Source organism: Rhodanobacter sp. UC4443_H10 (assembly GCF_052978325.1).
On sequence record NZ_CM129668.1, the window covers coordinates 2154104 to 2209696 of the forward strand.

General features: G+C 68.5%; 55 protein-coding genes (2 of these 55 only partly in view). 36 read left to right on the forward strand and 19 right to left on the reverse strand.

Going from position 1 to position 55593, the window contains the following annotated elements; translation table 11 throughout:
- From prmA to ACVCMB_RS10015, 5 genes are all read left to right on the forward strand, one after another.
- Nucleotides 1–877, forward strand: the 3' portion of a protein-coding gene (gene prmA / locus ACVCMB_RS09995; protein ID WP_447099633.1) for a 50S ribosomal protein L11 methyltransferase. The gene continues 50 nt to the left of window position 1, outside the view; 877 of the gene's 927 nt are visible here — the last part of the coding sequence; its start codon lies off the left edge, out of view; the stop codon is at nt 875–877.
- Nucleotides 878–947: 70 nt separating this feature from the next.
- Nucleotides 948–1790 carry a zinc-ribbon and DUF3426 domain-containing protein gene (locus tag ACVCMB_RS10000; RefSeq protein WP_395120299.1) on the forward strand — a complete coding sequence of 281 codons (843 nt, stop codon included), beginning with the start codon at nt 948–950 and terminating at the stop codon, nt 1788–1790.
- A gap of 216 nt (nt 1791–2006) precedes the next feature.
- Nucleotides 2007–2312, forward strand: a complete 306-nt coding sequence (locus ACVCMB_RS10005) for a helix-turn-helix domain-containing protein (protein WP_395120301.1) — start codon at nt 2007–2009, stop codon at nt 2310–2312.
- A 97-nt stretch (nt 2313–2409) separates the two neighbouring features.
- Entirely contained in the window at nt 2410–4020 is a 1611-nt protein-coding gene (gene purH, locus ACVCMB_RS10010) for a bifunctional phosphoribosylaminoimidazolecarboxamide formyltransferase/IMP cyclohydrolase (RefSeq protein ID WP_447106825.1), read from the forward strand.
- Nucleotides 4021–4163: 143 nt separating this feature from the next.
- The gene (locus ACVCMB_RS10015) at nt 4164–4874 is read left to right on the forward strand and encodes a glutathione S-transferase (RefSeq protein ID WP_447106826.1); all 711 of its coding nucleotides are present in this window, start codon (nt 4164–4166) and stop codon (nt 4872–4874) included.
- A gap of 22 nt (nt 4875–4896) precedes the next feature.
- On the opposite strand, the gene ACVCMB_RS10020 is transcribed toward ACVCMB_RS10015, so the two are convergent.
- Nucleotides 4897–5415, reverse strand: coding sequence for a DUF2782 domain-containing protein (locus ACVCMB_RS10020; RefSeq protein WP_395120304.1), 519 nt, complete (start codon nt 5413–5415; stop codon nt 4897–4899).
- Nucleotides 5416–5508: 93 nt separating this feature from the next.
- Between ACVCMB_RS10020 and polA the strand changes: the two genes are divergently transcribed.
- The 4 genes from polA to ACVCMB_RS10040 all read left to right on the forward strand — a co-directional run bounded on the left by polA (nt 5509) and on the right by ACVCMB_RS10040 (nt 13349).
- Entirely contained in the window at nt 5509–8244 is a 2736-nt protein-coding gene (gene polA, locus ACVCMB_RS10025) for a DNA polymerase I (protein ID WP_447106827.1), read from the forward strand.
- Between the two features lie 294 nt (nt 8245–8538).
- Nucleotides 8539–8757: a hypothetical protein gene (locus ACVCMB_RS10030; RefSeq protein WP_395120306.1), complete on the forward strand. Its 219-nt coding sequence runs from the start codon at nt 8539–8541 to the stop codon at nt 8755–8757.
- 73 nt (nt 8758–8830) lie between these two features.
- Nucleotides 8831–11191 (forward strand): 3'-5' exonuclease, encoded by a 2361-nt coding sequence (locus tag ACVCMB_RS10035; RefSeq protein WP_447106828.1) that lies wholly within the window; start codon nt 8831–8833, stop codon nt 11189–11191.
- Between the two features lie 136 nt (nt 11192–11327).
- Nucleotides 11328–13349, forward strand: a complete 2022-nt coding sequence (locus tag ACVCMB_RS10040) for a trypsin-like peptidase domain-containing protein (protein WP_447106829.1) — start codon at nt 11328–11330, stop codon at nt 13347–13349.
- Nucleotides 13350–13373: 24 nt separating this feature from the next.
- Here the strand turns inward: ACVCMB_RS10040 and ACVCMB_RS10045 are convergent, their stop codons facing one another.
- The 4 genes from ACVCMB_RS10045 to ACVCMB_RS10060 form a co-directional block, all read right to left on the reverse strand.
- Complete coding sequence (locus tag ACVCMB_RS10045) at nt 13374–14411, reverse strand: alpha/beta fold hydrolase (protein WP_447106830.1); 1038 nt, start codon at nt 14409–14411, stop codon at nt 13374–13376.
- Nucleotides 14412–14517: 106 nt separating this feature from the next.
- Nucleotides 14518–15771 (reverse strand): heme biosynthesis HemY N-terminal domain-containing protein, encoded by a 1254-nt coding sequence (locus tag ACVCMB_RS10050; RefSeq protein ID WP_447097978.1) that lies wholly within the window; start codon nt 15769–15771, stop codon nt 14518–14520.
- On the reverse strand, nt 15768–16949 hold the full coding sequence (locus ACVCMB_RS10055) for a uroporphyrinogen-III C-methyltransferase (protein WP_447106831.1): 1182 nt from the start codon (nt 16947–16949) through the stop codon (nt 15768–15770). Before ACVCMB_RS10055 ends, ACVCMB_RS10050 begins: the two co-directional genes overlap by 4 nt.
- A 59-nt stretch (nt 16950–17008) precedes the next feature.
- Entirely contained in the window at nt 17009–17800 is a 792-nt protein-coding gene (locus tag ACVCMB_RS10060; RefSeq protein ID WP_447106832.1) for a uroporphyrinogen-III synthase, read from the reverse strand.
- A gap of 58 nt (nt 17801–17858) precedes the next feature.
- Between ACVCMB_RS10060 and ACVCMB_RS10065 the strand changes: the two genes are divergently transcribed.
- From ACVCMB_RS10065 to ACVCMB_RS10075, 3 genes are all read left to right on the forward strand, one after another.
- Entirely contained in the window at nt 17859–18344 is a 486-nt protein-coding gene (locus ACVCMB_RS10065; protein WP_395120313.1) for a YiiD C-terminal domain-containing protein, read from the forward strand.
- Between the two features lie 41 nt (nt 18345–18385).
- On the forward strand, nt 18386–18799 hold the full coding sequence (locus ACVCMB_RS10070) for a hypothetical protein (RefSeq protein WP_395120314.1): 414 nt from the start codon (nt 18386–18388) through the stop codon (nt 18797–18799).
- Between the two features lie 84 nt (nt 18800–18883).
- Nucleotides 18884–19330 (forward strand): rhodanese-like domain-containing protein, encoded by a 447-nt coding sequence (locus ACVCMB_RS10075; protein WP_447097974.1) that lies wholly within the window; start codon nt 18884–18886, stop codon nt 19328–19330.
- Between the two features lie 77 nt (nt 19331–19407).
- On the opposite strand, the gene ACVCMB_RS10080 is transcribed toward ACVCMB_RS10075, so the two are convergent.
- Nucleotides 19408–20469 (reverse strand): 2Fe-2S iron-sulfur cluster-binding protein, encoded by a 1062-nt coding sequence (locus ACVCMB_RS10080; protein WP_395121261.1) that lies wholly within the window; start codon nt 20467–20469, stop codon nt 19408–19410.
- Nucleotides 20470–20713: 244 nt separating this feature from the next.
- On the opposite strand from ACVCMB_RS10080, the gene ACVCMB_RS10085 reads away from it, so the two are divergent.
- From ACVCMB_RS10085 to ACVCMB_RS10105, 5 genes are all read left to right on the forward strand, one after another.
- Nucleotides 20714–21154: a hotdog fold thioesterase gene (locus ACVCMB_RS10085; RefSeq protein ID WP_447106833.1), complete on the forward strand. Its 441-nt coding sequence runs from the start codon at nt 20714–20716 to the stop codon at nt 21152–21154.
- Between the two features lie 178 nt (nt 21155–21332).
- Entirely contained in the window at nt 21333–22289 is a 957-nt protein-coding gene (locus ACVCMB_RS10090) for a serine/threonine protein kinase (RefSeq protein WP_447107158.1), read from the forward strand.
- Nucleotides 22290–22593: 304 nt separating this feature from the next.
- Complete coding sequence (locus ACVCMB_RS10095; RefSeq protein ID WP_447106834.1) at nt 22594–23598, forward strand: IS110 family transposase; 1005 nt, start codon at nt 22594–22596, stop codon at nt 23596–23598.
- Nucleotides 23599–23649: 51 nt separating this feature from the next.
- Nucleotides 23650–24084, forward strand: coding sequence for a hypothetical protein (locus ACVCMB_RS10100; protein ID WP_447099624.1), 435 nt, complete (start codon nt 23650–23652; stop codon nt 24082–24084).
- A 57-nt stretch (nt 24085–24141) separates the two neighbouring features.
- On the forward strand, nt 24142–25314 hold the full coding sequence (locus tag ACVCMB_RS10105) for a class I SAM-dependent rRNA methyltransferase (RefSeq protein ID WP_447106835.1): 1173 nt from the start codon (nt 24142–24144) through the stop codon (nt 25312–25314).
- 37 nt (nt 25315–25351) lie between these two features.
- Here the strand turns inward: ACVCMB_RS10105 and ACVCMB_RS10110 are convergent, their stop codons facing one another.
- Entirely contained in the window at nt 25352–26545 is a 1194-nt protein-coding gene (locus ACVCMB_RS10110; protein WP_447106836.1) for an NAD(P)/FAD-dependent oxidoreductase, read from the reverse strand.
- A 125-nt stretch (nt 26546–26670) separates the two neighbouring features.
- On the opposite strand from ACVCMB_RS10110, the gene rmuC reads away from it, so the two are divergent.
- Complete coding sequence (gene rmuC, locus ACVCMB_RS10115) at nt 26671–28113, forward strand: DNA recombination protein RmuC (protein WP_395120320.1); 1443 nt, start codon at nt 26671–26673, stop codon at nt 28111–28113.
- Between the two features lie 3 nt (nt 28114–28116).
- On the opposite strand, the gene ACVCMB_RS10120 is transcribed toward rmuC, so the two are convergent.
- Entirely contained in the window at nt 28117–28329 is a 213-nt protein-coding gene (locus ACVCMB_RS10120; protein WP_395120321.1) for a helix-turn-helix transcriptional regulator, read from the reverse strand.
- Nucleotides 28326–28970 (reverse strand): hypothetical protein, encoded by a 645-nt coding sequence (locus ACVCMB_RS10125; protein WP_447106837.1) that lies wholly within the window; start codon nt 28968–28970, stop codon nt 28326–28328. Before ACVCMB_RS10125 ends, ACVCMB_RS10120 begins: the two co-directional genes overlap by 4 nt.
- A 151-nt stretch (nt 28971–29121) precedes the next feature.
- Here ACVCMB_RS10125 and folE point away from each other — a divergent pair, with 151 nt between their 5' ends.
- Both folE and ACVCMB_RS10135 read left to right on the forward strand, forming a co-directional pair.
- On the forward strand, nt 29122–29724 hold the full coding sequence (folE, locus tag ACVCMB_RS10130; protein ID WP_395120323.1) for a GTP cyclohydrolase I FolE: 603 nt from the start codon (nt 29122–29124) through the stop codon (nt 29722–29724).
- Nucleotides 29725–29726: 2 nt separating this feature from the next.
- The gene (locus ACVCMB_RS10135) at nt 29727–30056 is read left to right on the forward strand and encodes an EF-hand domain-containing protein (RefSeq protein WP_447106838.1); all 330 of its coding nucleotides are present in this window, start codon (nt 29727–29729) and stop codon (nt 30054–30056) included.
- On the opposite strand, the gene ACVCMB_RS10140 is transcribed toward ACVCMB_RS10135, so the two are convergent.
- Nucleotides 30053–30283, reverse strand: a complete 231-nt coding sequence (locus ACVCMB_RS10140) for a helix-turn-helix transcriptional regulator (protein ID WP_395120325.1) — start codon at nt 30281–30283, stop codon at nt 30053–30055. The two genes, ACVCMB_RS10135 and ACVCMB_RS10140, sit on opposite strands and share 4 nt — an antisense overlap.
- Before the next feature lie 657 nt (nt 30284–30940).
- Here ACVCMB_RS10140 and ACVCMB_RS10145 point away from each other — a divergent pair.
- From ACVCMB_RS10145 to ACVCMB_RS10160, 4 genes are all read left to right on the forward strand, one after another.
- The gene (locus tag ACVCMB_RS10145) at nt 30941–31465 is read left to right on the forward strand and encodes a fimbrial protein (protein ID WP_395120326.1); all 525 of its coding nucleotides are present in this window, start codon (nt 30941–30943) and stop codon (nt 31463–31465) included.
- A 95-nt stretch (nt 31466–31560) separates the two neighbouring features.
- Nucleotides 31561–32295: a fimbrial biogenesis chaperone gene (locus ACVCMB_RS10150; protein WP_395120327.1), complete on the forward strand. Its 735-nt coding sequence runs from the start codon at nt 31561–31563 to the stop codon at nt 32293–32295.
- On the forward strand, nt 32292–35054 hold the full coding sequence (locus ACVCMB_RS10155) for a fimbria/pilus outer membrane usher protein (RefSeq protein WP_447106839.1): 2763 nt from the start codon (nt 32292–32294) through the stop codon (nt 35052–35054). The genes ACVCMB_RS10150 and ACVCMB_RS10155 overlap by 4 nt, the downstream gene beginning before the upstream one ends.
- A complete protein-coding gene (locus tag ACVCMB_RS10160) occupies nt 35051–36052 on the forward strand; it encodes a fimbrial protein (RefSeq protein WP_447106840.1) in 1002 nt (333 codons plus the stop codon). The genes ACVCMB_RS10155 and ACVCMB_RS10160 overlap by 4 nt, the downstream gene beginning before the upstream one ends.
- 40 nt (nt 36053–36092) lie before the next feature.
- Here ACVCMB_RS10160 and ACVCMB_RS10165 read toward each other — a convergent pair whose 3' ends face one another.
- Together ACVCMB_RS10165 and ACVCMB_RS10170 are read right to left on the reverse strand one after the other, a co-directional pair.
- The gene (locus ACVCMB_RS10165; RefSeq protein WP_395120330.1) at nt 36093–36455 is read right to left on the reverse strand and encodes a hypothetical protein; all 363 of its coding nucleotides are present in this window, start codon (nt 36453–36455) and stop codon (nt 36093–36095) included.
- A 223-nt stretch (nt 36456–36678) separates the two neighbouring features.
- Nucleotides 36679–37425, reverse strand: coding sequence for a ferredoxin--NADP reductase (locus ACVCMB_RS10170; protein ID WP_447106841.1), 747 nt, complete (start codon nt 37423–37425; stop codon nt 36679–36681).
- Nucleotides 37426–37516: 91 nt separating this feature from the next.
- Here ACVCMB_RS10170 and ACVCMB_RS10175 point away from each other — a divergent pair, with 91 nt between their 5' ends.
- The 3 genes from ACVCMB_RS10175 (at nt 37517) to ACVCMB_RS10185 (ending at nt 40136) form a co-directional block, all read left to right on the forward strand.
- The gene (locus tag ACVCMB_RS10175) at nt 37517–38479 is read left to right on the forward strand and encodes an ABC transporter ATP-binding protein (protein ID WP_447106842.1); all 963 of its coding nucleotides are present in this window, start codon (nt 37517–37519) and stop codon (nt 38477–38479) included.
- Nucleotides 38476–39252, forward strand: a complete 777-nt coding sequence (locus ACVCMB_RS10180) for an ABC transporter permease (protein WP_447106843.1) — start codon at nt 38476–38478, stop codon at nt 39250–39252. The genes ACVCMB_RS10175 and ACVCMB_RS10180 overlap by 4 nt, the downstream gene beginning before the upstream one ends.
- A gap of 164 nt (nt 39253–39416) precedes the next feature.
- Entirely contained in the window at nt 39417–40136 is a 720-nt protein-coding gene (locus ACVCMB_RS10185) for a pseudouridine synthase (RefSeq protein WP_447106844.1), read from the forward strand.
- Nucleotides 40137–40188: 52 nt separating this feature from the next.
- Here ACVCMB_RS10185 and tsaD read toward each other — a convergent pair whose 3' ends face one another.
- A complete protein-coding gene (gene tsaD, locus ACVCMB_RS10190; RefSeq protein WP_395120335.1) occupies nt 40189–41250 on the reverse strand; it encodes a tRNA (adenosine(37)-N6)-threonylcarbamoyltransferase complex transferase subunit TsaD in 1062 nt (353 codons plus the stop codon).
- Between the two features lie 68 nt (nt 41251–41318).
- On the opposite strand from tsaD, the gene rpsU reads away from it, so the two are divergent.
- The 6 genes from rpsU to ACVCMB_RS10220 all read left to right on the forward strand — a co-directional run bounded on the left by rpsU (nt 41319) and on the right by ACVCMB_RS10220 (nt 46003).
- Nucleotides 41319–41534: a 30S ribosomal protein S21 gene (gene rpsU, locus ACVCMB_RS10195; RefSeq protein ID WP_007081639.1), complete on the forward strand. Its 216-nt coding sequence runs from the start codon at nt 41319–41321 to the stop codon at nt 41532–41534.
- Between the two features lie 171 nt (nt 41535–41705).
- Nucleotides 41706–42152, forward strand: coding sequence for a GatB/YqeY domain-containing protein (locus ACVCMB_RS10200; RefSeq protein WP_395120336.1), 447 nt, complete (start codon nt 41706–41708; stop codon nt 42150–42152).
- An 83-nt stretch (nt 42153–42235) separates the two neighbouring features.
- Entirely contained in the window at nt 42236–42406 is a 171-nt protein-coding gene (locus ACVCMB_RS10205) for a DUF1328 domain-containing protein (RefSeq protein ID WP_136257740.1), read from the forward strand.
- 98 nt (nt 42407–42504) lie between these two features.
- A complete protein-coding gene (dnaG, locus tag ACVCMB_RS10210; RefSeq protein WP_447106845.1) occupies nt 42505–44241 on the forward strand; it encodes a DNA primase in 1737 nt (578 codons plus the stop codon).
- A gap of 130 nt (nt 44242–44371) precedes the next feature.
- Nucleotides 44372–44992 (forward strand): DedA family protein, encoded by a 621-nt coding sequence (locus ACVCMB_RS10215; protein ID WP_395120338.1) that lies wholly within the window; start codon nt 44372–44374, stop codon nt 44990–44992.
- Nucleotides 44993–45001: 9 nt separating this feature from the next.
- Nucleotides 45002–46003, forward strand: a complete 1002-nt coding sequence (locus ACVCMB_RS10220) for a bile acid:sodium symporter family protein (RefSeq protein ID WP_447106846.1) — start codon at nt 45002–45004, stop codon at nt 46001–46003.
- 127 nt (nt 46004–46130) lie between these two features.
- On the opposite strand, the gene ACVCMB_RS10225 is transcribed toward ACVCMB_RS10220, so the two are convergent.
- Nucleotides 46131–46850, reverse strand: coding sequence for a hypothetical protein (locus tag ACVCMB_RS10225; protein ID WP_395120340.1), 720 nt, complete (start codon nt 46848–46850; stop codon nt 46131–46133).
- Between the two features lie 273 nt (nt 46851–47123).
- Here ACVCMB_RS10225 and ACVCMB_RS10230 point away from each other — a divergent pair, with 273 nt between their 5' ends.
- Both ACVCMB_RS10230 and ACVCMB_RS10235 read left to right on the forward strand, forming a co-directional pair.
- Complete coding sequence (locus ACVCMB_RS10230) at nt 47124–48128, forward strand: sensor histidine kinase (protein WP_447106847.1); 1005 nt, start codon at nt 47124–47126, stop codon at nt 48126–48128.
- Nucleotides 48125–48910 carry a LytR/AlgR family response regulator transcription factor gene (locus ACVCMB_RS10235; protein WP_395120342.1) on the forward strand — a complete coding sequence of 262 codons (786 nt, stop codon included), beginning with the start codon at nt 48125–48127 and terminating at the stop codon, nt 48908–48910. Before ACVCMB_RS10230 ends, ACVCMB_RS10235 begins: the two co-directional genes overlap by 4 nt.
- 56 nt (nt 48911–48966) lie before the next feature.
- Here the strand turns inward: ACVCMB_RS10235 and mgtA are convergent, their stop codons facing one another.
- Both mgtA and ACVCMB_RS10245 read right to left on the reverse strand, forming a co-directional pair.
- A complete protein-coding gene (gene mgtA, locus ACVCMB_RS10240) occupies nt 48967–51606 on the reverse strand; it encodes a magnesium-translocating P-type ATPase (RefSeq protein ID WP_447106848.1) in 2640 nt (879 codons plus the stop codon).
- Between the two features lie 101 nt (nt 51607–51707).
- The gene (locus tag ACVCMB_RS10245) at nt 51708–51935 is read right to left on the reverse strand and encodes a hypothetical protein (RefSeq protein WP_395120344.1); all 228 of its coding nucleotides are present in this window, start codon (nt 51933–51935) and stop codon (nt 51708–51710) included.
- A 453-nt stretch (nt 51936–52388) separates the two neighbouring features.
- On the opposite strand from ACVCMB_RS10245, the gene ACVCMB_RS10250 reads away from it, so the two are divergent.
- Nucleotides 52389–53147: a 4'-phosphopantetheinyl transferase family protein gene (locus tag ACVCMB_RS10250; RefSeq protein ID WP_447106849.1), complete on the forward strand. Its 759-nt coding sequence runs from the start codon at nt 52389–52391 to the stop codon at nt 53145–53147.
- A 100-nt stretch (nt 53148–53247) separates the two neighbouring features.
- Here ACVCMB_RS10250 and cyoE read toward each other — a convergent pair whose 3' ends face one another.
- The 3 genes in view from cyoE to ACVCMB_RS10265 are tightly spaced (at most 5 nt apart) and all read right to left on the reverse strand, a layout consistent with a single transcriptional unit that may run on beyond the window.
- On the reverse strand, nt 53248–54150 hold the full coding sequence (gene cyoE, locus ACVCMB_RS10255) for a heme o synthase (RefSeq protein ID WP_447097953.1): 903 nt from the start codon (nt 54148–54150) through the stop codon (nt 53248–53250).
- A 5-nt stretch (nt 54151–54155) separates the two neighbouring features.
- Complete coding sequence (locus ACVCMB_RS10260) at nt 54156–55316, reverse strand: COX15/CtaA family protein (RefSeq protein ID WP_447106850.1); 1161 nt, start codon at nt 55314–55316, stop codon at nt 54156–54158.
- Nucleotides 55316–55593: the final stretch of a hypothetical protein gene (locus ACVCMB_RS10265; protein ID WP_447106851.1), read on the reverse strand. 295 nt of this gene lie beyond the right edge of the window; the window shows 278 of its 573 coding nt (coding positions 296–573); its start codon lies beyond the right edge, outside the window; its stop codon occupies nt 55316–55318. Before ACVCMB_RS10265 ends, ACVCMB_RS10260 begins: the two co-directional genes overlap by 1 nt.

Below are 55593 nucleotides of genomic sequence, written 5' to 3' on the forward strand. Positions count from 1 at the left end.
CGTGGAAGAGGCGCTGGAGGATCTGGGCGCGTTGTCGATCACCCTGCGCGATGCCGACGCCGAGACGCCGGACGAGCAGGCGATCTTCGAGCCGGGCGTGGGCGAGTTGCCGCTGTGGCCGACGATCACGCTGGATGCGCTGTTCGACGAGCACGCCGACCGGCGCGGCATTGCCGCGGCACTGGGCGACCTGTTGCCATGGCTGGAACCGGATCAGCTGAGCTTCCGCGACGTCGCCGACCAGGACTGGGAGCGCGCGTGGATGGACCAGTTCAAGCCGATGGCGTTCGGCCACCGGTTGTGGATCTATCCGTGGAACATCGAGCCGCCCGTCGATGACGGCAACATCGGCCGCTCCGACGCCTCCACGCGCGTCGTCGTGCGGCTCGACCCGGGCCTCGCCTTCGGCAGCGGCACCCACCCGACCACCGCGCTGTGCCTGGAATGGCTGGACGGGCTCGACCTGCACGGCAGGACGATCACCGATTACGGCTGCGGCTCCGGCATCCTGGCCATCGCTGCGCTGAAGCTCGGCGCCGCTGCCGCAATCGGCATCGACAACGATCCGCAGGCACTCACGGCCTCGGCCGACAACGCCGCGCGCAACGGCGTGGCCGATCGCCTGACGCTGTTCCTGCCGGAAGATCACCCCGACGGCGCCACCGACGTGTTCGTCGCCAATATCCTCGCCGGGCCGCTCGATACGCTGGCGCCGACCTTCGCGGCCGCGGCAAAACCCGGCGCGCCCTTCGCGATCTCCGGCATCCTCGCCGGCCAGCAGGACGAGTTGCTGGCGCGCTACGCGGAATGGTTCGAGGACTTGCGCGCAGACCTTCGCGACGACTGGGTGCGCATCAGCGGGCGTCGTCGCCGCTGACGCCGCCGCTGCATCCGCATGCTCCGGACAGCCTGTTAAGCTTGGGCGATACCGGTTGAAGCGGCGACGCATGTATACCCAATGCCCCGAATGCCTGTCCGTGTTTTCGCTGGATGCACAGACACTGGCGAAGGCTCACGGTCACGTGGTGTGCGGGCATTGCAACGCCAGCTTCGGCAGCCTGGCCACGCTCACCGAGCAATTGCCGCCCGAGCCGTTCGTCGAACTGGCCGTCAACGAGCCCGCGCTGGAACCGCCGCTGCTGGACCTGGTGGTCTATCGGCCGCAACCCGAGCCGGTGGTGGTGGCGACCGAACAGCCGGCCAGCGCGCCGCCCGAGGATTTTTCGCAACTGGTGTTCACGCCGCGCTTCGCCCGCCAGTCGCGCGGCCGCGCGGGAAAGCGCACGCGCGGGAAAGCCCATCGCCTGCGCGCCGCCTCGGGCGAGCGCAACTGGCCGTGGATACTTGCCTGCGGCGTGCTGACACTGCTGTTGCTCGCGCAACTGGGGTGGGCCAAGCGCGACGCCCTGATCCGCGATCCCACCGTGGGCGGCTGGTTGCGCAGCAGTTGTGCCGTGCTGCACTGCCGGCTGCCGCTGGTGGCCGCGCCGGCACGCCTGCGCCTGCTCGCCAGCAACGTGCAGGCGCACCCCAGCGTGCCGAACGCGCTGATGATCAGCGCCAGCGTGCGCAACGACGCCAGCTTCGCGCAGCCCTATCCGGTGGTGACGGTGACGCTGTCCGACGCGCAAGGCCAGCGACTGGCCATGCGCCGGCTGCAGCCGACGGAGTACCTCGACGACCCTGCGACCTTGCGTCGCGGCCTGGCGCCCGGTGCCGTGGCGGTGTTGCTGCTGGAGGTCAAGGACCCCGGCGACCAGGCCGTCGCGTTCGAGTTCGGCTTCGAGTGAAGCGTGCCGCGCCCCATGGGCAACGACGCCTCGGCTGAACGGATCAGGGTCTCCCGCGCTTGTCGAGGGACTTAAAATCGACCGCGCACAAGGGTAGACTCAAGCGCTCGCACCGAGTGCCCGCCGGCACTCAATCCATGCTGCGAATGCACCAACCGACACCAGAGAACGCAGCGGCCCTCGCAGCCGCCGCACCGCATGCGAGGGAAAGTATCCGTGAATGCCGCCAGACTGCCTGCCGCCGAGGCTGCCGTATCGACCTCGTCGCAAGCTGCGCTTGCGCACGGCTCCGGCAGCGCACTGAGTGAGTGCGTCAGCCGCACGGTGCGACGCTATCTGGCCGACATCGGCGACACCGAATGTGCCGAGGGCCTGCACGCGCTGGTGCTGCACGAAGTCGAAGTGCCGCTGCTGCGCGAGGTGCTGGCCTTCCACGGCGGCAACCAGAGCCGCGCCGCCGTGGCGCTGGGCATCAATCGCGCCACGCTGCGCAAGAAGCTGGCGGCGCACGGGTTGCTTTGAGGCCGCTGACGCGGGATGGGGGATTGGCAACAGCCCAGATCACCGCCCGGCCCGCCACTGCAACCACGAATTTTCCATCCCTGATCCCGGAGCCATCATGTCCGTCCCTGCCGTCGTTCCCGTTCGCCGCGCGCTGCTCAGCGTTTCCGACAAGACGGGGTTGGTCGAGTTGGCGCGGCGGCTGGCGGCGAAGGGGGTGGAACTGCTTTCCACCGGCGGCTCGGCGCGCACGCTGCGCGAGGCGGGCATCGCGGTTACCGAGGTCAGCGACGTCACCGGCTTCCCCGAGATCATGGACGGCCGCGTGAAGACGCTGCACCCGAAGGTGCACGGCGCACTGCTCGGCCGGCGCGGCACCGACGATGCGGTGATGGCCGAACTCGGCATCGCGCCGATCGACCTGCTGGTGCTGAACCTCTACCCGTTCGAGGCCACGGTGGCAAAGCCCGACTGCACGCTGGAGCAGGCGATCGAGAACATCGACATCGGCGGTCCGGCGATGCTGCGCTCGGCGGCGAAGAACTGGAACGACGTGGCCGTGCTGACCTCGCCCGCGCAGTACGACGCGGCGCTGGAGGAGATCGAGGCGCAAGGCGGCCTGACTCGCGCGACGCGCTTCAAGCTGGCGGTGGCCGCGTTCAACGACGTGTCCAGCTATGACGGCGCGATCAGCGATTACCTGTCCGCGCTGCAACTCAACGACGCCCAGGACGCCATCGCCGGCCACGACATGTTCCCCGGCCAGGTCAACGGCCGCTTCGTCAAACTGATGGACCTGCGCTACGGCGAGAACCCGCACCAGAGCGCCGCGTTCTACCGCGACCTGTATCCGGCGCCGGGCACGCTGGCCACCTTCCGCCAGCTGCAGGGCAAGGAGTTGTCGTTCAACAACATCGCCGACGCCGACGCCGCGTGGGAATGCGTGCGCAGCTTCGTCAAGCCGGCCTGCGTGATCGTCAAGCACGCCAACCCCTGCGGCGTGGCGGTGAGCCTGGACGGCATCGGCAAGGCGTATGACCTGGCCTTCCAGACCGATCCCACCTCGGCCTTCGGCGGCATCATCGCGTTCAACCGCGAAGTCGACGGCACTACCGCGAAGGCGATCGTCGAGCGCCAGTTCGTCGAGGTGGTGCTGGCGCCGGCCTACGCGGATGACGCGCTGAAGGCATTCCACAAGAAAGGCAACGTGCGCGTGCTGGTAATCCCGCTGCCGACGCACGGCGAACTGCGTGATGCCCACCCCGGCATGCACTCCAAGCGCGTCGGTTCGGGCCTGCTGCTGCAGAGCGCCGACACCGGCATGATCACCGCGGCGGACCTGAAAGTGGTCACCCGCAAGGCGCCCACCGAAGCGCAGATCCACGACCTCATCTTCGCCTGGAAGGTGGCCAAGTTCGTCAAGTCCAACGCCATCGTCTATGCGAAGAATCGCCAGACCATCGGCGTCGGTGCCGGCCAGATGAGCCGCGTCTACAGTGCGAAGATCGCCGGCATCAAGGCCGCCGACGAGAAGCTCGAAGTGCGCGGCTCGGTGATGGCCAGCGACGCGTTCTTCCCGTTCCGCGACGGCATCGACGCGGCGGCCGAGGCGGGCATCGCCGCGGTGATCCAGCCCGGCGGCTCGATGCGCGACGGCGAAGTGATCGCCGCCGCCGACGAACACGACATCGCAATGGTGTTCACCGGCATGCGCCATTTCCGCCACTGAGCGCACGCCCCGCAGGAGCCCGCTCGCGGGCGATGCTTTTCCCGGGGATTCGCAAAGGCAGGAGCATAGCCCGCGAGCGGGCTCCTGCACGTCGCGTAGTAGTGTCACGCCGCAGCATCGGATATCCCGCTGCGGAGGCTGCCATGCGCTACGAACTGTATTACTGGAGCGGCATCCAGGGCCGCGGTGAATTCGTGCGGTTGGCGCTGGAGGATGCCGGCGCCGATTACGTCGACGTGGCGCGCGAGGAAGGCGACGATGCCATCGTGCGCTACCTCGACGGCGCGCACGAAGGCGCGTTGCCGTTCGCGCCGCCGTTTCTCAAGGCCGGTCGGCTGGTGATCGCGCAGACCGCGAACATCCTGCAGTACCTGGGCCCGCCACTGTCGCTGCTGCCGCAAGGCACCAGCGTGCGGCGCTACGCCCACCAGCTGCAATTGACCATCGCCGACCTCGTGGCAGAAGTGCACGACGCGCACCACCCCATCGCCAGCGGCCTTTACTACGAAGACCAGCGCGAGGAAGCCCGCCGCCGGGCCGGCGACCTGCGCACGCAGCGGCTGTCGAAGTTCCTCCACTACTTCGAGCAGGTGCTGGAGCGCGGCGGTGGCCGCCACGCGCTGCGCCGGCACTCCTGCGTCGACCTGTCGCTGTTCCAGCTGATGAGCGGCCTGAACTATGCGTTTCCCCGCACGATGCAACGCCTGCACGCCGGCCTGCCCTTGCTGCACGCGCTGCACGCCAACGTGACCCAGCGCCCGCGTATCGCGGCCTACCTGGCGTCCACGCGGCGCGTACCGTTCAATGAAAGCGGCATCTTCCGCCACTACCCGGAGCTGGACGACCCGGCCTGAGCGGCCGCGCCGTCATCGAGGTTCAGCGACTGCTGCTGGAAGCCGGCGCGCCGGTGTCGTCGGACGGCTCGGCCGGCGGGCGGCTCTTGCCCCATTCCAGCACCTTGTACAGCGCAGGCGTGGCGCGTCGCTGGCCGTGTTCGTCCACCAGCCGGCCCTGCGGGTCGACCATGTAGGTCTGCTGCAGGCCGTGCCTGGGCGTGACCACCACCATGTAGACGCGACCGTTGCGGCTGTATTCCTGCACCGTGTTTTCGCCCTGCTGACGGATCTGCACTTCGGGTTCGTCGGCGGGACGGCCCATGCGGCTGTCGCCGCTCTTCATCGCCGGCAGGGTGAGCGGACGCAGATCGGGTTTCGGCGCGCTCGCGGGCGGTGCCGCGGACGTGGCCGGCGGCGGGTTTGCCTGCACGCCGGGATCGTTCATGCCGGGCGGCGGCAAGGCCGGACCGGGGGCGGCCGTCTGGGCGTGCACTGCCGCGGCGAACAGCGCGGTCGACAGCAAGGTGGCGACAACAACCGGCACGGCAGGGATTTTCATGGTGGCAACCTCGATGGGGAGGGCAGCATAGCAGCGCACCCGCGGCGCTTCCGTGAAACGCGACATTTCGCCGTGCATGCGAGAATCGCGCCCATGCCCAAGCTCATCCTCATCGACGGTTCGTCCTATCTCTACCGCGCGTTCCACGCGCTGCCGCCGCTTTCCAACGCGCGCGGCGAGCCCACCGGTGCGCTGTTCGGCGTGGTCAACATGCTGCGCGCCACGCTGAAGGCAAAGCCCGATTACCTGGCCTTCGTCAGCGACGCGCCCGGGCCGACCTTCCGCGATGCGTTGTACGACCAGTACAAGGCGAACCGGCCGCCGATGCCGGACGACCTGCGCGCGCAGGTTGCGCCGATGCTGGCCATCGTCGCTGCGCTGGGCTTTCCGATCCTGCGCGTGGACGGCGTCGAGGCCGACGACGTGATCGGCACGCTGGCGGTGCAGGCGCGCGCACTCGGCATCGAGGTGGAAGTGTCCACCAGCGACAAGGACATGGCGCAGCTGGTCGGACCGCAGGTCACCCTGGTCAACACCATGACCGGCACGGTGATGGACGATGCCGGCGTGATGGCCAAGTTCGGCGTGCGGCCGGACCAGATCATCGACTTTCTCACGCTCACCGGCGACGCCATCGACAACATTCCCGGCGTGCCCAAGTGCGGGCCCAAGACCGCCGCCAAATGGCTGGCCGAGTTCGATTCGCTGGATGGCGTGATGGCCAATGCCGACAAGGTCGGCGGCAAGATCGGCGAGAGCCTGCGCGCCACGCTGCCGCAACTGCCGCTGTCGCGCGAACTGGTGACGATCAAGACCGACGTGGCACTGGAGTTCGGCCCCACCGACCTGGCGCAGCGCGAGCCCGATGTCGAACAGTTGCGCGAGCTGTACACGCGCTACGAGTTCAAGGCGGCGTTGAAGGAGCTGGATGGAGCGGCGGAACCTGCAGGAGCGCACCCCGTGCGCGAAGCTCTTCCGGCGCGGGACGAAGGGCATCGCGCACAGGGTGCGCTCCTGCAAGGGCCGGGCGAATACGAACTGGTCATCACCCGGCCGGCCTTCGATGCGTGGCTGGAAAAGCTTCGCAGCGCCGAACTGATCGCCTTCGATACGGAAACCACCAGCATCGACGCGATGCGTGCGGACATCGTCGGCATCAGTTTCGCGGTGGAGCCGGGCAAGGCCTGCTACATCCCGCTCGGCCACGACTATCCGGGCGCGCCGCCGCAGCTCGATCGTGGCGAGGTGCTGCGCGCGCTCAAGCCGATCTTCGAGGATGCCGCGCGGCCCAAGCTCGGCCAGCACGCGAAGTACGACATCAACATCCTGTCGCATTACGGCATCACGGTGCAGGGCGTGAAGCACGATTCGATGCTGGAATCCTACGTGTGGAACGCCACCGCCACACGCCACGACATGGATTCGCTGGCGAAGAAATACCTCGGCTACGAGACCGTGAAATACGAGCAGGTCGCCGGCAAGGGGGCCAAGCAGATTTCCTTCTCGCAGGTGGACCTGGACACTGCCTGCCGCTACGCCGCCGAGGATGCCGACATCACCCTGCGCCTGCACCATGCGCTATGGCCCAGGCTGCAGGGCGTGCCCTCGCTGCAACGCGTGTACGAGGAGATCGAGATTCCGCTGGTGCCGGTGCTGGCCGGGATGGAGCGCCGCGGCGTCCTGATCGACGGCGACGCGCTGCGCGCGCAGAGCCAGCAGCTGGGCAAGCGCATGCTGGAGCTGCAGCAGCAATCGCACGCGCTGGCCGGGCGCGAGTTCAATCTCGATTCACCCAGGCAGCTGCAGGCGGTGCTGTTCGACGAACTGGGCCTGGAAGCGAAACTCAAGACGCCGACCGGCCAGCCCTCGACCAACGAGGAAGCGCTGGAGGCGATTGCCGAGACGCACGAACTGCCGCGGTTGATCCTGGACTACCGCGGCCTGGCCAAGCTGCGCAGCACCTACACCGACAAGCTGTCCGGCATCGTCAACCCGCGCACCGGCCGCGTGCACACCAGCTACCACCAGGGCTCGGTGGCGACCGGGCGGATCTCCTCCTCCGACCCCAACCTGCAGAACATCCCGGTGCGCACCGAGGAAGGCCGGCGCATCCGCCAGGCGTTCATCGCGCCGCCGGGGTGGAAGGTGATGGCGGCGGACTACTCGCAGATCGAACTGCGCATCATGGCCCACCTGTCCGGCGACGAAGGCCTGCTGCGCGCGTTCCACTCCGGTGGCGACGTGCATCGCGCCACCGCGGCCGAAGTGTTCGGCGTGGCGCCGGAAGACATCACCACCAACCAGCGCCGCGCGGCCAAGGCGATCAATTTCGGCCTGATGTACGGCATGAGCGCGTTCGGCCTGGCCCGCCAGCTCGGCGTGGACCGCGGCGAGGCCAGCGACTACATGGGCCGCTATTTCTCGCGCTACCCCGGCGTGCGCGCGTTCATGGAAGCCACCCGCGAGCGGGCCCACCGCGACGGCTACGTGGAGACCCTGTTCGGCCGCCGGCTGTACCTGGAAAACCTCACCGCACGCAACGCCGGCCTGCGCCAGGGCGCCGAACGCGCCGCGGTGAACGCGCCGATGCAGGGCACCGCGGCGGACATCATCAAGCGCGCGATGATCACCGTGGCGGCGTGGCTGGCCGAACGCGACGACGCCCACATGCTGATGCAGGTGCACGACGAACTGGTGTTCGAGGTGCGCGCCGACGCCGTCGAGGAGGTCCGCCGCGCGGTGTCGGAGCGGATGTCCGGCGCGGCGGAACTGTCCGTGCCGCTGCTGGTCGATGTCGGCGTGGGCGCCAACTGGGACGAGGCACACTGACGCCGGCCGGAGGTTAATTTTCCATGAGAATGAATCGCAGTTGAATTTCTGCGCGAGCCTTGCAACTTTCCCGGTGCGGCCGCATCTAATCCTTCGGATGCACGCAACGGCATCCGCGGCCAGCCCACCTCCCTGGGCGGCCACAGTCGCGAACCTCTCCCCTGGGTTTTCGCGTCTGCCCCGGCCCCGAAGGTTCCCCCTAACCTTCGGGGCCTTTTTTTGCCTCGCCGGCGTGTACATTCCGTGCACGAACGATTGCGGCATACTCGATCCACCATCATCACGGGGAATACCATGCGTGCAGGCTTGATCGTCATTGGCATCATTCTCGTCGCCGCGGGCATCTGGGTGGTCGCCGGACATGCCTTCTACCAGGACACCGACACGCTGGTGCAGGTCGGCTCGGCCAAGCTCACCGCCACGCACGACAAGGGCGTGCCGCAGTGGATCGGCATCGTCGGTATCGTCGTCGGCGGCCTGCTCGCCCTCGGCGGCTTCATGCAGAAGCGCTGAAGCGCATCGACCCGCCAACGAAAACCGCCGCGCTTCGCGGCGGTTTTCGTTGGCGGCCACTACAATGGGCGAGATGGATGTCTCGTACCTGATCGATCCGCTGAACGAAGCCCAGCGCGAAGCCGTCTGCGCCCCACCCGGGCACTACCTCGTGCTGGCCGGCGCGGGCTCCGGCAAGACCCGCGTGCTGACCCACCGCATCGGCTGGCTGATGCAGGCCGAAGGCGTGCCGCCGTGGGCAATCCTCGCCGTCACCTTCACCAACAAGGCCGCCGGCGAAATGCGCGCGCGGCTGGCCTCGCTGATCCCCGGTGGCACCCAGGGGCTGACCGTGGGCACCTTCCACGGCATCGCCCACCGCCTGCTGCGCCGGCACTGGCGCGAGGCGGGCCTCCCCGAGACGTTCCAGATCCTGGATTCCGACGACCAGCAGCGGCTGGTCAAGCGCGTGGTGGCCGGGCTGGGGCTGGACGAGGCGAAGTTCCCGCCGCGCCAGGCCTGCTGGCAGATCAACCAGTGGAAGGACGAGGGCAAGCGGCCGGACAGCATCGAGCATCGCGACCACCCGGTAACGCGCGCTTTCGTCAACATCTACACGGCCTATGAGGAAGCCTGTCGTCGCGCCGGCCTGGTGGACTTCGCCGAACTGCTGCTGCGCGCGCACGAACTGTGGCTGAAAAATCCCGCCGTGCTCGAGCACTACCAGCAACGCTGGCGCCATCTGCTGATCGACGAGTTCCAGGACACCAACACGCTGCAGTATGCGTGGGTGCGCGTCCTGTCGGGTGCGAACCAAGGAATCGGGAATAGGGAATCGGGAATAGGGAGAGCTGACGGCGCCGCGGCGACCGGGGATGCTCCTATTCCCTATTCCCCATTCCCTATTCCCGCGAAAACCGGTCAGGTTTTCGCAGTAGGCGACGACGACCAGTCCATCTACGGCTGGCGCGGTGCCAAGGTCGAGAACATGCAGCAGTTCCTGCGCGATTTTCCCGGTGCGCGCACGATCAAGCTGGAACAGAACTACCGCTCCACCTCGACCATCCTGCAGGCGGCCAACCACATCATCCAGCGCAACGGCAGCCGCCTCGGCAAGCAGCTGTGGACGGCCGGCGAGGACGGCGAGCGCATCGCGCTGTATGCCGCCTACAACGAGCAGGACGAGGCGCGCTTCGTGGTCGAGCGCATCCGCGAGTACATCGACGAGCACGGCAGTGCGCAGGATTGCGCGATCCTCTATCGCTCCAACGCACAGTCGCGCAACTTCGAGGAGCAGCTCGTCCAGCGCCGCATCGGCTATCGCGTCTACGGCGGCCAGCGCTTCTTCGACCGCGCCGAAGTGAAGGACGCGCTGGCCTACCTGCGCCTCAGCGCCAACCGCCACGACGATGCCGCGTTCGAGCGCGCGGTGAACACCCCGCCGCGCGGCATCGGCGAGCGCACGCTCGACGTGCTGCGCCGGCGCGCGCGGCGCGACAACGTCTCGATGTGGGAAGCGGCGCTGATCGAACTGGGCAGCGGCAACGAGCTGGCCGGCCGCGCGAAGAATGCGGTGAAGGCATTCCTGGCCTTGATCGACCAGATGGCGCACGACTTTCAGGGTACGAGATCACCGGAAGGCGCCGCTCCGCCCGTACCCCCACCCCCGGCCCCTCTCCCGGAGGGAGAGGGGAGCCATTCCCTGTCCCTGGCCGAACAGATCGACCATGCCATCACCCACACCGGCCTGCGCGACTATTACGAGAAGGACAGCCGCGGCAACGCCGAGGCGCGGGTGGAGAACCTGGACGAGCTGATCAATGTGGCCAGCCGCTTCGAGCGCTCGGCGGAGGATATCGACGCGGGCCTGAGCGAGCTCAACGCGTTCCTCTCCAACGCCGCGCTGGAGGCCGGCGAAAGCCAGGGTGCCGAAGGCGAGGACTGCGTGCAGCTGATGACCCTGCATTCGGCCAAGGGGCTGGAGTTCCCGGTGGTGTTCCTGGTCGGCATGGAAGAAGGCCTGTTCCCCAGCCAGCGCTCGGTGAACGACGAGGGCCGGCTGGAGGAAGAGCGCCGGCTCGCCTACGTCGGCATCACCCGTGCGCGCCAGCGGCTGATCGTCAGCCACGCCGAGTCGCGCCGCATGCACGGTGCCGAGATGCTGACTCGCCCGTCGCGCTTCCTCGCCGAAATGCCGGCCGAACTGATCGACGAAGTGCGTCCGCGCGTGCACGTGACCCGGCCGCTGTACACCGGTCGCGCGCGCGAGACGTCGCCCTCCCTGGACGAGTCACTGCCGGTGAAACTCGGCCAGCGCGTGAGCCATCCCAGCTTCGGCGAAGGCGTGGTGCTCAGCGCCGAGGGCAGCGGCGCGCACACCCGCCTGCAGGTCAACTTCGAAGGGGTGGGCAGCAAGTGGCTGGTGGCGGCCTACGCCAATCTCACCGCGCTGTAACCGCGTACGGGGCAGGAGCCGCAAGGCAAGCCGCGCGATGCAATTGCCGCGGCGGCATGCCACTATCTGCAGCGGGGCCGCGTCCGCGAGCATTCACGGGGGATACTCGGATGGCCGCCCGCAGCCAGGGAAATCCATGTCCAGTTCGCAAGGCGTGAGCCGCCGGATCGGCGGCACGGGAAGGAACTTCGCGCGGTGGGCGCTGTGCATCGGCATCGGTTGGGGCGGCTTCACCGGCAGCCACGCCGCGACGCTCGATCCGGCCATGCTGCCCCGCATCGAAGCGGCCACGTTCGAGGTCGTGCAGGCCAAGCCCGTCGACGATCCGCTGAGTTACGAGAAGCCGTTGCCGCTGGACCTGCTGCCGTTCCAGGAACGCACCGACAAGTACCACTCGATCGGCACGGCGTTCGCGATCGGCCCCAACCGCTATGTCACCGCCGGCCACGTGCTGCTGGCCGGCGCGGGCAGCCTGTGGGGCGCACCCGAATTGCGCGATTCGCAAGGCCATGTCTACGCCATCGACAAGATCGAGCAGTACTCGCTGCGCAAGGACTTCGTGGTGTTCTCGCTGGCCTCGCCGCCGTCGGTCAAGCCGCTGCCGGTGGACACCCGGCCGGCACTGAACCAGGTCGTGTATGCGGTGGGCAACGCGCTGGGCACCGGCATCGTGATCCGCGACGGCCTGTACACCTCCAACACGCCGGAACAGCAGGACGGCAGCTGGAACTGGATGCGCTTTTCCGCCGCCGCCTCACCGGGCAACAGCGGCGGCCCGCTGCTGGACAGGAACGGCAAGCTCATCGGCGTGGTGCTGGCGAAATCGGCGAACGAGAACCTCAACTACGCGCTGCCGATCAGCGAGGTGCTGAACGCCCCGGCGCACCAGGCGATCATCGACTCCCGCCTGGTCTATCAGCTGGACATCTTTCAGGCCGTCGAGAACGGCACGTTCAAGGCGCAGTTCGCGCTTCCGCTGGGCCTGGACGCGTTCTACCGCGCCTTCCTCGATCGCACGAACGCCAACGCCGACACAATGCTGAAAACCCTGCTCGCCAGGGAATCCGCCAACCTGTTTCCCGATGGCCCGGGCTCGCTGCGCCTGCTGCACCAGCGCACCAAGCTCAACGCGTTCCCGTCGTTGATCATGCGCGGTGCGGAAGGCGAATGGAGCCGCGTGGGCGAGGCTTCCAGTCATTACACGCTGAGCGGCAATGGCTACGTGGACGCCGGCGCGATCGATCGCAACGGCCTGTTTCATCTGCGCCGCCCCGACGGTTTCGACGCGGAAACCTATTACCGCGATGCACGTGCGCGCATGGACCTGCTGGCGCAGACCGGCATGTTCCGGCGCGCGGTGGCCGGCGAGAACATCAAGATCACCTCCTTCGGCAAGCCCGTGCAGGAATCGGTGCACGAGGATCGCTGGGGCCGGCCGTGGCATGTGTCGGTATGGGCGTTGCCATATGCCAACGCGCTGGGCGTGGTGTATTCGCTGCCGGTGCCTGACGGCAGCGTGATGCTGACCCGGATGACGTCGCCGGCAAGCCTGCACGACACCCGGCTGGACATGGACCAGCTCAGCGGCTTCATCCACGCGACCTACGAGGGCACGCTTGCGCAGTGGACCGGCTACCTGAAGAACGCGAAGCTGAAACCGGCCGTCTTCAAGGACATCCGCATCGACTTCGACTACGGCCACCGCTTCAGTTATGCGTCGCCGCGGGTGGCTTTCTCCTACGGCCCCGAAGTGCAGGAGATCACCCCCGACAACATGCTGTGGCTTGGCTTCCGCTTCTTTCTTTCCGACGGCAAGCCGGTATGGGACGTGGGCATCGTCAATGTGTGGAAGGACTCCACCTCCGACAACCAGGAAAACGTCGACATCCAGCGCTACATGGCACCGCCACCGAACCTGGACAAGGACATGAGCAGCCGCTGGCAGCAACTGGTGCAGCGCCAGTTTCCGTTCAACGCGGTGGCGCGCCCCGAGAACGGCCTGATGAAGATCGACGCCGTGGCCACGCCAGCGCCGGGCGACGGCAAACCGTCGGTGCTGTACACCGCTTTCTACGGCGTCGCCGGCACTTCTTCGCAGGCCCGCATGAAACACCAGCTCGACCTGCTGATGAAGAACCTGCGCATCAAGGAACGCTGAGGCTGCCCGCGCGCGTCGCGCGGGTCAGCGCCTGGCCGGGGCCGGTTCGCGCAGCAGCTCCATGACCGCATCGGCCACCGCCTGCGGCTGATCCATCTCGATGTCGTGCGAGCTGTCGGCCACCTGGCGCAGCCTGCCGCGGGTCGAGCTGGCCGTGATGCGCTGCTGCGTCGCCTCGCGCGCGGCCTCCAGCGGCTTGCGCATGGCTTCCGGCGCATCCGCGTAGGTGCCCGAAGCCTGCAGCACCAGCAGCGGCATGTCGCCGTGCGATTCGCTTGCCGGCACCGGCGCGGCGAACACCGACGCGTTCTGCGCCAGCTCCGAGCGCAAGGTATGCCAGAACGCCGGACGCAGCTTGCGCGCACGGTCGGCGGCCGCCACCGCCGCGCTCTGCCACGGCAGCGGTCCGCCGACGCACTGCGCCAGCGCCGGCGGCGGCTGGCCCAGCACGCCCCGCTCGGCGCCCTGCTCGCAGCTGGCGATGAAGGCGTCGCGCTGCGTCGTCAGCGCAGCTTCGTCCTTCGTCCAGGATGCCGGCAGGAAACGCGCCTGGTCCTGTGCCGGCGGATCGACCAGCACCATCCCGGCAACGTCGTCCGGATGCTCGCTGGCATAGCGGCGCACGATGTTGCTGCCCAGCGAATGACCCACCAGCAGCAGCGGTGTGTGCAGGCCGGCGGCGCGGATCAGCGCATGCAGGTCGGCGACGTCGGCGGCAAGATCGCGCGGCAACGGGCCCTCGTCGCTGAAGCCGTAGCCGGCGCGGTCATAGGCACACACGCGCGCATGCGTTTCCAGCAACGGCTGCACGCGGAACCAGCTCTGCGAATCGGCATGCGCCCCGGCCTCCAGCAATACGGTCACCGGCCCGCTGCCGCTGCAGCGCAGGTTGAGGCTGCGCCCGTGATCGATGGCGATGCGCTGGCCGGGCCTGGCGTAGCTGTCCGGCGTGGTCGCTGGCGCCGGCGTGGTCGCTGGCGCCGGCGGAGCCGCCGTCGCGGCGGCTGCAATGAACAGTCCGCTGCAGGCCAGGCCAAGAAGTCCCGCGTGTCGATGTTTCATGTGCTGATCCGGTTCGAGATCAGGCATGGGACCGGGGCGACGAAAGGAAGTTCGCGTGTGGAAATCGGGAGGCCGGGGACGACCTGAGCGGGCCACTGGCCGAGGTTCAGCTGCGCAACCTCGGCACGCCGTGCTGGTCGCGCTCCTCCACCGCAATGACGGTGGTGTCGATGGCGCCGCCGGTGCGGCTGCGGGTGTCGCGCACGGCTTCGCCGCGGGTCATCGCCAGTGCGTTGCGATAACAGCGCTGCGCTTCGGCGGCGTCGCCCTGACCGGCGAACGTGTCGCCGAGGGCTTCCCACGCGCCGGCGACGGGCTCCAGCGCCAGCGAGCGTTCGAGGTACTGGCGGGCCTTGCCCCACAGTTTCAGGCGCACGCACATGCGGCCCAGGGCGAGCAGCAGGTGGGCGTCGTTCGGGTGGACGTCGAGCCAGGCTTCGGCGCGGCGCAGGCGCGGTTCGAGATCGTCGCCGGCAAGCAGGCCCCAGGTCTCGATCAGGCGCGGCGACCATTCGCGGCGCAGTGCCGACTCCAGTTCGTCCATCGCCGGCAGCATCAGTCCGAAGAACGCGGCGCGGCGCGCATAGGCGTCGACCACGGTCGGCGGGCGGCGCTGCGCTTTCGGCAACTGCGACCACAGCGTGTTCAGCGCGGCGCCGTCCGGCGCGGCCTGCAAGGTATCGGCCAGGATCTGCGTTTCCAGTGCCGCGTACGCGCGACTGCCGAGCGCGCCGCTCTTCTGCAGCGGCTCCAGCGCGGTGCGCGCGCGGCGCAGATCGCCGCTTTCGCGAGCCGCCTGCGCCAGCTCGCGCCAACCGCCGGGAGTGAGCGTGCCCTTGTCCGCTTCCGGCGCCAGCAGCGCCAGCGCTTCGGCCGGCTTGCCCTCGCGCCGCAGCAGGCGGGCGCGCAACACGCGGGCCGCCTGCGGAACGTATTGCGAAGCCCGATCGAGCGACTCCAGCGCGCGGGCGGACTCGCCGCGGCGCGACGCGGCTTCGGCGGCGGCGAGCAGGGCCGGGCCGCGCAGGCTTTCCAGCCGCGAGGCGCGATTGAGGTCGCGCTCGGCGTCGCCGTGGCGGCCTTCGATCAGTGCCACCAGACCTTCGCCCAGGCGCTGCTGGCTGAGCCGGCGATGGCGCCGCGAGAGTGCGCCGAACGGCCAGCGCAGCAGGCTCCACGCCAGGCTGAGCACGGCCCAGGCGAGCAGCCACAGCACCACCGCGGCAATCACCGTGGTCTCGACGCGCCAGCCGCGCATGCGCAGCAGGACGTAGCCCGGGTCTTCGGCCACCCAGTGCCAGCCGAACGCGGCCACGGCCGCCACGATGACCAGCAGCAACAGCCAGCGCCACAGCCTCATGGCTGCACTCCACCCCGGCGTGCCGCCGGAACGGCAGGCTTCGCCGCGGACTGGGCCGGCGCGGGCGCAAGCGCGTGCACCGCGCGCAGGTTGCGCAACTCGCGCAAGGCCGCACCCAGTTCCACCGCGCTGTCGGCAGGTCGTTGCTCCTGCAGCTTCTTCAGCGCGGCGCGGGCTTGCTGCACCGAATTCGCGTCGCCATCGAACTGGCTCGTCAGGCTGGCCTGCACCCGCTGCAATGCCGCGGCATAGGCGATGCCGTCGTGGGCGAGCAGATCGGCCTGCGCCTGCGCCAGGTCGAGCGTGGCCAGCTCGCGCGCGAAGCGGGCATCAGCCACCGCCAGCGGCGCACCGTTGTCGCGACGCACGCTGACCACGCTGCCGAGCGCGCGGCGGATGCGCGACCAGACGTCGGTGGCCTGCGCGGCGGCGGGGGTGTCGAGTGGCTTCAGCGGCAGTTCGCCGATCGTGCCGCGCAGCGCCTGCAACTGCTGCAGCAGCCCGGCCTGGTCGGTCGGCTGGCTCTTCAGCAGGGCTTCGCGCTCGGCCTGGATATCCTGGCGCACGCCACTGAAGGCGCCGTCATTGACCGCCGCCAGGGTCTGGTCGGCCAGCTCGTAGGCGGCAGCGGCCGCTGGTGCGTCGTGGAACAGGCGATAGCGCTCGGCGCCCATGCGCAGCAGCGAGTCGGTTTCGTCCAGCAGCATGGCGTCGTGGCCGGAGAGGCTCTTCTCCGCCAGCTTGGCCACGGCATCTTCCAGGTTGCGGATGCGCTCGCTCTGGCCCAGCAATTCTTCGCGCAGCGACCGGTTGACTGCCGCCGCGTCGTCCACGCGCTGATCGAGGCTGGCACGCTGGTCGGCCAGCGCACCCACGCGTGATTCGATGCCCTCTGCGCGCTGCTGCAAGGCCGCCACGCCCTGGCGGTCGGCGTTGCTGCCGCGCTGCTGTTGCCATTGCTGCCAGCCGACCCATGCGGCGGCGGCCAGCGCCAGCAGCGACAGGATCAGGGCGAATGCCAAGGTGCCGCCACCACGTGACTGCGGCGCGCGGCCAGCGGGCGCCGGGCGCGAGCGCGGCGGGTCGACGATCACCGGATCGGGCTGCACGTCCCGCGACGAGGCCGGGGTCCTGGCTGCCGCGGCGAGCGGCTCGGTGGGTTCATCTGGCTGGCTCATGGCTCGCATGCTAGCAGGCCATACGCCTGCGTTCGTAGCGCCTGCGCGTGAAGAGCGCCTCAACGCGCGGCAACGGCCAGCATGTCGTCGGCCAGCGCCGAGGCCGCCTGCACGACGCGACGAAACCCGGCCGCACGCGCGGCCGCGGCCAGCCGTTCGCTGCTCACCACGGCGGTGGCGGCACACAGGCGCTGCCGCGCCGGCGGGGGCAGCAAGCTGCAGAGGTTGTGCAGCGCCTCCTGGCTGGACAGCAGCACGCGCGCCGAACGCGGCAGTACCTGCAGCGCCGCGGTGTGGCGGCGATCGAGCCGCGGCGGCACGCGACGATAGACCGGCACTTCGCGCAGGCATGCACCGCGTGCGGCGAGTTCGCGGCGCAGCACGCCGCGGCCACCCGGCGCGCCGATCAGCGCCACGCGGCGATCGCGCAATGCCTGCAATGCCGGATGCGCGAGCAGGCCTTCGCTGTCCTGCTGGTCAGGACACAGCGGCTGCTTCACCCCATGCCGGCGCAGCGCACGCGCAGTGCCCTGCCCCACCGCCAGCACGGTCGACCGCGTGCGCAGCGCAACGAGCGCCGCTGCGTGATGCACGGCCGCGGGGCTGGTGAAGATCACCAGTTCGTCGGCGAGCGCCTCGCGCAGCTGCGCACGCACGGCCGCCGGATCGTCCGCTGCGCGCAGCGCCAGGCCGGGCAGCGACAACGGCACGCCGCCGAGCGCGCGCACGCGACGCGACAAGGCCGCAGCGGTGCCCACCGGGCGGGTGATGACGAGCACCCGGGCGCGCAAGGCGCCGACTCTCGTCAGTGCCTGCGGGTGCGTTCGCGCGTCGGGTCGATGGTTCGGCATGGCTGCAGTGTAGCGGCGGCCCTACACTGTGGAGTTTTCCCCCACCTCATCGAGCCACGTGGATACCCTTTCCGACAACGATGACGCGCAGCGCCTGATCCGGTTCATCCGCGATGAAATCCCGCTGGCCCGCGCAATGGACCTGCGATTGCAGCACCACGACGCCGACATGCTGAGTCTGTGCGCGCCGTTGCCGCCGAATGTCAACGACAAGGGCTGCGCGTTCGGCGGCAGCCTGGTCAGCCTGATGACGCTGAGCGGCTGGGCACTGGTTGAACTGGCGCTGCGCCGGCGCGGCATCGACTGCGACGTGTTCGTCGCCGAATCCGGCGTGCGCTACCTCGCGCCGCTGTGGCAGGACTTCTGCAGCGAGGCGCGGCTCGCGCCCGACGCACGGTGGGACACCTTCTTCGACACGCTGGCCGCGCGCGGACGTGCCCGCATCGCGGTCGAATGCATCGTTCCCGGCACCGACGGCCAGCCCGCGGCCACACTGGCAGCGCGTTTCGTGGCCAAGCGGCGCGAGCCGACCCTGCCGGCTTGAATGAGGCAGAATGGCCCGGCCACCGCCAAGGAGAACCATCCATGCGCCGTATCCCGCAGCTCCTGCTGGTGTTGTCGCTCCTGCTGCTGGCCGCCTGCGCCACGCAGGAACGCAGCCGCTCGCTGACCACCACCTTGTCGGCCTATGCCGGCACGCTGCGCTGGGGCGATTTCGCCAGTGCCGCGCAATTCATCGACCCGAAGATCCGTGCCGAACACCCGCTGAGCGAACTGGACCGCGCGCGCTACAAGCAGGTACGCGTCACCGAGTACGACGACGGCAGCGGCCCGGTGCCGCTCGGCCCGACCGAGGTGCAGCAGACGGTGCGGATCAGCGTGGTCAACATCCACACCCAGGCCGAGCGCAGCGTGATCGACCGCCAGACCTGGCGTTACGACGAGCAGACCAGGCATTGGTGGCTGACCAGCGGGCTGCCGGACATCACCCGCGAATGAGCACAGGCGCCGGCTGCCGCACGCAACCCGTATAATCGCGGGTTTACCCGAACCGGCGCCGCGCGGCGCGCCGATGGACTGACGATGAACGATTTCCTGCACCAGCTGCCTGCCTTTGTCGGCAACCATGTCGCCCTGTCGGTGCTGTTCGTGATCCTGCTGGTGGCCTTGCTGGTCATCCAGGCGCGGATCATGTTCAGCAAGATCAAGGAACTGAGCCCGGCCGCGCTCACCGGCCTGATCAACCGCGAGAATCCGCTGCTGATCGACCTGTCCGCGCTGGCGGACTTCGAGAAGATGCACGTGCCCGGTGCGAAGCACGTGGCGATGAGCCAGTTCGACCCGGAAAAGAAGGATCTCGCCGCCGCGAAGTCCCTGCCGGTCGTGCTGATGGACAAGGACGGTCGCGGCAATGCGGCCAAGGCCGCGCAGCGCCTGCTCAAGGCCGGCTTCGAGCACGTGCACACCCTCGGCGGCGGCGTGCTGGCCTGGCACGCGGCGCAGTTGCCGGTGGCCAAAGGCAACAAGTAGCAGGAGCGAGTGGAGAGGAGTGAGAAGTGAGAGAAAGCGGGGTTGTCCTCTCTTTTCTCACTCCTCTTCACCCGCCTCTAGCCATCATGGATGCCGGCGCGGCTGGCGATGATCTGCGCCAGCACGTCGGGCGCGTATTCGAACGAGTCGTAGTAGAGCCGATCCTCCGGCAGGCCGGCGGCGAGGAAGTTCGGGTGCGCAGCGTCGATCATCGCCGGCGGGCCGCTCATGTAGAGGTCGTGACCCGACAGGTCGGGCCAGTCGGCCAGCACTGCCTCATGCACGAGGCCCGTGCGCAGGCCGTCGGCGCGCGCGGCGTCGGACACCACCGGATGGAAGTCGAGGCCGGGCACCTCGCGCGCCCACTGCGCGGCCAACTCGCGCAGGTACAACTCGTCGGCGCTGCGTGCGCCCCAGTAGAGCCGGATCGGGCGGCGCGTGCCCAGCGCGATGAAGTGCTCGATGATTGCCTTGACCGGCGCGAAGCCGGTACCGCCGGCCATGAAGATCATCGGCCGTTCGGAATCCTCGCGCGGCACGAAGGTGCCCAGCGGCCCCTCCACGCGCAGGCGGTCGCCGACCTGCAGGGCATCGTTGACCCATGAAGTGAAGCCGCCGCCGGCGACGTGACGAACGTGCAGTTCGAGGCTGCCGTCCGGCTGCGGCCGGTTGGCGATCGAGAACGGCCGATGCCGGCCGTCTTCCAGCACCACGTCCAAATACTGGCCGGGCAGCCGGCGCAGGCGCCGTTCGCCGCGTTCGGGGCGCAGGCGCACGCCGATCACGTCGGGGGCCAGGCGCCACTTGTCGACCACTTCCACCCCCAGCTGGCGCCGCACGATGTCCTCCACCGAGGGCACTTCGCGCGCCTCCAGCAGCAGGTCGGTGACCGGCACGGCCTGGCACAAGAGCACCGCGTGATGGGCCACCGCATCGGCGCTCAGCGCCAGCGGCGGGTTGCGCGGGTATTCGCAACGACCCTGCAGCACGGTGGCCTTGCAACTGCCGCAGACGCCGGCGCGGCAGGAATACGGCAACGCCACGCCCGCGCGCTGCGCCGCTTCCAGCACGGTCTCGCCGATGGCCACGGGGAACTGCCGGCCGGAGGATTTCAGGGTAACGATGGGCACCGGCAGCATTGTCGCCGTGAACGCGACAGACAACAATGCGGGCTCGGAGCCTGTCGGGCTTTGGTGGTCGAGGCGAAAATCCGGCTGCGCGAGGCCAGATCTTCGACGGTTCGCCGCCCCATGGTGGTTCCATGGGGCAAGAATCGGCGAAGCGCTTCACAACAGCGAAGCTGGCCAAATATGGACCGCACAGCCGGATTTGCAGCCCGGCCGACCAAAGTCCGGCAGGCTCCTCACCGCAAGGGAATCAACGATGAGCCTCTGGAAACAACCCACCGACCTGGCCCGCCTCAACGGCTGGAGCGCCAACACGATGATGGAGACGCTGGGCATCCGCATCACCGCGGTCGGCGACGACTGGCTGCAAGGCACCATGCCGGTCGACGCGCGCACCCACCAGCCCTACGGCCTGCTGCACGGCGGCGCCTCGGTGGCGCTGGCCGAGACCCTGGGCAGCACCGCGGCGATGCTTACGCTGGACCCGGACCAGGAGCTGGCGGTGGGCCTGGACATCAACGCCAACCACATCCGCGGCGTGCGCTCGGGCACCGTCACCGGCACCGCCAGGGTGCTGCACATCGGCCGCACCACCCAGGTGTGGGAGATCCGCATCGAGGACGAGGACGGCGCGCTGGTGTGCATCTCGCGCATCACCATGGCGGTGATCGCCGCGCGTGGCATGGGCACCAGATAATGCGACCTGCTCCCGATGACTCTCATTGGAGCATCGTCATTCCCGCGAGAGCGGGAGGCGTTTTTTCAACAGACGAATGTCTGGTCATCCGCTGTCTTTTACCTCGTGAACCCATGGATTCCCGCTTTCGCGGGAATGACGACCGGTGCGCACCGGTGAGACCGGCACTCCCGCCGACATGACCGCCGACGCGCCCTACGCCAGCCTCACCCCCGACCTGGTGCTCGATGCCGTGAGCGCCTGCGGGTTGTGGCCGGACGGACGCCTGCTGGCGCTGAACAGTTACGAGAACCGGGTCTGGCAGGTGGGCCTGGAAGACTCGCCGCCGGTGATCGCGAAGTTCTACCGGCCCGGCCGCTGGAGCGATGCGGCGATCATCGAGGAGCACACGTTCGCGCAGGAGCTGGCCGAGGCCGAATTGCCGGTGGTCGCGCCGTTGGCATTCGACGGCCGCACCCTGCTGCTGCACGGCGGCTTCCGTTACGCGCTGACGCCGCGCCGCGGCGGCCGCGCCCCCGAACTGGAAGCCGTCGACCAGCTGCAGTGGCTGGGCCGGCTGATCGCGCGCATGCACGTGGTCGGCGCGCGTGCGCCGTTCGTCCACCGCGGCCGGCTCGATCGCGACACCATGGTGCAGCAGCCGCTGTGCGCGGTGCTCGACTCGTCGCTGCTGCCGACCTCGCTGCAGGGGAACTACCGCGCGGCAGCGACTCGCCTGGATGCCGCCATCGCCGCGCGCCTGGAGGCGGTCGGTCCGGTGCGCCAGCTGCGCCTGCACGGCGACTGCCACCCCGGCAACGTGCTGTGGACCGACGCCGGACCGCATTTCGTCGACCTCGACGACGCCCGCACCGGCCCGGCGGTGCAGGACTTGTGGATGCTGGCCAACGACGAGCGCGCGATGGATGCCGTGCTCGAAGGCTACCGCCAGTTCCGCGATTTCGACGACGACGAACTGGCGCTGATCCCGGCACTGCGCGCGATGCGCCAGCTGCACTACGCCGGCTGGATCGCCGCACGCTGGCACGATCCGGCGTTTCCTGCCGCGTTCCCCTTCGTCGCCGAATCGCGCTGGTGGGACCAGCACGTCGCCGACCTGCATGAACTGGCCGACGAGCTCGGCGCCCCCTCGTAGGCGCCCGCTCGCGGGCGATGCGGTTCCCGGATTCGGGATGCAGCAGGAACATCGCCCGCGAGCGGGCTCCTTGTACGTTGGTCATCGAGGGCGGCAGGCGTAAGGTCGTCCACGTTTTCGGGGAAGCCGCGGGCTCCTTGAGGCAGCCTGGCTGACCTCGCACGTAGAGCGGCTCCCCGCCCCATTCGCTGAGCACGATAAGTGTCCCGGGCCGTTGAGCCAGCGTGACAAGGGTGTGCCGCGAGAGTGCGGGGTCGGGGAACCTGAAAACATCCTACCCCACGATACCGCACGAGGCACGCGCATGACTTCTTCTTTGGATACGGCTTGGCTGGCATTGGACATCGGCGCGAAGTCCCATGCCTGGGCCAGCGAGATCGCCGGCGAGCGTGAGCAAGGCACGGTGGACAACACGGCGCCAGCCTTGCTGACGTTCCTGAAAGGGCGCTTGCGCCACGGCATGACGCTGCGCGTGCTGGTCGAGGCCACGGGCGTGTATTACCTGGACGTGGCGCTGCAGGCGCAGCAGCTGGGCGCCGAGGTGATGGTGATCAACCCGCGCGTGGCGCACCACTTCGCGCAAGCGCTGAACCAGCGCAACAAGACCGACCGGCTGGACGCCAAGATGCTGCTGGAATGCCTTCAGCGCATGCCGTTCCTGGCCTGGGTGGCGCCGAGCGAGGCGCACCTGCAGCTGCGGAGCTACGGACGTTTCCTTGTCCAGCTGACCGAGGCGAACACCGCCAACAAGAACCGCCTGCACGCCTTGCAAAGCGTCAAAGGCAGCCCGCGCCTGTTGCGCGACGAGCTCAAGCGCATGATCGCCAGCACCGACAAGCGCATCGCGCGCATCCGCACCCACGCCATCGCCCTGATCCGCGAGGAGCCTCACTTGAACGCCTGCTTCAAGGCACTGTGCAGCTTCACGGGCATCGCCGACGTCTCCGCTGTCGCCCTGCTCAGTGAACTGATCACCCTGCCACCCACGCTCAGCAGCCGCGCCTGCGTCAGCCACGCCGGCCTCGACCCGCGTGTGTTCGAATCCGGCACCAGCGTGCACAAGGCGCCGCGCATCTCCCGCCACGGCAACAAGTACCTGCGCCGCGCGCTCTTCCTGCCCGCCATGAGCGCGACCGTGCACGACCCACGCGCCAAGGCCTTCAAGGAACGCCTTGTCGCCCGCGGCAAGAAGCCCTTGCAGGCCACCACCGCCGTCATGCGCAAGATGCTCACCGCCGCCTGGGCCGTCATGAAAAACCCCGCCCTCTACGACTCCGCTCTCCTCTATGCAGACCTCGAAAAGGCTTGACTTCGATCTAAGTGTCTACAATCCACCGACTTGCTTTCAGGAGTTTCTTGCATGCGCACCACCTTGTTCCGCCTGATCGGCGTCCTCGAAATCGCCGGCGGCCTGTACGGCGTGGCGGCGATGCTGCGGCGGCTGTTGCCGTTCGGCGCGCATGACGGCGTGATCGCCCTGATCGGCCTGGTGCTGTACGGTTTCGTGCTCGCCGCCGGCGTCCAGCTGGTGGCCGGCACCGAGCATGGCGTGCGGCTGTCGCGCTGGGCGCAGTTGCTGCAATTGCCGCTGATCGCCCTGCCGGTGTTCAGCTACGGCCTGCACTGCGGCGCCTTCATCAACGTGTTTGCCACCCTGCAGGCCGCGCCGCGGCTGGGACTGGACTGGCACCTCGGCAGCCAGGGTTTCGTGCTCGCGGTCGCCGGCCCGTCGGTGTCGCGCCTGGGCATCAACCTGCTCGCCCTGCTCTCTTGGCTGGTGCTGCGCCTGCGCTGACGCCTGGCTCGCTCCCTGCAAAGCGGGGGGAGCAGCAGGGGCCGCTATCATGCGCGGATGAATACGCCCGCAGCGCTTCCCGTCATCCGCCTGAAATCCGATCGTGCTCCCGGCCACCCGTGGGTATGGTCGGCACAACTGCACAAGCCCGAGTCAAAGCTGCCGCCGGGCAGCGTGGTCGAGGTGCAGGATGCGAAGGGGCGTTTCGTCGGCCGTGCATTCTGGAACGGCCATGCGCGCATTGCCCTTCGCCTGCTGGACACGCATCCGGATGCCGTGATCGACGCCGACTGGATCGCCGCGCGCATCGCCCGCGCGGTGCAGCTGCGCCGCGAGTGGCTGCAGCTCGACGAGGTCAGCGATGCCTGGCGCGTGGTGCACAGCGAAGGCGACGATCTTTCCGGCCTGATCGTCGATCGCTACGCCAACGTCATCGTCATCGAATACTTCGCTGCCGGCATGTGGCGTTTTCGCGAGGCGATCCACGCCGCCCTGCTCACCCACTTCCCCGGCGCGCAGCTGTACTGGTTCGCCGAGTCGCACGTGCAGAAGCAGGAGTCGTTCGACTGTCGCAGCCCCGAGGTGCCGGCGCCGTTCGAGGTGCACGAACACGGCCTGCGCTTCCACGCCGCGCCGGGGCTCGGCCACAAGACCGGCTTCTTCGCCGACCAGCGCGACAACCGCAAGCGCTTCGCCGAGCTGGCGAAAGGCCGCCGCGTGCTCGACCTGTGCTGCAACGCCGGCGGCTTCGCCGTGCACGCGATGGCCGGCGGTGCGCGCGAGGCGGTCGGCGTGGACCTGGACGCGGGCATCCTGGAAGTCGCCCGCGCGAATGCGGAAGCGAACCAGGTCGCGGTGACGTTCGAGCAATCCGACATCTTCGACTGGGTGCGCGCCGCCGTCGCGCGCGGCGAGAAGTACGACGCGGTGATCCTCGACCCGGCCAAGCTCACCCGCGACCGCAGCAAGGTGATGGACGCGCTGAAGAAGTACTTCGCGATGAACCGCATGGCGCTGGACATCATCCCGTCCGGCGGCCTGCTGCTGACCTGCTCGTGCACCGGCCTGGTCGGCGAAGGCGAGTTCCTGGAGATGCTGCGCCGGGTGGCGCTCAACGCCGGCCGCACGATCCAGGTGCTGGAAGTGCGCGGCGCCGGCGCCGACCACCCGTTCCGCACCGACGTGCCGGAAGGGCGCTACCTGAAGGCAGTGTTCTGCCGGGTGGATTGAGGGATTCCGGCTTTTTTCTGCAACAACGCGGCGCGGGTCAGGATTTGCGCGGCAGCCGGCCGCGCAACGAGGCGGCGTCGAACGGGCCGGGCTCGGCGATCAGCGCGCGCGCCGCGTCCACCTGGTCCCACGTGTTCCACAGCAGCACGCCGCGCACGCGCCCACCGTCGAGGTAATACACCACGCCTTCGCGGTTCGGTTCGCGCCAGTCCTCGACCACCTCCAGCCGCGTATCGAGCAGGCCCACCGCCTCGTAACCCAGGTCGAACAGGTCGGAGTAGAAGAACGGCTGGGTGACGTACTCTTCCGCGATCCCGGCCATCGCGCGGCCGGCGAGCCGGCCCATGCCGACGGCGGCGTCCTCGTGCTCCACGCGCATCCGGCGATCCAGGCTCACGCTGTGGAAATTGGCCACGTCGCCGGCGGCCCAGATGTCCGGATCGCTGGTGCGCAGCTGCGCATCGACCAGGATGCCGTTGTCCACCGCCAGCCCCGCCTGTTCGGCCAGCGCGACGTTCGGCGTCACGCCGATGCCGGCCACGGCGGCCTCCACGCGCAGCAACGTGCCGTCGGACAGGCTCAGCTCCACGCCGCCATCCGTGGGATTGCTGCCGGTGACCTGCGCGCCGGGTCGCACGTCCACGCCATGGCGCGCAAAGTAGTCGGTGATGAAACGCGCCAGTCCCTCGGGATAACGTCCTGCCCCCAGCAGCTCGCCGGGAAACAGCAGGCTGACCTTGCAACCCAGCGCGGCCAGCGAGGCAGCCAGTTCGCAGCCGATGAAGCCGCCGCCGATCACCGCGATGTACGCGCCGGGCTGCGCGAAACCGTGCAGCGCCTGGTAATCCGCCAGCGTGCGGTAATGGATCAGCCGCTTGCCGCCCTCGAACGGCAGCTGCCGCGGCGTGGCACCGGTGGCCAGCAGCAGGCGGCGATAGCGGTAGGTGTCGCCGCGGTCGTCGCGCGCGACGCGGGTGGCGCGGTCGAGCGATTCGATCCGCCGGCCGAGATGCAGGGTGGCGCCGCTGGCCGCGGTGGCCAGGTCGACGTCGGCGGGCGACTTGTCGCCCTTCCACAGCCCCTTGCTGAGCGGCGGGCGCTGGTACGGCGCCGAGGTCTCGTCGCCGACCAGGCCGACGTCGGCCGCCGGATCGACCTCGCGGATCGCCTTGGCGGCCGCATCGGCGGCCATGCCTGCGCCGATGATCAGGTAATCGTGGACATGTTCCATGACCTTCTCCTTGAACAAGCACTCCGCCCATCATGCACCACGCCCGCCATTCCAGCGTGAAACGCCGGCGCAGGCCATGAGACGGCTCGACGTACACTGGATGCATCGAACCCGGGAAACGTTCCATGCCACTCAACGAGATCCTGCAGATCGTCCTCGTCATCCTGCTTGTGCTGGTGCTGCTGTTGCAGCTCGTCACGCTGCTGCGCGGCCGCGACGGCGCGGGCGTGAGCGCAAAACTGGATGCACTGAAGGACGACAGTGCCCGGGTCGAGCGCACCCTGCGCGAGGAGCAACGCGCCGGTCGGGAGGAGTTGCAACAGGGTTTCGACCGTTTCCGCGGCCATGTGGGGGAGCAGCTCGGCGGCATGTCGCAGCAGCAGGCCGAGCGCATCGAGGGCTTCGGCCAGCGCCTGGCTGCGCTCACCGACGGCACCAGCCAGGGTCTGCAGACCCTGGCGCAGCAACTCGCGGAGGACGCGCGCAAGAGCCGCGCGGAGACCACGCTCGCGCTCAACCGCTTCGGCGAACAGCAGCAGCAGCGCCTCGCCGCACTCAGCGCCGAACACGAGAAGCGCATGGGCGAGGTGCGCGCCACGCTGGAGGCCAAGCTCGGCGCGATCCAGCAGGACAACGCGGCCAAGCTGGAGCAGATGCGCGCCACCGTGGACGAGAAGCTGCACGCCACGCTGGAAAATCGCCTCGGCGAATCGTTCAAGCTGGTCTCCGAGCGGCTGGAGGCGGTGCAGCGCGGCCTTGGCGAGATGCAGGGCCTGGCCGTCGGCGTGGGCGACCTCAAGCGCGTGCTGGGCAACGTGAAGACCCGCGGCGTGCTGGGCGAGACCCAGCTCGGCGCGCTGCTCGAACAGCTGCTGACGCCCGACCAGTACGCGGTCAACGTGGCCGTCGCACCCAACTCAGACGCGCGGGTGGAGTACGCCATCCACATGCCCAACGGCGTCGATGGCGCCGCGCTGTGGTTGCCGATCGACGCGAAGTTTCCACTCGAGGACTACCAGCGCCTGCAGGAAGCCCACGAGAACGCCAATGCCGCGGCCGCCGCCGATGCCGCCAACGCGCTGGAACGGCGCGTGCGCGAGGAGGCCAAGCGCATCCGCAGCAAATACGTGGTGCCGCCGCATACGGTGGATTTCGCCATCCTGTTCCTGCCGACCGAAGGCCTGTTCGCCGAAGTGCTGCGGCGGCCGGGCCTGTTCGAGTCGCTGCAGCGCGAACACCACATCACCGTGGCCGGACCGACCACGCTGGCGGCGATCCTGACCAGCCTCAAGGCCGGTTTCCGCACGCTGGCGATCGAGAAGCGCAGCAGCGAGGTGTGGCAGCTGCTGGGTGCGGTCAAGACCGAGTTCGGCAAGTTCGGCGCCGTGCTGGACAAGGTCAAGAAGAATCTGGACCAGGCCAGCAACCAGATCGATGCGACGGGCGTGCGCACGCGCGCGATCGAACGCAGGCTGCGCGGCGTCGAAACACTGCCCGGCGAGGTCAGCCAGCAACTTCTCGATACCGCCCCCGCCACGGAGGACGGCGACGAACCGGCGGCCGACTGAGCCTCAGCGTCGCCAGCGGAACACGTCCTCCACCCCCACGCCGAACGCATGGGCAATACGGAAGGCCAGCTCCAGCGACGGCGCGTATTTGCCGCCTTCCAGCGCGATCACCGTCTGCCGCGTGATGCCGCAGGCATCGGCCAGCGCCTGCTGGGTCATTTCGCCATGCTCGAAGCGCAGCTTGCGGATGCTGTTGTCGATCGGCGTGCCGCTCATGCGCTGCGCCGGTCGTGCCAGTAGGCCATGCCGGTGGCCAGGTATTCCAGCAGGCACGACGCCATCAGGCCGACGATCAGCAGGTTGGCGACCGCCATCGGCCGGGCCCAGGCGAGGCGTTCCAGCGGCGAGAACGCGAACATCACGGCCAGGCCGATCACGAACACCGACAAGCCGACCCGCGCCCAACCGCAGGCGCGCGCCTCGATCTGGCGATCGCGCTCGTCCTGTTCCACCGTGTCGCGCCAGCGATGCCGCAGCAGCTGCATCACCACCAGCCAGCCGACCACCAGCATGCCGATGTGCCGGCCGATCGCCGAGGCCTCCGGCGCCATCGACCCATCCGCAGCCACCATCTGCGAACCGCGCAGGAGGTAGTAGGCGCCGATGGCCGCGGTGAAGACCAGGCCGATCCAGGCCCGCTGCTCGCCCGGCGACACCGGTGCCGCCGACTCGTCCCGGGCCGCCATCGCGGCGGATTCCTGGAGCGTGGCCCAGAGCAGGTACCAGACCAGCCAGGCGCCACCAAGCACGGCCAGCCCGCCGGGCCAGCCCAGATCCACGTCGGGCAGCACGAACAGCACGTAGAACGCCGCCATGGACAGCGGAACCAGGACGAAGTAGCGCAGGTTGCGCGACATGGTGTCATCTCCATCGGACGTTGTGTACGTTATACATTACATCATGTCTTGTCAGACTGACAATGGCCTCCCCGCGCGGGAACCCCGGCGACACAGACGTCATCAGGTTGGGAACGTTAAACTGGCAAATCAGCCATCCCGAGGCCCCCGCATGAACGAAGAGCATCATTCCCAGGAAGTCAGTCAGCAGCAGGCCGAGGACGCGGTGCGTATCCTGCTGCGCTGGGCCGGCGACGACCCCACGCGGGAGGGCCTGCTGGACACGCCCAAGCGGGTGACCAAGGCCTACCGGGACTGGTTCTCGGGCTACGAATCGGACCCGGCGGAGTTCCTGCGGCGCACCTTCGAGGAAGTGGCCGGCTACGACCAGATGGTGGTGCTGCGCGACATCCAGTTCGAGAGCCATTGCGAGCACCACCTGGCGCCGATCATCGGCCGCGCCCACGTCGGCTACATGCCGACCAACCGCGTGGTCGGCATCAGCAAGCTGGCCCGCGTGGTCGACGGCTTCGCACGCCGCCTGCAGGTGCAGGAGAAACTGACCGCGCAGATCGCCCATTGCATCCAGGAAACCCTGCAGCCCAGCGGCGTGGCGGTGGTGATCGACGCCAGCCACCAGTGCATGACCACCCGCGGCGTGCACAAGCGCGGCGTGTCGATGGTGACCAGCCAGATGCTGGGCAGCTTCCGCGACGATGTGCGCACGCGCAACGAGTTCCTGCAGTTCATCGGCATCCACGGAAGCGCCCGCTGAACATGCGCCCCCGCTGGTGCGCCGTGCCGCTGCTGTGGCTGGCAGCCCTTGCGCACGCGCAGGATTCACGCGTCGCCTACCTGGGGTTCTTCGATCGCGACGGCGACGGCAAGGTCAGCGTCGCCGAATACGTCCAGTACATGAGCCGCGGCTTCGCGCAGATGGATGCCAACGGCGACGGCATGCTGGAGACGGACGAACTGCCCGGCCGCCGCGGCGAGCCGATTTCGCTCCCGGCATTCCAGGACAACCTGCGCCGCCAGTTCCATCGGCTGGACCGCAACCATGACGGCAGCCTGGATGCGCGCGAGTTGACCGCGCCGCCGCGCTAGGTCGGCCGACGCCCCCGACCCTGCCCGGCGACATCCACGCCGGGCAGGAAGATCGACTCGATCGGCCGCCCGAACAGGCGCGCAATCCGGAACGCCAGCGGCAGGCCGGGGTCGTACTTGCCGGTCTCGATCGCGTTCACCGTTTGCCGCGACACGGCCAGGCGTTCGGCCAGCTCGGCCTGCGACCATGCCTGTTCGCCGCGCAACTCGCGCAGGCAGTTGTTCATCGGCGGGACTCCGGCATCGATCGGCCTTGCAGCGGGGGGAGCTTGTTGCCCGGCACTTTCCGCGAGAAGACGAAGTGCCTGCCCACGGCGAAGCGGGCCATCGGATCAACAGCGAGAAAAGGCAAAGCGGATGCCGGCGTGACCGGTTTTCCGGCTGTCCGCAGCCGCGGGCACGACGGCGGGAGAGGGATTCGCCGCTGGCGAAGGGGGTTCACGGCGGGCTCCGGACGCGCAGGCAATCTTCCCGCCGCGAAGCTATCGGGCCGACTGAATAGTGTCAAGCCCACTTGACCAAAGTTAAGCTGTCAGACGAATTGCGGTTGCTCAAGCCTCATATATCAGTACAATTTGTGACGCAATTGGCACTTCGTGTGACGCAATCTGTAGGGGAACGCCGACAAACGCTGCCAATTTTTTGCCCCACGGCAGAAAAACCACATGGCAGTTCGTGGCGGCGAGGGGTAATCAGGACGATCAGGATGATTGGCATGCCGGTTGCTTCAGCCACCGCAAGCCACGGCAGATCGTGGTCTGCATTTCATCCGGGGGGTGAATTTCGCCAGAACCCGCCGGTTTACCAGATGCCTTGCCGCCAACGGGCTTTACCTCGTGCGGTGATGGCGAAATCCCGAAACCATCCATCCAACGAGGAACACCATGAACAAGACTCTGCTTTCCACCGCACTGGTCGCCGTGATCGCCGCCACCGCCTTCGCGCCGACCGCCCAGGCAGCCAACACCGGCACCATCACCATCTCCGGCAAGGTGCTGTCCGACACCTGCACCGTCGCCGTCAATGGCGGCGCCACCGTGGCGCTGCCCACCGTGATGACCGCCAGCCTGGGCACCGTGGGCGCCACCGCCGGCACCACGCCGTTCACCGTTGCGCTGACCGGCTGCGACACCAACACCACCACCGCCGCGATGAGCTTCAGCGGCAGCAACATCGACGCCGGCACCGGCAACCTGAAGAACACCGTCGTCGGCGGCTCCAACGTGCAGATCCAGTTGCTCAATGGCGCCTCCCTGATCAACGCGTCCAGCGGCGCCAATGCTCCGGTGATCAACGTCACCAGCGGCAGCGGCAGCGTGGCCATGAACGCCCGCTACGTCGCCGCCAGCGCCGCGGCCACAGCCGGCCTGGTCGCCTCGACCGTCAACTTCACCCTGAGCTACCAGTAAGCGCGACATCGGCGCGCCGCAGTCGCCATGGCGGCTGCAGCGCGCCGTTTTTTTGCCAGCCGCCATCACCGCCCCACCATCCCGGGAACCCTCCGATGAAGAACCTGCTCGCCCTTGGCGCCATGCTGATTGCCTTGACGGCCTTCAGTGGCGCGGCCGATGCCAGCGTCGTGATCGGCGGCACCCGCGTGGTGTTCCCGGCCGCCAGTGGCGAAGTCACCGTGCGCCTGAACAACAACGGCCAGCAACCAGCCCTGGTCGAAGCCTGGATCGACGCCGGCAACCCCGATTCCACCCCCGATACCGCGCGCGTGCCGTTCCTGATCACGCCGCCGCTGTTCCGCATGAACGCCGGCAAGGGCCAGAGCCTGCGCATCGTCTACACCGGCCAGCCGCTGCCGACGGATCGCGAGTCGCTGTTCTGGCTGAACGTGCTCGAGATCCCGCCCAAGCCCGGCACCGTCAATGGCGAGACGCAGAACACCTTGCAGTTCGCCGTGCGGTCGCGGCTGAAGCTGTTCTTCCGCCCGGCCGGCCTGGCCGGCAACCCGCTGACCGCCGCCTCGCAGATCACCTGGTCGGTGGCCAGCGACGGCCATGCGCTGGTGGCGCACAACCCGACGCCTTACCACGTCACGTTCAGCAAGGTGTCGCTGAGTGCCGGCAAGGCGGCGTTGGCGACCGACGCGGGCATGGTCGCGCCGCTGTCAACCTTGCGCCTGCCGCTTGCCGAAGGCGCACCGGCCCCTGCCGCCGGCACCGCCGTCGCGTTCACCACGATCAACGACTTCGGCGCCGCCGACGCCAACCAGGGCACGATCACGCCGTGAAGCGCGCACGCGCCCGCGCATCGACGCCCCGCGCGCGCGCAGTCGCCAGCCGTCGGCTGGCGTTGTCGATCCTGCTGGCGCTGGCCACCGCCGCCGGTGCCGCCCACGCTGCCGCGGCCAACGCCGACGCCGGCGCCGCGGCCGACGCGGCGGATGCCAACTTCGACCGCAGCATGCTCGCCGGCGCGGGCCAGAACACCACCGACCTGTCGCGCTTCGAACGCGGCAATTTCGTGCCTGCCGGAAACTACAGCGTCGACATCTACCTCAACGACGCGCCGGTCGGCCGCCGCGACGTGCGCCTGGCCGCGCCCTCGCCCGACGCCAGCGCCACGCCCTGCGTGACCCCGGCGCTGCTGGACACCCTGGGCCTGCACCCGGCCGATCTCTCCGACGCGCTGCTTGCGGAAATGGCCGACCCTGCCGCCTGCGTCGACATCACGCGCGTGATCCCGGGCGCCAGCCTCGCCTTCGACCTCGGCGACCTGCGACTGGACGCCAGCGTGCCGCAGGCGTTCCTGGGCCGCGTGGCGCGCGGTTATGTCGACCCGCAGTACTGGGACGAAGGCGTGACCGCGGGCCTGCTCAACTACAACTTGAACAGCTACCGCACCGGCGCCGGCGGCCTGCACCAGACCTCGACCTACCTGGGCCTGGATGCCGGCATCAACTTGGGCGCCTGGCGGGTCCGCCACGACTCGACGCTGGACTGGCAATCGGGCACCGGCGCGGCCGGCTCCACGCACCACTGGCAGAACATCGCCACCTACGCCCAACGCGACCTGACCGCACTGCGCGCGCAGCTGACCGTGGGCGACTCCTGGACCAGCGGGGAGATCTTCGACAGCTTCGGCCTGCGCGGCGTGCAGATCGCCACCGACGACCGCATGCAACCGCAGTCGCTGCGCGGCTACGCACCCACCGTGCGCGGCGTGGCCGACAGCAACGCCAAGGTGGTGGTGCGCCAGAACGGCATGCTGATCTACCAGACCACGGTCGCGCCCGGCCCGTTCGTGATCGACGACCTCTATGCGACCGGCTACGGCGGCGATCTCGAAGTCAGCGTGACTGAAGCCAGCGGCCGCGTGCACAGCTTCTCGGTGCCCTACGCCTCGGTGCCGCAGCTGCTGCGCCCCGGCGTCAACCGCTTCAGCATCGCGGCGGGGCAGATGCGCGAGCAGACCATCGAGGACGAGCCGAACGTGGTGCAGGCCACCCTGCAGCACGGCTTCACCAACCTGCTCACCGGCTATGCCGGCGTGGTGGGCTCGGAAGGTTACGGCGCCATGCTGCTGGGCAGCGCGCTCAACACCCGCTACGGCGCGTTCGCGATGGACATCACCGGCGCGCGCACGCGCATCCCCGGCCTCGACACCATGTCCGGCCAGAGCGTACGGCTGAGCTACAGCAAGATCATGGCGCCCACCGGCACCTCGCTGTCGGTGGCGGCCTATCGCTATTCCACCAGCGGCTACCTGACTTTGCGCGATGCGGCGCGCGCGCGCGACTACGCGCAACGCGGCCTGCCGGTGTTCGCCAGCGGCCCGGCCCGGCCGATCCTGATCAACGGCGTGCCGGTGGCCGGCCTGCTCACCCCGCAGCAGCAGGCGGCGCTGGCCGGCATCAACTACACCGGCGCGCTGGACACCGTGGGCGTCGATCGCCAGCGCAACAATTTCAGCATCAACCTCAGCCAGCGCCTGGGCGCGACCGGCGGCTCGCTGTACGTCACCGGTTCGGCGCGCGACTACTGGAACCGCGGTGGCACCGACACCCAGTTCCAGGTCGGCTACAACAACTCGGTGGGCCGGCTGAACTACAACGTCTCGGCCAGCCGCGAGCGCAACCTGTTCGGGCGCAGCGAAAACCGCTTCATGCTCAACCTCACGATCCCGCTGGGCAACGGCGCGCATGCGCCGATCCTCACCGGCGCGCTGAGCCGCACCGGCAGCGACGCCACGCAGGAGCAGGCCACCGTCAGCGGCACCGCCGGCAGCAACGACCAGTTCAACTACGGCGTCACCGCTACCCACGACAACGGTCGCGACAGCGGCTCGGTGGGCACCAGCGGCAGCGTCAACGCCGGCTATCGCGGCAGCCACGTGCAGGTCAACGTCGGCGTCGGCGCGGGCAGCGGCTATTCGCAGGCCTCGTTCAACCTGGCCGGCGGCATCGTCGCGCATCCCGGCGGCGTCACCTTCGGCCAGCCGCTGGGCGACACCGTGGGCCTCGTCGAGGCACGGGACGCCGCCGGCGCGCGGGTCATCAACGCCGCGGGCGTGAGGATCGGGCACAACGGCTATGCGCTGATCCCGTACCTCACTCCGTACCAGCTCAACCGCATCGACATCGACCCCACCGGCCTGTCGCTGGACGTGCAGTTGGACAACACCAGCGCGCAGATCGCGCCGCGCGCCGGCGCGGTGGTGCTGATCAAGTTCAAGAGCGAAAGCGGCCGCTTCGTGCTGATCCAGACCCGCCTGGCCGACGGCAACACGCTGCCGTTCGGTGCCGAAGTGGATGACGCGCGCGGCACGCTGGTGGGCGTGGTCGGCCAGGCCGGGCAGATCATGGCGCGATTGCCGAACGACAGCGGCTCGCTGCGGGTGAACTGGCAAACGGATGATGGCGCATCGCATTCATGCACCCTCCCCTATGACCTCGCAAAGTCGAACGGCACGGCTGCGGGAATCCGGCGGATCGAGGCCACCTGCGTCGCACCCGACCTTCGAGCAAAGCTTGCAGAGGCCCGCCCATGAGCAACGGTCCCATCACCTCCATCCCGCGGGCATTCCGATTGCCGAACCGGTGGCTCCTGCTGCTGGCTTGCGCCCTGCTGGCGGCAACGCCCGTCGCGCATGCCGGCTGCTCCTTCAGCCGTGGCGACTCAACAGGCACGTATTCCGTTGGCGTCCCGGCGACCATCGTCAACGATCCCGGCATCCCGGTGGGCGCCACGCTCTACACCTCCGGCCTGACCGGAATCAGCCAACCGGTGAGTTTCAAGTGCAACGGCAACCAGAACTACTGGGGCCTGACGAACCGTGCCGGCGCGACTCCCGCTGCCGGGCAATACCTGTTCCCGATCGGCACCACCGGCATCAGCTTCCGGATCACCCAGACTTCGGGCAGCTACCCCGGACTCATCGGCCCCTGGCCGTTCCAGAGCCTGGACGGCAGCTCCACCTGGACTGAAGCGGACCCCGTCACGGTCGAGCTGGTGAAGACCGGCAATATCGCCGACGGCACGGTGGTGTCCGGCGCACTCGCCGACTTTCAGGCCGGCACCGTCAGCAACAACATTGTCGACGCATCCATCGTGCTGGCCGGATCGCTGACTTTCGTGGCCCCGGCCTGCAGCGTGCCGTCAAGCCTGACCGTGCCGCTGCCGACGGTCACCACCAGCGCTCTCGCCGGCGGGACCGGCGTGACCACGGGTGACAAGCCTTTCGCGATCCCGCTGACCTGCTCGGCAAACGCCAAGCTGGCGATCACGCTGGACTCGACCAACCCGGTCAGCCGACCCAACGGCGTGTTGTCGAACAGCGGGACGGCAACGGGAGTCGGTATCCAGATCGTCTGGAACGGCGCGCCGGGAACCAGCGGCAATCCGGTCGCGCTGGGCACGGCCGTCACCTTCAACGCAGCCAGTGGTGCGTCGCAAATCCCGCTGGTCGCACGCTACTACCGGACCACGGGAGCGCTTGCATCGGGGTCGGTCACGGCGACAGCCACCTATACGTTGACCTACCCCTGAAGGACGCGCGACAACGCCGGATGGCGGGCCCGACCCCTCCTCACTCGTAGGTGTGCACGACAAGCTTCGCGGCGGTTGCGCCATGCTGGTTGCGGGTGAAATAGGTCAGCAGGCGATCGCCGGCGACACGCGTCGCATCCAGATCCAGCACCACGCGCGAATACGGCCGCCCGGGATCGGTCGCGGTCTGGCCGCAGGCGAGTCGCAGCGGCGCGCGGGCGTCTACGGCCGGGGCGGCGATGCTGGCGGCAAGGTAGTGGGCCGGCACGGTACAGGTCGGTTCGACCACCGCGCCGGAAAACGAGATGCGCCCACTGGCGGCCTTGGCCACCGAGAAGGCGCCCAGCAGAGCCAGCGCCATCCATGCGCCTCCGACCACGTTGCTGCTCCACGAACTCCTCATGCCCTGCACCTCTTGCGCAAACCCGCCTGTGACGGGGCGACTCAAGTGGCTTTTCGGCAGCGCTTGTGCGGGCTTTAGCGGCGGAGCCGGCGCGCATCGCAAACTGTGATGTGCGTCACGTTTCAGCCGGGCAAGAACGCCATGCCGCTTCCATGTCCGCCTGCATACCGCCCCGCGCGTGATGCGCGCGTGGAAGAGGCGTGAACCGGGAAGGTCGGCGACGTCAGCGCGAGGAGATGTACTTCTCGCGGCGGATCTGTTTCACCGGCAGGCCGAACTCCTGCAGGGCGGCGTAGGCGGCATCGACCATGTTGGGGTTGCCGCAGAGGTAGGCAATGTCGCGTTCGGCGCTGGGCCCGAGTTCGGCCAGCACGTGCTGCACGTGGCCGGCGCGATCGCCGGGGCGCGGCACGGCGCGGGCCTCGCGGCTGAGGCAGCCGTGGAACAGGAAGCCGGGGTGGCGCTGCGCGAACGCCTCGAACTCCTCGCTGTAGAGCAGTTCGGTTTCGTTGCGGGCGCCGTACAGCAGCACCACTTCGCGATTGCCGCCCGCCAGCAGTTTCTCGATCTGCGGCAGCATCGCGCGGTACGGGGTGACCCCGGTGCCGGTGGCCAGCAGCAGGTAGCGCGGGTGGGTGTCGGCCTCCTGCAGGCAGAAGCGGCCGTACGGGCCACTGGCGTCGATCACGCCGCCGACCGGCAGCTCGCCGAGCAGCTTCGTCGCGGCGCCGCCTTCGACGTAGCTCACCGCGATCTCGATGTGCGGCACGGGCGAGGAGCCGTCGCCCACGCTGCCCACCGAATAACTGCGCTTGGTCGGCGTGCCGTCGTCGTAGTGGAAATGCACCTGCAGGAACTGGCCCGGCTGGAACGCCAGCGGTTGCCCGTCGACACGCTCGAACACCAGGTGGCGCACCGTCGGTGCGAGCATGCGGGCGTCGACGAGACGGAGCTGGAAGGATTCGGCCATGGTTTTCCCGAAACAGTGTGTGCGTCGGGCGGGCCCGGACGGTGATGGTCAGCCCCGTATAATAAGCGGCTTGTCCCCCTTGGCGCAGCCCATGTCCTTCACCCAAAACGATTCGCCCCCCGCGCTGGTCGTCGACAACCTGCGCAAGGTCTACCGCAACGGCGTGGAAGCGCTCAAGGGCGTCAGCCTCACCGTGCAGCAGGGCGACTTTTTCGCCCTGCTCGGCCCCAATGGCGCGGGCAAGTCGACCCTGATCGGCATCCTCTCCTCGCTGGTCAACGCCAGCAGCGGCGATGCATTGGTGTTCGGCCGTTCGGTCATGCGCGAGCGCAGTGCGGCGATGCAGCTGATCGGGCTGGTGCCGCAGGAGATCAACTTCAACCAGTTCGAGAAGCCGTTCGACATCTGCGTCAACGAGGCTGGCTTCTACGGTATCCCGCGCAAGCCCGCCGCCGAACGCGCCGAGAAATACCTGAAGGAACTGCGCCTGTGGGACAAGGCGTTCCACCAGGCGCGCGAGATGTCCGGCGGCATGAAGCGCCGCCTGATGATCGCCCGCGCGATGATGAACGAGCCCAAGCTGCTGATCCTGGACGAGCCCACCGCCGGCGTGGACATCGAGATCCGCCGTTCGATGTGGCACTTCGTCAGCGCCATCAACGCGGCCGGCACCACGGTGATCCTGACCACGCATTACCTGGAGGAAGCCGAGTCGCTGTGCCGCAACATCGCGATCATCGACCACGGCACCATCATCGAGAACACCAGCATGAAGCGCCTGCTGGCGACGCTGGACGTGGAAACCTTCGTGCTCGACCTGGCCGAACCGCCGGGCGAGCTGCCGACCGTGGCCGGCATCGCCCTGCACCGCGTCGACGAGCGCACCCTGGAGGCCGAGATGGCCCGCAAGCAGGATCTCAACACGCTGTTCAGCGCACTCACCCACCACGGCATCACGGTGCATTCGATGCGCACCAAGACCAACCGGCTGGAGGAACTGTTCGTGCGGCTGGTCGAACAAGGCCGCACCCCGGAGCGGGAGAAGGCGGCATGAGCAGTTCCACCAACCTGGTCGCGCTGTACACCGTCGCGCGGCGCGAAATCGTGCGCATCCTGCGCATCTGGACCCAGACGCTGATCCCGCCCGTCATCACGATGACGCTGTACTTCATCATCTTCGGCAAGCTGATCGGCAGCCGCATCGGCCCGATTGCGGGCGGGTTCAGCTACATGCAGTACATCGTGCCCGGCCTGGTCATGATGTCGGTCATCAACAACAGCTACATGAACATCTCCAGCTCGTTCTACGGCGCCAAGTTCCAGCGCTCGGTGGAGGAGATGCTGGTGGCCCCGATGGCCAACTGGGCGATCCTCTCCGGCTACGTGATCGGCGCGGTCGCACGCGCCCTGGTGGTCGGCGCGCTGGTGCTGGTGGTCGCGCTGTTCTTCACGTCGCTGCACGTGGCGCACCCGCTGACCGCGCTGGCCGCGGTGCTGCTGGGTGCGGTGATCTTCGCGCTGGCCGGGTTCATCAACGCGGTGTTCGCCAGCAAGTTCGACGACATCGCCCTGGTGCCCACCTTCGTGATCACGCCGCTGACCTACCTGGGCGGCGTGTTCTATTCGATCGACATGCTGGGCGAGCCATGGCGCGCCATTTCCCACGCCAATCCGATCCTGTACATGGTCAACGCGTTCCGTTACGGCGTGCTCGGCATCAGCGACGTGTCGGTGGGCTGGGCCTTCGCGGTGATGCTGGGGTTCATCGCGGGGCTGTCGATCGCGGCGCTGCAACTGCTCAGGCGCGGCGTGGGGCTGAGGAGCTGAGAATCGGGAATAGGGAATAGGGAATCGAGAATAGGTAAAAGCTGCAGAACGTGAGCCACGCGCCTCGCCCAATGCCCGAAAACCATACGAAATCCGATCAGAGCGACCTCACCCAACCTCACCGATTCCCGATTCCCGATTCCCCATTCCCGATTCCCGGCCTTATGCGCGTAAACAAGTACATCAGCGAAGCCGGCCTGTGTTCGCGCCGCGAAGCCGACGAATGGCTGCTGGCCGGGCGCGTGAGCATCAACGGCGAGGTGGTCGGCACTGGCGCCAAGGCGCTGGACGGCGACGAGGTGCGCGTGGATGGCGAGATCGTCCGGGCGCGCGTGCTGGCCGCCACGCCGGCGGCGAAGAAGGCGGTCTACATCGCGCTGAACAAGCCGGCCGGCATCACCTGCACCACCGACCAGAGCGTGGCCGGCAACATCGTGGATTTCGTCGACCACCCGCAGCGGATCTTCCCGATCGGCCGGCTGGACAAGGATTCCGAAGGGTTGATCCTGCTCACCAGCAATGGCGACATCGTCAACGAGATCCTGCGCGCGGAAAACCACCACGAGAAGGAATACCTGGTCGGCGTGAACAAGGCGGTCACCGACGAGTTCATCGCCGGCATGAGCAAGGGCGTGCGCATCCACGGCCAGCTGACCCAGCGCTGCCGCGTGCGCCGGATCGCGAAGTTCGGCTTCGCCATCGTGCTGACCCAGGGCCTGAACCGGCAGATCCGCCTGATGGCGGCGGCGTTCGGCTATCGCGTGACCCAATTGCGCCGCGTGCGCATCGACAACGTGAAGCTGGCCCACCTGAAACCCGGCCAGTGGCGCAACCTCACCGACGCGGAGCTGAAGGGCTTGCTGCCCGGGCGCACGCAATGGTGAGCGCGTAGTCGCGGCGCGTCCTCAGGGCGGACACTGCCCGCCCTGCGGCAACTCAGGCCGCCGGCAGCGTCTGCAGATCCCAGCGCGGACGCACCTGCACGGTGGCGTCCTGATGCTGGCCGCCGGCCAGGCGGATCGCGCCGGCCAGGGCGATCATCGCGCCGTTGTCGGTGCAGAACGCCAGCCGCGGGAAATACACCCGGAACCCGTCGTGTTCGCCGGCCGCGGCCAGCTCCGCGCGCAGCCGGCGGTTGGCGCCGACACCGCCGGCAATCACCAGCCGCTGCGCGCCGCAGGCCTGCAAGGCGCGGCGGCACTTGATGATCAGCGTCTCCACGATCGCCTCCTCGAAGGCGCGGGCCACGTCGGCGCGGGTCTGCTCGCTCTGGTCCGATTTCTGCCAGGCCAGCAGCACCTGGGTCTTCAGGCCGGAGAAGCTGAAATCCAGCCCGGGCCGGTCGGTCATCGGCCGCGAGAAGCGGAACACCCCCGGCCGGCCCTGTTCGGCCAGTTTCGCCAGCGCCGGTCCGCCCGGGTAGGGCAGGCCCATCAGCTTGGCGGTCTTGTCGAAGGCCTCGCCGGCGGCGTCGTCCAGGGTGTCGCCCAGGATGGTGTACTGGCCGATCGCCTTGACCTCGACCAGCAGCGAATGGCCGCCGGACACCAGCAAGGCCACGAACGGCGGCTGCGGCGGGTCCTGCTCCAGCAGCGGGGCCAGCAGGTGGCCTTCCATGTGGTGGACGGCGACGGCCGGCACGTCCAGCGCCCAGGCCAGCGCGCGGCCCACCGAGGCCCCCACCAGCAGCGCGCCGACCAGGCCGGGACCGGCCGTGTAGGCCACCCCGCCGAGATCGCGCACGCCCAGCCCGGCCTGCGCCAGCGCCTCGCGGATCAGCGGCAGCAGCTTGCGCACGTGGTCGCGGCTGGCCAGCTCGGGCACCACGCCGCCGTAATCGGCGTGCAACTTGATCTGGCTGTACAGGGTATGGGCCAGCAGGCCCGCCCCCGGGGCATCCGGCTGCCAGCGCAGGATGGCTACGCCGGTCTCGTCGCAGGAGCTCTCGATGCCCAGCACCGGCCGGTGGGCCGGCTTTGAAAATTCTTTGTTATCCACGGTATAATTCGCGGCTCACCACTTTCCACTGTCCCGCACAGGCGGGCAGATTACCACCTGGAGTTTCCATGCCCAACGTAAAAGTTCGCGAGAACGAGCCGTTCGAGATCGCACTGCGTCGTTTCAAGCGTACCTGCGAGAAGGCCGGCGTGCTGGCCGAGACGCGCAAGCGCGAGTTCTACGAAAAGCCGACCCAGGAGCGCAAGCGCAAGCGCGCTGCCGCCGTCAAGCGCCACCTGCGTCGCCTCTCGCGCGACGTTTCGCGCAAGGTCCGCCTGTACTGAGCGCCCTCCCCGCCGCGCGTCGGCGGGTCGAGCGGCAACAGTCATGCGGCAGGCGCGGGTTCTCGCTGCCGCCGCAAGCATCCGGATAGGCCATGGCCGGCGTTGTTCCCAGGGACAACGCCGGCTTTGCCGTTTCCGACGAATCGGAATTCCACCCAACGAGGCATCGCCATGACGCTCAAGCAGCAGCTCACCGAGGACATGAAGACCGCCATGCGCGGCGGCGACAAGCCGCGGCTGGGCGTGATCCGGCTGATGCTCGCGGCGATCAAGCAGCGCGAGGTGGATGAGCGCATCGAGCTGGACGATGGCCAGGTGCTCGCCGTACTGGAAAAGATGATGAAGCAGCGCAAGGACTCGGTCAGCCAGTACGTCGCTGCCCAGCGCGAAGACCTGGCCGAGGTGGAGCGCGCCGAGATGGCCGTCATCGAAACCTACCTGCCCGCCAAGCTGGGCGAAGCCGAGATCGACGCGCTGATCGCCGCCGCGATCGCCGACACCGGCGCCAGCTCGCCGCGGGACATGGGCAAGGTGGTGGCCGCGGTGAAGGACAAGGCCGCCGGCCGCGCCGACATGGGCGTGGTCTCCGCACGCATCAAGGCCCGCCTGGCCGGCTGACGCGCCGCCCGGTCGGCGATGCGCCGCCTTCACGCCGCTCCCGCTACAACCTCCGGAAACCCCATCGCCTTCCGGAGGACCGCATGCTGAAGTGGGCCATCATCTTCGCCATCATTTCGCTGATCACCGGCTGGCTCGGCTTCGGCGGCGTATCCGGCGCCACCGCGACCATCGCCAAGGTGCTGTTCGCGTGCTTCGTGATTCTGTTCCTGCTGGCCGTGCTGGCCCTGGTCGGCGTGATCAGCCTGTTCTAGCCGGCCCGACCACGCGCCGGCGCCAGGTCGCCTCGCGGTATGCCACCGGTCGGCGCCAGCGCGCCTCTCCGGCGGCGACCGACTAGACTAGGCGGTCTATGCGCGGCCTGATCCCCGACAGCTTCATCGATGAACTGCTTGCCCGCGTCGACATCGTCGACGTGATCGAGCGGCGCGTGCCGTTGAAGAAGGCCGGCCGCGAGTGGACCGCCTGCTGCCCGTTCCACAACGAGCGCACGCCGTCGTTCTACGTCAGCCCGGCCAAGCAGTTCTTCCACTGCTTCGGCTGCGGCGTGCACGGCAGCGCGATCAAGTTCCTGATGGACTACGACCGGCTGGAGTTCCCCGACGCGGTGGAGGAACTGGCGCAGTCCGTGGGCCTCACCGTACCGCGCGAAGGCGGCCGCGACGAGCGCCCGCGCGAGGACAAGACCGATCTCTACGCCCTGCTCGACGCCAGCGCCAGCTGGTACCAGCAGCAGCTGCCGGGCAACGTCGAGGCGAAGGCGTATTGCACGAAGCGTGGCCTGGACGCCGATACCATCGCGCGCTTCCGCCTCGGCTGGGCGCCGGCCGGCTACGACGGCGTGAGCAAGGCGCTGGGCAGCAGCCCGCGCCGCATGGAACTGCTCGAGGAGGCCGGCATGGTTTCCACCGGCGAACGCGGTAGCAAGTACGACCGCTTCCGCGAACGGCTGATGTTCCCGATCCTCGACCGGCGCGGGCGCGTGATCGCCTTCGGCGGGAGGGTGCTCAGCTCGGAGCAATCCCCCAAGTACCTCAATTCGCCGGAGACCACGCTGTTCCACAAGGGCCGCGAGCTGTTCGCGCTGTGGCAGGTGAAGCAGGCCAACACGAACCTGACCCGCATCGTGGTGGTCGAGGGCTACATGGACGTGATCGCGCTGCACCAGGCCGGCCTGCCGATCGCGGTGGCCACGCTGGGCACGGCGACCACGCCCGAGCACACCGAATTGCTGTTCCGCGCCGCGCCCGACGTGGTGTTCTGCTTCGATGGCGACCGCGCCGGCCGCGCCGCGGCGTGGAAGGCGCTGGAATCCGCGCTGCCGCGGCTGCGCGACGGCCGCCAGGCCTATTTCCTGTTCCTGCCCGACGGCGAGGACCCCGATTCGCTGGTGCGCAAGGAAGGCAAGGCCGGCTTCGAACGGCGCATCAAGGAAGCGATGCCGCTGTCGGACTATTTCTTCAACGAGCTGTCGCGCGATGTCGACATGGCCAGCCTCGACGGGCGCGCGCGGCTCGCCGAGCGCGCGCGGCCGCTGATCGCGAAGCTGCCTGACGGCGCCTTCCGCGACCTGATGGCGCAGGAGCTCGAAAAACGCAGCGGCGCCCGCGCGATGCTGCAGGCCGACCCCGCCGCCCATCGCGCGGTGCAGCGTCCGATGGCGGTGCAGCGCAGCCTGGTGCGCAGCGCCATCTCGCTGCTGCTGACCCAGCCGGGGATGGCCGACCGGGTGGAGAAACCCTATCGCTTCCTGCGCCTGGACAAGCCCGGCGTGGAGCTCCTGGCCGAACTGCTCGACCTGGCGCGCGCGCGTCCCGGCATCAACCCGGCGATGCTGGTGGAGCATTTCGCCGAGCGGCCGGAATATCCCTCGCTGCAGAAACTGATGGCCGCCACTGTGGTGGGCGAGGCCGAGGCGCAGGCCGCGGAGTTCTTCGATGCCCTGCGACGGATGGAGGAAGAAGCCGTCCGCCAGCGCCGCGACGCGCTCACTGCCAAGAGCCGCGAGGGTGCGCTGGACAGCGCCGAGAAGGCCGAGCTGCGCGAACTGCTGGCCGCCCGCGTGGCCCCGCCGACGGCGCCGGCATGAACGCCGCCGCGCTGCCGGAGGCCGCACGCGCCGTGCGGCATGCTGTCCCGGCGCGCCGCAAGGACGCCGCGGCTGTGGGATCATGCACGGCCGCGACCGGGACGCGACGGCAGAAGGCACGAAAACACTGATGGATCTGCTGCAGCAGCTGGTCACGATCTTTGCCGAGAACGGCTACCTGGCGGTCTTCATCGCGCTGATGATCTGCGGCGCCGGGTTGCCGCTGCCGGAAGACATCACCCTGGTCGCCGGCGGCGTGATCGCGGGCCTGGGCTACGCCAACGTGCACGCGATGGTCGCGCTGGCGATGTTCGGCGTGCTGCTGGGCGACTGCGCGATCTTCCTGCTCGGCTACCGCTACGGCGCGCGCATCCTGCAATGGCGCTTCGTGGCGCGCATCCTCACGCCGGCGCGCTACGCGAAAGTGCAGGAGAAGTTTCATCGCTACGGCAACCGCGTGCTGTTCATCGCGCGCTTCCTGCCCGGCATGCGCACCACGATCTATCTCACCGCCGGCATGACCCACCGGGTCTCGTTCCTGCGCTTCCTGCTGCTCGACGGCAGCGCCGCGCTGATCAGCGTGCCGTTCTGGGTCTACCTGGGCTTCGTCGGCGCGGACAACCACCAGTGGTTGCTGACGTGGATGCACCGCGGCCAGGCCAGCCTGTGGGTGCTGCTGGGCATCCTGCTGCTGGTGCTGCTGGTCTCCTGGTGGCGGCACCGCCGCCGCGCCCGCTGCACGCTGGACTGAACCGCCTGCATGGCTCGGCGTCGCGCGGTTCCCGACAACTTCACGCTGGCCCTGCTCGGCACGGTGCTGCTGGCCTCGCTGCTGCCCTGCGAAGGCGGGGTCGCGCGCGTGTTCGACCTCGTCACCGATGCGGCCATCGCGCTGCTGTTCTTCCTGCACGGCGCCAAGCTGCCGCGCCAAGCGATCGTGCAGGGCATGACGCACTGGCGGTTGCACCTGACCGTGCTGGCCAGCACCTTCGTGCTGTTTCCGTTGCTCGGCCTGGCGCTGCGCCCGCTCGGCGACGCCGTGCTGACGCCAGAGCTGAGCCTGGGCCTGCTGTTCGTGTGCCTGCTGCCGTCGACCGTGCAATCGTCGATCGCGTTCACCTCGATCGCCGGCGGCAACGTGCCGGCCGCGGTGGTCAGCGCATCGACGTCCAACCTCCTCGGCATCGTGCTGACCCCGCTGCTGGCGGGATTGCTGCTGGAAAGCCACGGCAGCGGCGTCTCCTGGCATGGCGTGCTGGACATCGTGCTGCTGCTGTTGCTGCCGTTCGCGCTCGGCCACTTCGCCCGACGCTGGATCGGCACTTTCGTGGACCGGCACAAGCCGCTGCTTGGCTTCACCGACCAGGCCACGATCCTGCTGGTGGTCTACACCGCCTTCAGCGCTGCGGTGGTCGAAGGCCTGTGGCACGACACGCCGCCGTCTTCCCTGCTCGCCACCCTGGCCGCCTGCGCGCTGCTGCTGGCGGTGGTGATGCCGACCGTCACGTGGGCCGCGCGCCGCCTAGGCTTTTCGCGCGAGGACGAGATCACCATCGTGTTCTGCGGCTCCAAGAAGAGCATGGCCAGCGGCATCCCGATGGCGAAGATCCTCTTCGCCGGCCAGGCCGGCGGCCTCGGCGCGCTGGTGCTGCCGCTGATGGTCTTCCATCAATTGCAGTTGATGGTGTGCGCGGTGGTGGCGCGGCGCTACGCGGCGCGGGGCGTGCATTCGATGGTCGGGGATGATCGCGAGGCGGATTGATGGTTGGGGCAGTCGCGAGGACCGCATGGACGACCAACCCCTGCGGGAGACGACAGCGGCGGCTGACGAGTTCCGCTCCCCTGCACATTTCGGGCGAATTTCGAAGTTGCGGGAATCTGCTGTTTCCTCAGAGTGATGGCGATTTCACTTCCTTTGTCTGATCCACCCTCGCAGGCCTCTGCGCGCGGTACCGCTTCGACAGCGCGACCCGCAGCACCCAGAAGACAAGCAGGCCGATCACCAGAAGCTCCGGCAGTTGGAGCAGGAACGAGCCCTGCAAGGTCTTCGGGAAGAGGTCCTGTTGCCCGGTGAAAAACGAGCTGGCCGCGATATAGAGCGCCACGGACATTCGCCAGAGGTGCTGCAGGACTCGGGATCGGCGTTTCAGGCCGCCACGCGCGAGCGTCCATGCATCGCTGACGGCACCGAAGGCGGCGATCCCGGAAAACACGAAGTAGATCGCCGCGGGAACGATGAACGTGCCGTCGAGCACGTCTGCGTGGCCGTTCCGGGCCTCGATGCCAAGATGCAGGCCATAGGCGGCAACCGAAACCCCGACGGCCAGTACAAGCCATTCCAGGATGCCGGCCTCGCCGTCGGCGCGCCGGGCGGCGAGCCGGCCCGAACTGACCAGATAGGCCGTCAGTGCCGCCGCCAATACCGAGACACGCACGCCCGCCAGGACGGCGATATATCCACCCATGACCGCCATCACCAGCATCGAGGCAAAGAAGACGCGACCCGCCATGCGATGGGGCAGACTGCCCTTCGCCGCGATCATGGCCGCGGCTCCGGACAACAGACCCAGGGCTCCGCCAACGATATGCACCATCAACTGCCACGTCATGTCCCACCCCTCTCCCGTGCCGGATTTCGCGAGCGAAACGTTGACCGCGGGAAGGCGCGAAAGCGAGCCGTTTGCGATGGACGACGGCCTGGGCGGGTCGGCTGACGATCGTCGCGGACGAACGGCGGCGATGGGCTGCGCAGCCGGGTCGCACAGTGCGAATCCGCCCGCACCCTACTCTATAGTTGGTCCATGGCGACCACGGCTCCCGCGCTAGAACCACGAGGTCTGCACCCCCGCCTGCTGGGCTGGCGACGCGTGCGGCTCGTACTGATGACGAGCCTGGTGCTGAGCGTTCTCCTGCTGCCGAGTTGGGAGGGTCCGTGGGTCGTGCTGTTTGTCCGCATGATGTTCCTGGGCCTGTTCCAGCTGATGGTCTTCGGACTGTTCGAGCGCTGGCCCAGGCGCCTGCCGCGCTGGATGGCGCGCTGGGTGCTGCAGGTCGCAGGCGTGGCGATTGCGGTGCCGTTCGCCGTGGCGATCGCCTATTCGCTGACCACGTTTGGCGACGCAGTGCCCTGGCCGCGCAATGCAGACCGGCTGTCCGGCTTCGCGATGATCACCGGGCTGGGCCTCCTGCTGACGCCATGGATCGCCATGACGGCGTTGTACCGGCACATCAGCGGCCACGCGCAGCGCCAGGCGCTGGCCTTCGAGCTGGAGCGCAGCGAGTACGAGCGCAATGCCGCGCAAGCCCGTCTGCGGCTGTTGCAGGCGCAGGTCGAGCCGCATTTCCTGTTCAACACGCTGGCCAACGTGCGCGAGCTGGTCGATTCCGGCTCGCCGCAGGCCTCCGCGGTGCTCGGCAGCCTGATCGCGTACCTGCGTGCGGCGGTCCCGCGCCTGCACGAGCCGATGACCACACTTGCACAGGAAATCGAGCTGGTGCGCGCGTATCTGGAAGTGATGCACATGCGCATGCCCGACCGCCTGCAGTTCACGCTGCACGCCGATGAAGCGGCCCTGGCATCGCATCTTCCGGCGATGACGTTGCTGACTCTGGTCGAGAACGCCGTACGGCATGGCATCGACCCGAGCGAGGAAGGCGGCCGGATCGATGTGCGCGTGCGCGTAAGGGACGGACGCTGCCGCGCTGAAGTCATCGACACCGGCGTCGGCCTGGGGCGGGCCGGCGATGGGCTGGGCACCGGACTTTCGAACCTGCGCGAGCGCCTGCAGCTGGCCTTCGGCGGCGATACGCAGTTGCGGTTGCTGCCGCTCGAACCGAAGGGCGTCTGCGCCGAACTCGAGTTTCCTGCGCGGGAGAGGCCGGCATGAGCAGTTCGCGCCCCACTGCATTGATCGCCGATGACGAGCCACTGTTGCGCAAGCAGCTGATGCGGCTGCTTGCGCAGGCCTGGCCCGAACTGCATGTTGTCGCCCAGGCGCGCAATGGCCGCGAGGCGGTCGAGCAGTTCGAGGCGCTGCGGCCCGACATCTGCTTTCTCGATGTGCATATGCCGGCCCTGTCCGGCGTGGAGGTGGCGCGCTTCATCGATCGCCGTGCACATCTCGTCTTCGTCACCGCGTTCGACCAGTACGCTGTGCAGGGCTTCGAACAGGGTGCGCTTGACTACCTGGTGAAGCCGGTGGAACTGGCACGCCTGAGCGACACGGTGGCGCGTCTGCAGGAACGATTGCGCGCCGCGCAACCGGTACCCGACACCCGCACGCTTCTGGAGCAACTGGAAGCGCACCTTTGCAAGAAGGCGGCACTGACGCCGCTGCGCTGGATCCGCGTTTCGGTCGGGCAGGCGCTGCGCCTGGTTTCGGTCGACCAGATCGACTTCCTGCGCTCTGACGAGAAGTACACCCTGGTTGCATGGCGCGGCGACGACGGCAAGACAGCCGGGGGATTGATCCGGACGCCGCTGAAGGAACTGGTGGCGCAACTGGATGCTGCGCATTTCGTGCAGGTGCACCGTTCCGTGGTGGTGAATCTCCGCGCGATCAGCCATGTCTTGCGTGGCGAAAACGAGACCGCGGACATCCACCTGAAGGGCCGCGCGGAGGTGCTGCCCGTGAGCCGCACGTATCTGCACCTGTTCCGCCAGATGTGACCCGCGCCGATCGGCGCAATCACCCGGGGTGCGGAATCAGATGACGCGGATGGCGATCAGAGCCAACGCCCGTACCTGCGGATGTAGATGACCTTCACCAGCTGGGTCAGCACGCAGTAGCTGGCCAGGGTCAGCGCCAGCCAGGCGAAGTACATCGGTGGCAGCGGCGCCATGCCGATCTTGCCGCCGAGCGTGCTGAACGGGATCAGCATGCCGAGCACGATGATCGCGAGGGTCAAGCCGAGCACCGGCGCGGAGGCCACGCTTTGCAGGAACGGGATGCGCCGGGTGCGGATCATGTGCACGATCAGGGTCTGCGAGAGCAGGCCCTCGATGAACCAGCCGGACTGGAACAGCGACTGGTGCGCCGGCGAGTTGGCGCCGAAGTAGTGCCACATCAGCCAGAACGTGGTGATGTCGAAGATCGAACTGACCGGGCCGATCCACGCCATGAAACGGCCGATGTCGCCGGCATCCCACTTGCGCGGCTTGCTCAGGTATTCCTCGTCCATGCGGTCGAACGGGATCGAGAGCTGCGAGATGTCGTACAAGAGGTTCTGCACCAGGATCTGCAACGGCAGCATCGGCAAAAACGGCAGGAACGCGCTGGCCACCAGCACGCTGAACACGTTGCCGAAGTTCGAGCTGGCGGTCATCTTGATGTACTTCATGATGTTGCCGAAGGTGACGCGGCCTTCCAGCACGCCCTCCTCCAGCACCATCAGGTTCTTCTCCAGCAGGATGATGTCGGCCGACTCCTTGGCGATGTCGGTGGCGGTGTCGACCGAGATGCCGACGTCGGCATCGTGCAGCGCCGGCGCGTCGTTGATGCCGTCGCCGAGGAAGCCCACCGTGTGGCCGAGCCGCTGCAGCGAGCGCACCACGCGCGCCTTCTGCAGCGGCGACATCTTGGCGAACACGGTGACGCGCGCGACCAGCGCATCGAGCGCAGCGTCATCGAGCGATTCGATGTCGCGGCCCTGCACCGATTCGCCGACGTCGAGCCCGACCTCGCGGCAGATCTTGCGGGTCACCGCCTCGTTGTCGCCGGTGATCACCTTTACCGCCACGCCGTGCTGGTGCAGCGCGCGGATCGCCGTGGCGGCGGAGTCCTTCGGCGGGTCGAGGAAGGCCAGGCAGCCGACCGCCACCAGGCCTTCCTCGTCGGCCACGCCATAGGCATGCGCCTGCGCCGGTTGTCGCCGCACGGCCACCACCAGCACGCGCAGGCCGTCCTCGTTGAGGCTGTGCGTCATCGCCTTGATCGCGCGGCGGCGTTCCCCGGTCATCGGCTCGATCACGCCGCCGGTCTGCGCCCAGGCACAGATCGACAACATCTCCTCGACCGCGCCCTTGCAGATCAGCAGGTGCTCGCCCGCACCGTCGGCCAGCACCACCGACATGCGCCGGCGCTGAAAGTCGAACGGGATCTCGTCGACCACGCGATAGCGCGTCGCCGCCGCCTCCAAGTCGCGATGCGCCAGCACCGCCTTGTCGAGCAGGTTCTTCAGGCCGGTCTGGAACCGGCTGTTGAGGTAGCCGTATTCCAGCGCCTGGTCGGAGGCTTCGCCGTCGAGGTCGAGATGGCGCTCCAGCACGATCCGGTCCAGCGTCAACGTGCCGGTCTTGTCGGTGCACAGCACGTCCATCGCACCGAAGTTCTGGATCGCGTTGAGCCGCTTGACCACCACCTTGCGCCGCGACATCGCCAGCGCGCCCTTGGACAGGTTGGCGGTGACGATCAGCGGCAGCATCTCCGGGGTCAGCCCCACCGCGATCGACAGCGCGAACAGGAACGCCTCGCCCCAGTCGTGCTTGTCCAGCCCGTTGATCACGAACACCACCGGCACCATCACCGCCATGAAGCGGATCAGCAGCCAGCTCACCGAGCGGATGCCGCGATCGAAACTGGTCTGCACGCGCGCACCAGCCATGCTGTGCGCCAGCGAGCCGAGATAGCTGCGCGCCCCGGTGGCCAGCACCACCGCGCTGGCCGTGCCGCTGACCACGTTGGTGCCCATGTAGCAGACGCTGGCCAGTTCCAGCGGGTCGTCGACGACGCCGGGCACCGTCGCCGCGGGCGCCGCCTTTTCCACCGGCACCGACTCGCCGGTGAGGATCGCCTGGCTGATGAACAGGTCCTTGGCGCCGAGCAGGCGCAGGTCCGCCGGCACCATGTCGCCGGCGGCCAGCTGCACGATGTCGCCCACCACCAGTTCGCGCACCGGCACCTCGATCTGCTCGCTGTGGCCGTCCGAGGCGCGGCGCCGCACGGTGGCGGTGTTGCGCACCATCGCCTTGAGCTGCTCGGCGGCGCGCGAGGAGCGGTATTCCTGGGTGAAACTCAGCAACACGCTGATGCCCACCATCACCGCGATGATGAGCGGCCCGGTGAGATCGTTGCCGTCGGTGGCGAGCTGCACGCCGGCGAGCACCAGCAGCACCACGATGAACGGGTTGCGGAACGCGCGCAGCAGCTGCAGCGACCAGTGCGGCGGCTTCTCGCGCGAGACCTCGTTCAGGCCGTCACGCTGCAGGCGCGCGCGGATCTGTTCGGCGTCGAGCCCGCCGGGGTTGCTCTGCAACGCGTCCAGCAGCGCCTCGGGGCTGCGAAACGCATGCCCGAGCGTGGCCGCAAGGGCGGGCGGCGGCGCACCGGCGGCATCGCGGCCGCGCGTCGGGAATGGCTTGCTCATCGGGTGCGTCCGGGTAACGCGTGGCCGGGAAAGACGCGCGTGGCGTCAGCGAATGCGCAGGGCGCGGACGGACTGCCCGGGGCAGCGTCCGCAGCGGTGGATCATCGGTGCGCGCGGCCCAGCCGCCGGCGACGCGGCGAGCGCAGGAACGAGGCCGGCTCGCGTCGTCCGTTGCGCGAGGGTTCCAGGGTTTGCGGCGAAGGGCTCGCCGACCCGGCCAACGGGGCCGGCACGGTCACACTGAAATCACGCGGCAACGCCGCGGGCTGGGACGCCACGGCACGGACGCCGGCAAACGGCCAGCGGAAGAAATCGTGAAGGAGCTTCATCGGCTCATCTCCTGGTAACGACGCCGTCGGCGTCCTCAGGAGTGGGCCGGACTTTCCCTAGTGGAAAGCACCAGCCGACCGCAGGCGGTCGCCGCAGGCGTTCAACTTGTTGTTGTGCGGCGCCGGCACCCGAAGCGAGCGGATGTCGACGTTGCGACTAGGGTAAACGTCCATATGCCTTGGTTTGTCAGGACTGGAAGCCATGCGGCACAGCGCGCCGCAGGGCGCGCGCATTGTCGTGCCGCAGTGCAAAACTGTCAATCGCCGGGCCGCGCGTGACCTCGAAAAATGGATGGAAAACCTTCATGCCACCGGCGCGGGAAACGAACGCCACGACGGCGCGCGCTGCCCGATCCCACTATGCTTGCCCCCGACTCCCGGCACCGCTTGCGGCACCAAAGATGGTCCGCGGCCTCGATTGCGTCGGGAGCCGATGGACGCAGGGAGACATTCTTGACAGCGCAAGACAGATCCAGCCGACCCTCGCCCGAACGCGACGGGCACGACGCGCTGCTGCGCAGCGCACGCTGGCTGGAAGTGGGCGATGATGACCCACGAGTGCCCCCGGCCTTCGTGATCGAGTTCTCTTCCGCGGCGTTCGCCCTGCCTGCCTTCGAGCAGCATGGCGTGCCGCTTCCGGCTGCACTGCAGAGGGCCGTGCCCAAACGGCAGGCCGAGTTTCTGGTGGGCCGGATCGCGGCCCGCCACGCGATCGAGCGCCTCGGCGTCGTTGCGTCGATTCCTGGCATCGGATCATCGAGGGAACCACGGTGGCAGGCGGGCGTGACGGGAAGCATCACGCACACGCGCGACCTCGCTGGCGCAATCGCCGTCCAGGCGTCGGCCGTGAGGGGCATCGGCATCGACTTCGAGGAGGTCATCGAGGCCGCCGCCCGCGACGCGGTGCGGGAACTCGCCTTCACGCCGGGCGAACTCGCCTTGCTGGAGAAGCAGCACGGTCACTTGTCCGACGACATGCTCCTCACGATCGCGTTCTCCGCCAAGGAGAGTCTTTTCAAGGGCGCGCACGCGGCAGCGGGCCGCTACTTCGATTTCAGCGCCGCGCGGGTTTCCGCCTTGGACGCAGATGCCGGCCGCCTGACCCTGACGCTGGCGGAAACGCTCTGCCCCGACCTGCCGGAAGGCAGCTGCCACCCCGTCAGCTTCAGGATGCTCCGCCCCGACACGGTCGCGACCAGCTTCGTCTGGTGAAGGCGGCGACACCGCGCTCGCCTTCCGTCGCCGCCGACAACTCATCCGAAAATCCCCCGCCGAAGCCCCCCAACGACGCGCGCACAGCCCGCGCCACCGTTCAACCGATCTGCTGCAGCACCGCCCCATGCTGCAGCAGCGGGTCGACCAGCCAGTGGTCGAGCAGCAGGAAGGCGAACAAGGCCATCAGGTACACGATGGAGTACTTGAATACTTTCATCGGGTACAGCTCGTCGGGCGGGTTGAGCAGGCGGATCGCGTAGTAGAGGAAGCCCGCGTCGAGCACGATCGCACCAGCCAGGTAGAGCAGCCCGCTCATGCCGGTGATCGCCGGCAGCAGGGTCACCAGCACCAGCAGGATCGTGTAGAACAGCACCTGCCAGCGGGTGTAGACCACGCCGTGGGTGACCGGCAGCATCGGCACGCCGGCGCGCGCGTAATCCTCGCGGCGGAAAATCGCCAGCGCCCAGAAGTGCGGCGGCGTCCACACGAAGATGATCAGGCACAGCTGCAGCGCGAATGCGTGCAACTCGCCGGTGACCGCGGTCCAGCCCAGCACCGGCGGGATCGCGCCGGCGAGGCCGCCGATCACGATGTTCTGCGGCGTGGCGCGCTTCAGGTAGCGGGTGTAGACCAGCGCGTAGCCGATCAGTCCGCCGAAGGTCAGCAGTGCGGTCAGCGTGTTGACCAGCAGCGCCAGCACCAGCATCGAGGCGATGCCCAGCAGTACCGCGAACGCCAGCGCCTGGTGCGCGGTGAGTTTGCCGGTGGCCAGCGGGCGGCGGGCGGTGCGCACCATCAGTTTGTCGATCCGCTCGTCGATCAGGTGGTTGAACGCCGCCGCCGAACCGGACGCCATCCAGATGCCCAGCGTGCCGAACACCAGCCCGCGCCACGGCGGCAGGCCGGGCACGGCGAGGAACATGCCGATCACGGCGCAGAACACCAGCAAGGCGACGACGCGCGGCTTGGTCAGCTGCAGATATTCGCGGATCAACTCCATCTCGCTCACGACTCCTCTGATATCGGCACGGCCGCCTGCGTGCGCGCCAACGTCGCCAGCAGGGCAAACAACAGCAAGGCCGCCACGCCATTGTGCGCGGTGGCCACCGGCAGCGGCAGGCCGAAATACACGTTGCTGATGCCCAGCGTCACCTGGGCCAGCAGGATCAGCGCGATCGCCAGCGCGTGCGCCCGCAAACCCCGGCGCGCCGCTTTGAACGCCAGCCAGCCGAGGTAGCAGAACACCACCAGCGCGCCGATCCGGTGCGCGATCTGGATCGCGCTGCGCGCGGCCATGTCCAGCACACCGCCTTCGTAGTTGACGCCGATGCCGCGCCACAGGATGAAGCCTTCATGGAAATCCGTCGGCGGCGCCCATTGGCCCAGGCACTGCGGGAACGAGCCCGGGCCGTAGCCGCAGGCCAGCGCCGCGTAGTTGGACGAGGTCCAGCCGCCCAGCGCGATCTGGCACGCCAGCAGCACCACGCCCACCACCACCAGGCTGCGCAGCGCAGCCTGGCGCCGGTCCGGCGCGGCGATACCGGCGAAACGCAGCGCCACGTACGAGAGCAGGCCGAAGGTGAGCATGCCGCCGAGCAGGTGGCTGGTGACCACCACGGGTTTCAGCAGCAAGGTGACCGTCCACATGCCGAGCATGGCCTGGAACACGATCACCGCGAACGCCAGCACGCTGATCCGCCGCGCGCCGCTGCCAGCGAGTCGCCACGCGCCGAACAGCGGCGCGGCGATCGCCACGGCCGCCAGCGCCGAGGAGAACACGTGCTCGCCGCGCATGTACATGCTCACGCCGATCGCCGCGCATATCGCGCCGACCACCACCATTGCGCGCACGCGCCGGTCGCGCCACGCGGCGGCCAGCGCCAGCACCAGCACCATCACGCCCAGCGTGCCGGCGAGGAAGCGATGCACCTGCTCGCGCCAGGCCTTGTGCGCCTCGTAGGGGCGATCCGGGAACGCTGCGTCGGCATGCGCCACCGCCTGCGCGTGCTGCGGCCAGGTGACCTGACCGTAGCAGGTGGGCCAGTCCGGGCAGGACAGCCCGGCGTTGGACAGCCGCACGAAGGCGCCGAACATCACCAGGCCGAACGCGAACAGCGCCGCCAGCAGCGACAGGCCGCGCAGAAACTTCCGCTGGCGTGCCGACATCACTTGATCACCTTGCGCATGTCGCGCAGCAAGCCGGCGGCGTCGAAGCCGGGCGGGTAGAACGACAGCGCGGTGCCGTTGGATTCCACCAGCAGCGCGCCGACGCTGTCGGGTGTGGCCGGCCGGTAGCCATCGAGCTTGCCGTCGATGTCGCGACCGGTCTGCCAGTACGTCGCCATCGCCGCGCGGGCCGCCGCATCGGCAGGTGGCGTGCCCAGGTAGAGCAGGCGCAGGCGATCCTGCTTGTGGTTCAGCATCACCCGCGCCTTGGCCATCG

Coding starts and splice junctions, on each gene's coding strand:
- ACVCMB_RS10000 (WP_395120299.1), top strand. CDS start 948: ATGTATACCCAATGCCCCGAATGCCTGTCCGTGTTTTCGCTGGATGCA.
- purH (WP_447106825.1), top strand. CDS start 2,410: ATGTCCGTCCCTGCCGTCGTTCCCGTTCGCCGCGCGCTGCTCAGCGTT.
- ACVCMB_RS10015 (WP_447106826.1), top strand. CDS start 4,164: ATGCGCTACGAACTGTATTACTGGAGCGGCATCCAGGGCCGCGGTGAA.
- ACVCMB_RS10020 (WP_395120304.1), bottom strand. CDS start 5,415: ATGAAAATCCCTGCCGTGCCGGTTGTTGTCGCCACCTTGCTGTCGACC.
- polA (WP_447106827.1), top strand. CDS start 5,509: ATGCCCAAGCTCATCCTCATCGACGGTTCGTCCTATCTCTACCGCGCG.
- ACVCMB_RS10030 (WP_395120306.1), top strand. CDS start 8,539: ATGCGTGCAGGCTTGATCGTCATTGGCATCATTCTCGTCGCCGCGGGC.
- ACVCMB_RS10035 (WP_447106828.1), top strand. CDS start 8,831: ATGGATGTCTCGTACCTGATCGATCCGCTGAACGAAGCCCAGCGCGAA.
- ACVCMB_RS10040 (WP_447106829.1), top strand. CDS start 11,328: ATGTCCAGTTCGCAAGGCGTGAGCCGCCGGATCGGCGGCACGGGAAGG.
- ACVCMB_RS10045 (WP_447106830.1), bottom strand. CDS start 14,411: ATGAAACATCGACACGCGGGACTTCTTGGCCTGGCCTGCAGCGGACTG.
- ACVCMB_RS10050 (WP_447097978.1), bottom strand. CDS start 15,771: ATGAGGCTGTGGCGCTGGCTGTTGCTGCTGGTCATCGTGGCGGCCGTG.
- ACVCMB_RS10055 (WP_447106831.1), bottom strand. CDS start 16,949: ATGAGCCAGCCAGATGAACCCACCGAGCCGCTCGCCGCGGCAGCCAGG.
- ACVCMB_RS10060 (WP_447106832.1), bottom strand. CDS start 17,800: ATGCCGAACCATCGACCCGACGCGCGAACGCACCCGCAGGCACTGACG.
- ACVCMB_RS10070 (WP_395120314.1), top strand. CDS start 18,386: ATGCGCCGTATCCCGCAGCTCCTGCTGGTGTTGTCGCTCCTGCTGCTG.
- ACVCMB_RS10075 (WP_447097974.1), top strand. CDS start 18,884: ATGAACGATTTCCTGCACCAGCTGCCTGCCTTTGTCGGCAACCATGTC.
- ACVCMB_RS10080 (WP_395121261.1), bottom strand. CDS start 20,469: ATGCTGCCGGTGCCCATCGTTACCCTGAAATCCTCCGGCCGGCAGTTC.
- ACVCMB_RS10085 (WP_447106833.1), top strand. CDS start 20,714: ATGAGCCTCTGGAAACAACCCACCGACCTGGCCCGCCTCAACGGCTGG.
- ACVCMB_RS10090 (WP_447107158.1), top strand. CDS start 21,333: ATGACCGCCGACGCGCCCTACGCCAGCCTCACCCCCGACCTGGTGCTC.
- ACVCMB_RS10095 (WP_447106834.1), top strand. CDS start 22,594: ATGACTTCTTCTTTGGATACGGCTTGGCTGGCATTGGACATCGGCGCG.
- ACVCMB_RS10100 (WP_447099624.1), top strand. CDS start 23,650: ATGCGCACCACCTTGTTCCGCCTGATCGGCGTCCTCGAAATCGCCGGC.
- ACVCMB_RS10105 (WP_447106835.1), top strand. CDS start 24,142: ATGAATACGCCCGCAGCGCTTCCCGTCATCCGCCTGAAATCCGATCGT.
- ACVCMB_RS10110 (WP_447106836.1), bottom strand. CDS start 26,545: ATGGAACATGTCCACGATTACCTGATCATCGGCGCAGGCATGGCCGCC.
- rmuC (WP_395120320.1), top strand. CDS start 26,671: ATGCCACTCAACGAGATCCTGCAGATCGTCCTCGTCATCCTGCTTGTG.
- ACVCMB_RS10120 (WP_395120321.1), bottom strand. CDS start 28,329: ATGAGCGGCACGCCGATCGACAACAGCATCCGCAAGCTGCGCTTCGAG.
- ACVCMB_RS10125 (WP_447106837.1), bottom strand. CDS start 28,970: ATGTCGCGCAACCTGCGCTACTTCGTCCTGGTTCCGCTGTCCATGGCG.
- folE (WP_395120323.1), top strand. CDS start 29,122: ATGAACGAAGAGCATCATTCCCAGGAAGTCAGTCAGCAGCAGGCCGAG.
- ACVCMB_RS10135 (WP_447106838.1), top strand. CDS start 29,727: ATGCGCCCCCGCTGGTGCGCCGTGCCGCTGCTGTGGCTGGCAGCCCTT.
- ACVCMB_RS10140 (WP_395120325.1), bottom strand. CDS start 30,283: ATGAACAACTGCCTGCGCGAGTTGCGCGGCGAACAGGCATGGTCGCAG.
- ACVCMB_RS10145 (WP_395120326.1), top strand. CDS start 30,941: ATGAACAAGACTCTGCTTTCCACCGCACTGGTCGCCGTGATCGCCGCC.
- ACVCMB_RS10150 (WP_395120327.1), top strand. CDS start 31,561: ATGAAGAACCTGCTCGCCCTTGGCGCCATGCTGATTGCCTTGACGGCC.
- ACVCMB_RS10160 (WP_447106840.1), top strand. CDS start 35,051: ATGAGCAACGGTCCCATCACCTCCATCCCGCGGGCATTCCGATTGCCG.
- ACVCMB_RS10165 (WP_395120330.1), bottom strand. CDS start 36,455: ATGAGGAGTTCGTGGAGCAGCAACGTGGTCGGAGGCGCATGGATGGCG.
- ACVCMB_RS10170 (WP_447106841.1), bottom strand. CDS start 37,425: ATGGCCGAATCCTTCCAGCTCCGTCTCGTCGACGCCCGCATGCTCGCA.
- ACVCMB_RS10175 (WP_447106842.1), top strand. CDS start 37,517: ATGTCCTTCACCCAAAACGATTCGCCCCCCGCGCTGGTCGTCGACAAC.
- ACVCMB_RS10180 (WP_447106843.1), top strand. CDS start 38,476: ATGAGCAGTTCCACCAACCTGGTCGCGCTGTACACCGTCGCGCGGCGC.
- ACVCMB_RS10185 (WP_447106844.1), top strand. CDS start 39,417: ATGCGCGTAAACAAGTACATCAGCGAAGCCGGCCTGTGTTCGCGCCGC.
- rpsU (WP_007081639.1), top strand. CDS start 41,319: ATGCCCAACGTAAAAGTTCGCGAGAACGAGCCGTTCGAGATCGCACTG.
- ACVCMB_RS10200 (WP_395120336.1), top strand. CDS start 41,706: ATGACGCTCAAGCAGCAGCTCACCGAGGACATGAAGACCGCCATGCGC.
- ACVCMB_RS10205 (WP_136257740.1), top strand. CDS start 42,236: ATGCTGAAGTGGGCCATCATCTTCGCCATCATTTCGCTGATCACCGGC.
- dnaG (WP_447106845.1), top strand. CDS start 42,505: ATGCGCGGCCTGATCCCCGACAGCTTCATCGATGAACTGCTTGCCCGC.
- ACVCMB_RS10215 (WP_395120338.1), top strand. CDS start 44,372: ATGGATCTGCTGCAGCAGCTGGTCACGATCTTTGCCGAGAACGGCTAC.
- ACVCMB_RS10220 (WP_447106846.1), top strand. CDS start 45,002: ATGGCTCGGCGTCGCGCGGTTCCCGACAACTTCACGCTGGCCCTGCTC.
- ACVCMB_RS10225 (WP_395120340.1), bottom strand. CDS start 46,850: ATGACGTGGCAGTTGATGGTGCATATCGTTGGCGGAGCCCTGGGTCTG.
- ACVCMB_RS10230 (WP_447106847.1), top strand. CDS start 47,124: ATGACGAGCCTGGTGCTGAGCGTTCTCCTGCTGCCGAGTTGGGAGGGT.
- ACVCMB_RS10235 (WP_395120342.1), top strand. CDS start 48,125: ATGAGCAGTTCGCGCCCCACTGCATTGATCGCCGATGACGAGCCACTG.
- mgtA (WP_447106848.1), bottom strand. CDS start 51,606: ATGAGCAAGCCATTCCCGACGCGCGGCCGCGATGCCGCCGGTGCGCCG.
- ACVCMB_RS10245 (WP_395120344.1), bottom strand. CDS start 51,935: ATGAAGCTCCTTCACGATTTCTTCCGCTGGCCGTTTGCCGGCGTCCGT.
- cyoE (WP_447097953.1), bottom strand. CDS start 54,150: ATGGAGTTGATCCGCGAATATCTGCAGCTGACCAAGCCGCGCGTCGTC.
- ACVCMB_RS10260 (WP_447106850.1), bottom strand. CDS start 55,316: ATGTCGGCACGCCAGCGGAAGTTTCTGCGCGGCCTGTCGCTGCTGGCG.